Raw genomic sequence first — 55,990 nt, 5'->3', positions numbered from 1 at the left:
TCACCTCGCAAGTCGTCTCATCTATTAGCTCCAGCACGGTCGTCGCCTGTACCTCAGTGAGTTCCATGCGGTAGTGGTTCTCCGTAACCGCCACAGCGAACCCGTTGCCGTCATACAGTTCGCGGTTCTCCTCATCAATGTCATGGAACGCCCTGGGCAGCGTGCTCGCGTCCGCGCCACGGACAGTAAATTCGACCCGTTCCATACGAGGCCATGGCGCGGGCTGGGAGAAAGTGATTTGCAACCGGGAGTAGCGATAGTACTGACTACGTTTTCTTGAGCCCGCACCTGGCCGTGTATGTCGCCACGGCTGACCAGACACGGTTTTGAGTGTCGAGCGTCAAGCGGCGGGTATGACTGACCCCGAGACGCTCGACGTGACCATCGTCGACGGCTACGTCGACGAGCCCGCACACTTCGGGGTGCCGCCGTACATCTCGACGTACCCGCGGTACGCCGCCGGCGCGCTGGTCGACGCCGGCGTCCCCCGCGAGCAGATAACGTATCACACTATCGACGAACTCCGGGAGGATAACGCAGTCTGGCGAGACGTGGAGGCCGCCGACCTCATGGTGTACGTCGGCGGCATGACCGTCCCCGGCAAGTACGTCGGCGGGACGCCGGCGGAACCCGACGAAGTGCGCGAACTCGCCTGGACGGCCGACGGCACCTCGCTGATGGGCGGCCCGGTCCGCTTCGGCGTCGGCGAGGCCAACGAGGGCGCGAGCGAGACGGCCCGCGACGACCTCGATTTCGACTTCCTGGCGATGGCCGACGTGGAGGCCGCGGTGTACGACCTCGTCGACTCCGGGCTGGAGGGGTTCAACGACCGCTACCGCTCGGTCGAGGAGGAGACCCGCTGGGCCCGGGCCGGCGCGTTCGTCGTCGAACAGCACCCGAACCACCCCGACTACCTCATCTGCGAGATGGAGACCTCACGGGGCTGTCCGTACCGCTGCTCGTTCTGCACGGAACCGATGTACGGCGACCCGGACTTCCGGCCGCCCGAGAGCGTCGTCGACGAGGTCGACGCCCTCTCGGACCGCGGCGTGAAGCACTTCCGACTCGGGCGGCAGGCCGACATCCTCGCCTACGGCGGCGACGGCGAGGCACCCAATCCCGACGCCCTGCGGCGGCTCTACGGCGGCATCCGCGAGGTCGCGCCGGACCTGGAGACGCTGCACCTCGACAACATGAACCCCATCACGGTCGTCAAGTGGCCGGAGAAAGCCCGCGAGGGCATCCGCATCATCGCCGAGCACAACACGCCCGGCGACACCGCCGCGTTCGGCCTGGAGTCGGCCGACCCGAACGTGATGGGCGACAACAACCTCAACGTCACCGCCGACCAGTGCTTCGAGGCGGTGAAAATCGTCAACGAGGTAGCCGGCTGGCGGCCGGGAGGTGACAGAGACACTGCTCCCAACTTCGGCGACGACGCTGCACGCCGGCTCCCGAAGCTCCTGCCGGGGATCAATCTCGTCCACGGGCTGAAAGGCGAGACGAAGGAGACGTTCGAGCACAACAAACGGTTCCTCCAGCGCGTCTACGACGAGGGGCTGATGCTCCGGCGGGTGAACATCCGCCAGGTGATGGCCTTCGAGGGGACCGACATGGCCGACACCGGCGCGGACATCGCGAAGGACCACAAGCAACTGTTCAAACAGTACAAGCGCGAGGTCCGAGAGACCATCGACAACCCGATGCTCCAGCGGGTCGCGCCGCCGGGGACCGTCCTGCCCGACGTACACCTGGAGTACCACCAGGACGGCAAGACCTTCGGCCGGCAACTGGGGACCTACCCGCTTCTCGTGGGCATCCCGGGCGAGCGCGAACTCGGCAGCGTCGTCGACATCGCGGTCACGGACCACGGCTACCGATCGGTCACCGGGGTCCCCTACCCGCTGGACCTCAACAGCGCGTCGATGGACGAACTCACCGCGATTCCCGGCATCGGCCGCAGCACCGCCGGCGACGTGGTGGTAAACAGACCCTACGAGTCGGTCGGAGACATCGACGTCGCGTCCATCGAGCGGTTCGCGACTACCCAGTCTGGGGAAGGCGCTGACTAACTGCCGTTCCCGTCCCGGGAGCGTAACGAACGGAAAGTACTTTTCATTCCGGGGATGACCAAGAGCGTATGACTGCGGTCGAGGTGAGCGTCGTTCTCCCCGCCTACAACGAGGAAGACACCATCGAGAGCACAGTCTCGACGACGGTCGGGACGCTCGCCTCGTTTCTCCCCGAAGACGCGTTCGAGGTCATCGTCGCGGAGGACGGGTGCTCGGACCGCACGCCGGAGATAGCGGCGCGGCTCGCAGACGAGGACAGCCGGGTCCGACACGTCCACAGCGACGAGCGGCTCGGCCGCGGGGGCGCGTTGGAGTACGCCTTCGAGCGGGCCGACGGCGACACGCTGGTGTATTTCGACACCGACCTGGCGACGGACATGGGGTACCTCCAAGAACTCGTCGACGCCGTCCACGTCGACGGCTACGACGTGGCGACGGGGTCGCGCTGGATGCCCGAGAACCGCGCCGACAGACCTGCCAAGCGGGGGGTTCCGAGCTTCGGCTACAACACGCTCGTCCGGACGCTCCTCCGGTCGGACATCAGGGACCACCAGTGTGGCTTCAAGGCCTTCGACCGGGGGGCGCTGGAGACGCTGTTGCCCCTCGTCCAAGACGAACACTGGTTCTGGGACACGGAACTGCTCGTGAAGGCCCAGCGCAACGGCTACCGGGTGAAGGAGTTCCCCGTCGACTGGACGCCCAAGGGCGACTCGAAGGTCGACATCGTCCGGGACGTGTTCGGCATGGGCAGCCAGATTCTCCGGACGTTCTGGGAGCTGTCGGTCAGCCCCCGGATTACCCGTGAGGTGTCGCTGGGCGCGGGGACGCTGCTCGTCGTCGTCGCCCTCCTGTTGATGACGCAGTACCTCGACCCCGACCGCGTCCTCGCGGAGATGGCCGGGGCAGCGCCCGAAATCGTCGCGCTGAGCGCCGTCGTCTACGCCGTCTCGTGGCCGCTCCGGGGCATCCGCTACCGGGACATCCTCGCCTCGATGGGGTATCGGGAGCGGTGGCGCTTCCTGACGGGGGCGGTATTCATCAGCCAGACCGGGAACCTTGTGTTCCCGGCGCGAGCCGGCGACGCGGTCCGAGCGTATGTTATCAAAGCGCGTCGTTCGATTCCGTACCCGTCCGGGTTCGCGTCGCTGGCCGTCGAGCGGGTGTTTGATCTGCTGACGATAACGTTACTTGCTGGTGTCGTCATGATCGGGCTGGCTGTAACGGGGTCGGCCGAACAGTTGCTGACGGCGCTGACGGGCGATACAGTCGGCGGCGACGCAGCCAGCAGCGGACGGACTGCCGTGGCCGTAGCTGGTGGTGTTGGCCTTGTAGCAATCGGAGCCGTGGTGGCTATTGTCGCCAGTGCGCGGAGCGACCGCAACCTCGTTCGGGCCGTCATCGAGCGACTGAGCGGTGACTCCTATGCTGATTACGTTGCCGGCATTATCGAGGGGTTCGTCGGTGACGTACAGACGGTGGCCGCTGATGGGTCGGCGTTCACTCGTGTCGGCATCGGAAGTCTCCTGATCTGGACGTTCGACGTGATAACGGCTCTAATCGTTTTTGCGGCCTTCGGCTACAGCCTGACGCCGTCACTGGTTGCCGTTGGCTTCTTCGCGGTCAGCGTTGGGAACCTCGCCAAGGTTCTGCCGCTGACGCCCGGCGGGGTCGGTCTTTACGAGGGTGCGTTCACCGTCATCGTCGCGTCGCTAACACCGGTCGGCGTCGCCGCGGCCATCGGTGTCGCTATCGTCGACCACGCGGTCAAGAACATCGTCACCATCATCGGCGGCGTCGTGTCTATGGCCTGGCTCAACGTCTCGTTGACCACAGCCGTCGAGGAGTCCCAGTCGACGGACGCTATCGAACCGGAAACGAACGACTGATCGCAGTGCCGCCGCGTCCTGCAACAGCACCCCACTCTACTGGGATTGCGCTGGCAACACTCGGGCCGATACAACAACGCCCCACTGAGACTTCGCGTCCAGCTAGCAGTCCTCAGGCGGTTCCTTTCTTTATTAATATTACAAATAAGGGAGCCTTTACTAACAATGTTAATTATAATAGTTAATGTTATATAAAGTGGAAAGCTACGCGATTTTGCTATGCTTCAACGTAGCATACAATCGAGCGAACTGGACGGGCAAACGCGACGCAGTTTCCTCAGAGCCTCGACTGGTGCCGTGGCATCGATGGCAGCACTCGGTACGAGTGGCTCTGTGCGAGGGGGCAAGCTCGGCGGTGATGACGGAGAGTACACGGCTCCAGCGGAGTTCCCGCTCGTTTCGACACGTGAGCAGTTCACTGACGACGGTAAACTGAAGGCCGAATATACAGAGACAGAGTACGAAACAGTCGGGGACTGGCAGTCTAACCGGACTAACGACGATACGGAACTCGTCATCTTCGTCCACGGCTGGAGCCTTGGGGAGACGGATGCCAGAGACGCCGCCTACACCTGTCAGATCGGGCTTGAAGCGAACGAGTACGACCAGTTCACCGTGGGGTTCACCTGGGATGCCGATATGGGCGACGGCATTGGCTGGAGCGAAGGGGTCGCCATCGCCGAACAGAACGGTCCGAAGCTCGCGCAGTGGGTTGTCGACCACAACGACAGCGGTGGGCTACCAGTCCGGATACTCGGCCATTCACTCGGTGCGAAAGTGGCTGTGGAAACGATGGCGTCGCTCCACGAGCGTGAACGCGAAGATGCAGTCGAGTCGATAGCTCTACTGGGGGGCGCTATCGGTGACTCCGTCGTTGAGGTCGATGAGACATACGGCGAGTCCATCAAGTACGCCACCGCGTCTTTCGACAACTTCCACAAGGACGACGACGTGGTGCTGGGGACTGCATTCAGTGCTGCGGAGTGGACGGAAGCAGTCGGTGAAAAGGGTGTCCAGAGTCCCGAAGACGCTCCCGGGAATTACGCCGATTACGATGTCACGGCGGCCGTTGCCGACCACAATTCCTATTACGAGCCCGGGGAGGGGTGTCTGCCCGCTGTCGTCGAAACATTTCAGTAGGCAGTGACAACGAAGGGGTGGCGCTACTTATTGTACGCAATTATAACCGGGTTGTGGGAACTGACCCCGAAAATACCCGACAGCTATTATATGAATGGTCATGCGACTGATGCACAAACGTGGGTTTCGTGACGTGTATCGGTGGTCTCGATGACAATACCGGAATGTTTTAATGACTTTCGTTCGAATACAGTGTTACCGACTGCCTCCGGGTTCTGTGATGTCTCCCACCCGGTGAGCACCCGCCTTCGCAACCAATGAGTGAACACACACGAACACGACAGCAACGTGAAGAACAGACGACGGAGTCGACGGAATCAGAGAGCACGGCGTGCCCGGAGTGCAGTGGCTCGCTCGTTATCGACGACGAACACGGCGAAACAGTCTGTGAGGATTGTGGCCTTGTCGTCGAGTCCGACGAGATCGACCGCGGCCCCGAGTGGCGCGCGTTCGACTCCAGCGAGAAAGACGAGAAGTCCCGCGTCGGCGCACCGACGACGAACATGATGCACGACAAGGGCCTCTCGACCAACATCGACTGGCGCGACAAGGACGCTTACGGTAACTCTCTGTCGGGTAAACAGCGCCAGAAGATGCAGCGCCTGCGCAAGTGGAACGAGCGCTTTAGAACGCGGGACTCCAAGGAACGCAACCTCAAGCAGGCCCTCGGTGAGATTGACCGGATGGCTTCGGCACTCGGACTCCCGGAAAACGTCCGCGAGACGGCCAGCGTCATCTACCGCCGCGCGCTGGACGAGGACCTCCTGCCCGGCCGCTCCATCGAAGGTGTCTCGACGGCGTCCGTCTACGCCGCCGCGCGCCAGGCCGGTGTCCCGCGCTCGCTCGACGAGATCACGGAGGTCTCCCGGGTCGAGAAAAGCGAAATCGCGCGGACCTACCGCTACGTCGTCCGCGAACTCTCGCTCGAAGTCCGTCCTGCCGACCCCGAGAGCTACGTCCCGCGCTTTGCCTCCTCGCTGGAACTGTCCGACGAGGCCGAACACCGCGCCCGTCAGCTCCTCCAGAACGCCAAGGAACAGGGCGTCCACTCCGGGAAGTCGCCGGTCGGCCTCGCCGCCGCCGCCGTCTACGCCGCCGCACTGCTGACCAACGAGAAGACGACGCAAGCCGCCGTCTCCGAGGTCGCCGACATCTCCGAGGTCACCATCCGCAACCGCTACCACGAGCTGCTGGAAGCCGAGCAGGACCTGCCCGTCGCGTAAGCTGGGTATTTGCGTTGCATCGCTGTGAGAACCGTTTTTGTCACCGACTGTCACACGGAAAGCGTGCCCGCCGTCGACCGATAACCGCAAGACTAGAGTCGGCCCGCCCGCTGGGACCGGTATGGAGACGACACACCGGGTTCGAACCGGTGACGCTCGCACGCTCGCGTGTCCCGACAACAGCGTCGAACTGGTGGTCACGTCCCCCCCGTACCCGATGATCGAGATGTGGGACGACATCTTCGCCGAACTGGACCCTGACATCGGAGCGGCGCTGGACGACGGGGACGGCGACCGGGCGTTCACCCTGATGCACGACGTGCTCGATGCGGTGTGGGCTGAGATAGAGCGCGTGCTGGTCCCCGGCGGCATCGCCTGCATCAACGTCGGGGACGCGACGCGATCAATGGCGGACGGCTTTCGCTCCTACCCGAACCACGCGGAGATAACCGACCGACTGACCGACCACGGCCTGCGGGCGCTGCCCGATATTCTGTGGCGGAAACCAACCAACAGCGGCGCGAAGTTCATGGGTTCGGGAATGGTGCCGCCGAACGCGTATCCGACGCTCGAACACGAACACATCCTCGTGTTCCGCAACGGGGAGCGCCGCCGCCTCGAACCGGGCGCAGACCGCCGCTACGAGAGCGCCTACTTCTGGGAGGAGCGCAACGAGTGGTTCTCCGACCTTTGGGAGTTACCCGGCGAGACCCAGGACCTCGACGACGGGCTTCGGGACCGCTCGGGTGCCTTCCCGCTGACAGTGCCCTATCGGCTCATCTCGATGTTCTCTGTGTACGACGACACCGTACTCGATCCGTTTCTCGGGACCGGGACGACGACGCTTGCAGCGATGCTCGCCCGCCGGAACTCTGTGGGTGTGGACCGCGATCCGGACCTGCTGTCGACGCTGGAAGATCGAGTTGCCACCGCTCCGGAGCGCTCCCGAACCATCGCTCAGGAGCGCCTCGCCGACCACCGCTCGTGGGTAGAGCAACGGCGCAGCGACGGCAAGGAACCGGGCTACGAGGCCGAGCAGTACGACTTCGTCGTCAACACGAAACAGGAAAAACGGATCCAGTTCTACGCGGTTGACTCAGTCACAGCGACCGATGACGGCTTTCGGGCTGTCCACGAGCGGGTCGAGTAAGCACGCCTTTTTGTGTGACTCCGTCCAAGCCGACCCATGGACTTCGAGTCGTTCACCCTGCTCGCTGCCACCGACGACCTCGGGGTGGAGCCGGCCGCTCGCGCCGACGCCGACGGGCTGGAGTTACGGATGGATTTCGCCGACGAGCCGCTGGCACAGTTGGACGCCTACGACGGCGATCTCCCGATACTCGTCACGAACCGACCGACGTGGGAGGGTGGCGAGGCCGCTGATACCGCAGGCCGCCTCGATACACTCGAAGCTGCGCTCGAACACGACGCTGTGAGGGCCGTCGACCTCGAACTCGCAGCGCTGGAGGGAGCCGGCGACCACAACGCTGGCCGCGTCGCCGACGCTGCCCGCGACCGCGATGCGTCCGTGGTCGTCTCGACGCACAACTTCGAGTCCACACCTGCCCGTGAGGCGATTGTAAGTCGGCTCGAACGGGCCTGCGCTCAGGGCGACGTGGGGAAGATGGCCAGCACAGCCCAGTCGCCCGACGACGTGTTGGCGATGCTCGGGGCGACCCGAGCGCTGACCACCGCGGGCAAACAGGTCGCCACGATGTGCATGGGGTCGGCCGGTCGCCACTCCCGGGCCGTTGCCCCGCTGTACGGCTCCCGCATCGGCTATGCACCGCTTGATCCCGCTGACGCGACCGCGCCGGGTCAGTACGACCTCGCAACGCTCCGGACGCTGGTCAGACAGCTACAGAGCGAAGGCTGATGGGGGAACCGCCTGTACGGGGCTTTCGTCCGGACAGGGATCCTTCGGAAGATATAGGCGTATGCGAGATAGACTCGCTGAGTATGACTGGCAAAGGACGCAAGCGGCCGTTGCTGGCCGTGGTGCTTGCGTTCATTTTCCCCGGGTTGGGACATTTCTACCTCCGTAAGTGGGTGCGGGGACTGCTGTGGCTCGGGTTACTGTTCATGCTGTCGGTGGTGTTCGTCGTCACTGGCGCTATCGACCCTGTCACCCAGCTAAGCGTAGAGGCTATCTCGTCGTCGTATCAGTCCAGACCCACCGAAGTGACAATCGGCTCGGTTGTGATTACGACGCTCAACGTCGTCGACGCCTACTGGGTCGCGGTCAACGAAAATCAGGCCACGGAAGTCGAAGCCGGCACAACGTGCCCGAACTGCGGCAAGGAACTCGACGAAGACATCGACTTCTGTCACTGGTGTACGACGCAACTGGACCCGCTCGAGGCGGACCAGCAGTAGCCCGACGGCTGCGGTCAGCCCCGAATGGGGTCGGCTTACTTTTCGATGATGCTCTCTTCGATCCGTTCGCCGAAGTGCGTCGCCGTATCCTCGTGGTGAATGAGAATTTCGTCGCCGGGTTCGAGGTCCGTGACGGCGGTTCGGCCGTTCTGGGTGTGGACCTTTATTGTCTCGGCGTTCTGGAGCAGCGTCTCGATACGGTCACCGTCCTTGGTTTCGGCCTGCACGCGGAACATCGGGCGCTTCTCGATTTTCGCGCGGCCGACGATAGCCTCGCGGGTCCGACCGTTCGCGTCGACTATCTGGACCTCATCGCCGGACTGGAGTTCCGAGAGATATTTCGTCCCGCCGTCAGGCGTCCGGACGTAGGCGTGGACCGCGCCGGCGTTGACCCGGAACGGCCGGGAAGCGACGTACGGTGATTCTGCCGTCTCTGCGTGAACGAAGAAGAGTCCGCGAGCCATCGACCCGACGAGCATCCCCTCGTCGTGTTCCATCAGGCTGCCCGTGTCGATACAGACGCGGTCAGCGGAGCCGGTCTGCTCGATGGCGGTGACCTCGGCGTACTCTAGGTCGAGCGATTCCCGTCCCATCTCGTCGCGGACCTCCACCGTCTTGCGGATTTCGTCGACGTCGTCGGTATCTAGCAGGACGCCGTCGGCACCCAGTTCCAGCGTCTCGTAGGCCGTTCGGGCGTCTTCGGCGGTCCGGACGCCGGCGATGAGGTCCGTCTCCTCGCCGACGCGGGCGATGAGGTTTTCGAGTGGAATAATCTGCCAGTTCTCGCCGATGACAATGGTGAAGTCGGCTTCGGCGGCGACCGCCTCGGCGAAGGCCTCGTAGTCCTCGTCGAAGATGCGGACGTAGCCGCCGTCGGGAGCGGCTCCGTTCTGCCGGAGCGTCGAGAGGTCCGCGGACCCGGAGAAGTCGGACGGGAGGTCGACCGTGCCGTCGCCCTCTCCGTCTTTCCCGACGATGGTGGCGTCGGCCTTTGAGTCCGCTGCCTCGGCCTCCATTACGTGGACATCGCCGTTGGTGAACGCAGCGATGTTTATTTCGCCGAGTTCCGAGACGCGTTCGACATCGTCCTCGTCGACCAGTACCCAGTCGACGCCGGCCTCGATACCAGCGGTTATCCGGCGTTTCCGTGTCTCCCAGTCGCCGACCTCGCTGTCGGCTTTGAGCCAGACGCTTCGAGTCATACGCCCACGTCCGCAACGGCGAGGCTTGAACGTGGCGGAACCCGGGTGGGTCTGTCGAGTGGTGAACAGAGAAGAGAAATAGGTACGACAGGCGATTCGGGTGGGTTCCTGGAATTAGAACCAGAAGAAATACGACACTTGTTATTTATCTACATCCGATTATCGTAATTAATTGTTAGCCAGTAAACTTATCAATGAGATTTACTAATAAAGTAACTACAAAATACGGTCCAGCTACAGATGGTTACTAACCACGTCTACACGATTGCCGGGGCGAAAGGGGGGGTCGGAAAGACGACGTCCAGCATCAACCTCGGTACACTGCTGGCGAGGGCCGGCTACTCGACCGTTGTCGTGGAGATGGACCTGGCGATGGCGAACCTCGTCGATTTTCTCGATGTCGGCATCGACACTGACAAGCACGCGACGTTTCACGACGTGCTCGCCGGCGACGCGTCGGTCACGGACGCGATGTACGAAACCGACGTGAACCTGTCAATCGTGCCGAGCGGGACCACGCTTGAAGGGTACGCGGACACCGACCTCGACCGGCTGCCCGGTATCGTCGAAACCCTCAGGTGGCACCACGACATCGTCCTGTTGGACACCCCGGCGGGACTGAGCGAAGAGACGATTCAGCCGCTCAAACTCGCCGACGACGTGTTGCTCGTGTCGACACCGCGGGTGGCATCAATACGGAACGTCTCGAACACCAAAGAACTCGCAGAGCGGGTCGATGCGCCGGTTCGAGGCCTGATCCTCACGAAGTCTGGGACAGGCGCGTCGCCGGGTGCCGATGAAATCGCGACGTTTCTCAACGTCGAACTGCTCGGCCACGTGCCGGAAGACGACGCCGTCCCACATTCACAGGACAGTGGCACGCCCGTCGTCAGGAACGCGCCCAACAGCGGTGCCGCGATTGCCTACGAGCGGATATCCGAACAGCTCGTCGACACCGAGAAGGCGTCGACCGACACCACAAACGCAGGCGCTCTGAAGGAGTCCACTGACTCGGACGACCTAGAACCGAAGGCCCGGCCAACGGAGCAGCCACCACAGAGCCACAGCCTCGGGACAACCGACGGCGGCAAGACAGTCCCCCCATCGGACGCAATCAGGGACGACAGCTGTCTGATCGGTCCAGCGCCAGCCGAGCAGTACAGAGAGGACGAGCCAGCGGCAGACGACGGGGCCGAGCTGAGCGACCTCGATAACCCAGCCGCTTCGGAGACGGACACCGAAAACGAAGCCGAAACCCCGTCGGTAATCGACGGGACTGAGCTGGTGGAGAGCGAACCAGCACCGATGGACGGGCCAGAACAGGATGCTGACGAGGTAGAGCGAGACGGCGGTGTGTCACGAGGTGCCGACACACCGGAAGAAGAACCCAGTGACTCGCCGTCGGACACGCCAAGCGAGCGCGACGCGGATGCCAGCGACGGAGACGGTCTCGGTTCGCGAATGCGGTCGCTGTTTGGCTTTTAGGCCTCGACGGCCAGTCCGGCCTCGCGGAGCGCCTCTTCGGTGGTGGCGTCGTCGTGAACGACAGCGGAGACGGCGCTAGCGATTTTCTCCGGTTCGTCGTGCTGGAAAATAGAGCGGCCCATCGAGACGCCGGCGGCCCCGGCGTCCATCGTTCCCCGGACCATCCGGACGGTCTCCTCGTCGGTGCCCTTCGAGCCGCCGGCGATGACCACCGGCAGTGACGTGGACTCGACGACGTGCTGGAACGTCTCGGCAGAGCCGGTGTAGCCGGTCTTGACGATGTCCGCGCCGAGTTCCTCGGCCAGTCGGACGGCGTGGCCAACGGACTGGTTGTAGTCCTCGTTCTCGGCGTCGATGTCAGGGCCACGGGCGTAGGCCATCGCCAGTACCGGCAGGCCGTACTGGCTGGCTTCGGTCGTCAGTTCGGAGAGTTCCTCGATCTGTTCGGGTTCGTACTGGCTGCCGACGTTGATGTGGAACGAGACGGCGTCGGCCCCGGCGCGGATGGCGTCTTCCACCGTTCCCGTGGTCCGCTTGTCCTGCTCGTCCGGGCCGATAGTAGTAGAGCCGTTGAGATGGGTGATATAGCCCGCGTCGTTCTTGTTGGGGTGGACCCGTCCGGCGATGCCACGCTGGGTAAGGACGGCGTCTGCGCCGCCGCTGGTAACCGCGTCAATCGTCGATTCGATGTCTTTGAGGCCCTTTACCGCCCCCATCGTGATGCCGTGGTCCATCGGGATGATGACGTATGTGTCGTCTGTCCCGATGCGTTCGAGTCGTGCGCGTTTTCCTGCAGTCATGATATGAGACAGTGTGGCAAGTACGATTATGTGCGTTCCGGTTGCGGTTGTTCTGGTCCGCCCCGGAGCGCACCTTCTTTGAGTTCGCGAGCCTTCGCCTCAAGCCGGTCGGCTACCGCACCGACAGCATCGCCGTTTTCGTGGCCCTCGGCGACAATATCCACCAGCGCGGAGCCGACGATGACGCCGTCAGCGCCGGCAGACACGATTCGCTCGGCGTGGTCGCCGGTCTTGATGCCGAACCCGACGGCCTTTGGCACGTTCCAGTCTGAGAGGCGAGCCAGCGACTCCTCGGTGGCATCGTCCACGTTCTCTCGTGCGCCAGTGACGCCCAGACGTGCCTGGACGTAGACGTAGCCCGACACCTGTTCGAGCATCCGTTCGAGCCGGTCGCCTCTCGTCGTCGGCGCGACGATGAACACCAGATCGAGTCCGAACTCGTCGCAGGCCGTCCGGAGCGGGCCGGCTTCCTCCCCAGGGAGGTCCGGGACGACGAGCCCCTCAATGCCCACCGCGGCGGCCTTCTCGACGAAGGGGCGCGGCCCCTCGCTCTCGCCATACTGATAGATGAGGTTATAGTAGGTCATACAGACGAGCGGTACGTCCACATCGAGGTCTTCGACGAACTCGAAGAAGCGGTCGGGCGTCATCCCGGCTTCCAGCGCGCGGACGATAGCGTTCTGGATGGTCTTGCCCTCCGCGATGGGCTCGGAGAACGGCAGGCCGAGTTCGATGACGTCTGCCCCGCCGCGAGCCAGCGCCTCGACGTACGCTAGCGACGCCTCGTAACTCGGGTCGCCGGCCGCGAGGTAGGGAACGAAGGCGGGCTCGTCGGCGAAGGCGCGTTCAAGACCCATCAGAGGCCACCTCCGCCGACGCGCTCGAAGATAGACATGTCCGGCGCGATATCGAGGTCGCGCTTCGCGGTCTCTTCGATGGCTATTTCGAGGTCCTTGTCGCCACGGCCGGAGACGTTGATGATGACAGAGTCACCGACTTCGTCGTGGTGCTCTTCAAGATAGCCGAAGGCGTGGGCCGTCTCCAGAGCCGGGATGATACCCTCGTCCTGGGAGAGGCGGTGGAACGCCTCTAGCGCGATGTCATCGTCGACGTTGACCGGCGTGACGCGGTCTTCGTCGACGAGGTGGGCCAGTTCCGGGCCGACACCGGCGTAGTCGAGCCCCGACGAAACGGAGTGAGACTCCATGATCTGGCCGTCAGAGTCCTGCAGGAGCTTCGTGCGCGCGCCATGGAGGACGCCCTCGTCGCCGGTCGAGAGGGTGGCGGAGTTGGGCGCAACGCCCTCTTCCTCATCGACCTGCAGTGAGGAGCCGCCGGCTTCGACGGCGTAGAGGTCGACGTCGGTATCATCAACAAAGTGGGCGAAGGTGCCCATGGTGTTCGAGCCGCCGCCAGCGCAGGCGAGGACCGAATCGGGCAGCCCGCCGGTCTTCTCGATAACCTGCTCGCGGGCCTCCTCAGAGATGACCGCCTGAAAGTCCCGGACCATCTTCGGGAACGGGTGCGGGCCGACGATACTCCCGATGACGTAGTGGGTGTTCTCGACGGTGGTCGCCCAGTCGCGCATCGTCTCGGAGATGGCCTCTTTCAGCGTGCCGCGGCCGACCGTGACAGGGTTGACCTCGGAGCCGTTGATGCGCATGCGGAAGACGTTGGGACGCTGGCGCGCGATGTCAGTCTCGCCCATGTAGATTTCGCAGGGCATGTCGAGGTGGGCCGCCGCCATCGCCGTCGCCGTGCCGTGCTGGCCCGCGCCGGTCTCGGCAATGATGCGCTCCTTGCCCATGTACTTCGCCAGCAGGACCTGCCCGAGCGCGTTGTTGAGCTTGTGTGCGCCGCCGTGGAGCAGGTCCTCGCGCTTGAGATACACGTCGGTATCGTACCGGGCAGAAAGCTGGTCCGCGTACTGGAGCGGCGTCGGTCGGCCGCCGAAGTCGGCCAGCCGCTCCCGGAACTCGTCCATGAAGCCGTCCTCGTTTTCCAGCACGTACCGCTGGTAGGCGTCGGTCAGCTCTTCGATAGCTGGCATCAGTGCCTCGGGCACGTACTGTCCACCGTACTCACCGAACTTGGGGTCGTATGCGTCGTCAGTGCTCATGTGTCTGTAGGTGTCGTCTCAACTGCATCAGTGTCCGCGCGTGTCAGTCGCCGCGTGTTCGCTTCCACGTCCGTCGCCGCGTCGTGGTCCATGATCGCCGAGCCGATTAGCAGGGCGTCCGCACCGGCATCGCACATCCGTGTGACGTCGTCTGCTGTCTGTATGCCACTTTCAGCAATGAGTGTGACGCCCTCCGGGACGTCTGGCGCGACGGACTCGAACGTTCCGAGGTCCACGTCGAGTTCGGCGAGGTCGCGGTTGTTGACGCCGATGATGTCCGCGCCCGCTTCCAGCGCCGTCTCGACCTCCGCCGCGGTGTGGGCCTCCACGAGGACTTTGAAGCCCCGCTCGCGTGCGGCCGTGAGGAGGTCCGCGAGGTCGTCCGTCCCGTCGGCTTCGAGAAAGCGGACGATGAGCAGGACGACATCCGCCTCGACGACGTCCAGCTGGTCCTCGTGGAGAATGAAATCCTTTCGCAGGACGGGCACGTCGACGGCATCGCGAACCCGTTCGAGCGTCGCCGCCGACCCGCCGAAGTGGTCCGGCTCCGTCAGCACCGAGAGCGCCGCCGCGCCGCCCTCGACCATCTGCCGGGCGAGGTCGACCGGGTCGTCGGTCCGCTCGCCGTCCGCGGTCGGACTCGTGGGCTTGATTTCGGCGATGACCGGCGTCCGTCCGTCGGCCGCCACCGCGTCGAAGGCGTCCGACAGCGACCGGGGCGACACCGACACCCTGTCGCCGCCGCCACCGCGCTCCCGCGCCGCGTCGAGAATCGACTGAACCGCTGGGTCTATCTCCTCACTGTCGTCCATTACTGAACACTAACGTACAGAAGTGTACATAAGAGTTGCCCTATTATCTCAGGCGAAGCGGACCACGGCGGATACCGTACGGTGTCAGCCAGACCACAGTTCTATGAGGGTTCACGTTGGATGTTTACATATGTCGTTCCAGACAGCCATCCGACCGGCCGAATCGGTGGATATCGCAGATATCCGTCGGGTCGCACGGGCCGCGTGGCACGCGGTGTACGACGATATCCTCGGGGCGGAGACGGTAAACGACCACCTCAGGGAGGGGTACGCGCCGCCGGTACTAGAACGGATGATAGAACTCGACGAGGTCGGACTGTTCGTCTCGACGGCCGACGACGACGTAGTGGCGTACATGAGCTGTGGGATGACAGACGCGACCGGGTTCGGCGACCTCGACCTGTACGTCCACCCGGACTACTGGGGCGAGGGTATCGGGACCGAACTGCTTCGCCGGGGCGAGGGCCACTTGCGGGACCTCTCCGTGCGGAAGATACGCGACGAGGTGCTGGCCGAGAACGAAGTCGGCAACGGGTTCTACCGGACCCACTTCGAGAAGATCGGCGAGCGGACGGCCGAGTTCGGCGGCCAGGAACACCCCGTGAACGTGTACGAGCGGACAGTGTAATTTCCCACCCGTTGCGTGTGACTCACACGCTCTCGTCGCTCGTGTAACAGCGTTTAAGCCGCTGAAACCGCTTCGTCGGTGCAATGAGCTACAAGATCGGACTCGTCGGCAAGCCCTCCGTCGGCAAGTCCACGTTCTTCAATGCGGCGACGATGAACGACGTGCCCGAGGGCGCGTACCCGTTCACGACAATCGACCCGTCGATGGGCGAAGCCTACGTCCGCGTCAACTGTGCGGCCCCGGAGTTCGACCACACCTGCACGCCCAACCACGGCCACTGCACCGACGGCGTCCGGTTCGTCCCGACGAAGCTTGTCGACGTGGCCGGCCTCGTTCCCGGCGCACACGAAGGGAAGGGACTGGGGAATCAGTTCCTCACAGACCTCAACGAGGCCGACGTGCTCGTCCACGTCGTCGATTTCACCGGCGAGACGGACCTGGAGGGTGAACCCACTGAGGACCACGACCCGCGCGAGGACATTGACTTCCTCGAAGACGAGCTGGACATGTGGTATCTCGATATTCTTGAGAAAGGCATCGAGCGCTACCGCTCGGGCTACCACGGCGAGGACAAGGCCATCGAGGACGACCTCGCCGAGCAGATGTCGGCGTTCAAAATCAACGCCGACGAAATAAAGCAGGTCGTGCTCGCGCTGGACCTAGAACTGGACCCCGACACCTGGGATGACGCGGACAAGGAGGCTCTGGCCCGCGAGATTCGTATCCGAACGAAGCCGATGCTCATCGCGGCAAACAAGATGGACACCGAGGCGGCCCAGGACAACTGGGAGACCGTCACCGAGGACCCGGAGTACGAGCATCTCATGTTCGTGCCCGTCTCGGCCCACGCCGAGAAGGCACTGAAAAACGGCAACGAGCAGGGCGTACTCGACTACCGGCCGGGCGACGAGGAGTTTACCGTGACGGCGGACCTGCCAGATGAGAAGGCTGCAGGCCTCGAACAGATCCGGGAGTTCGTCACCGAGTTCGGCGGGACGGGCGTCCAGCAGGCCCTCGAAACCGCGCTGTTCGAGGAACTGGGAGCTATCGCGGTGTTCCCCGGCGCTCGCAAGCCCCAAGAGGACGGGACCTTCCTGCAGGACTGTTTCGTCCTCCCAGACGGGTCGACTGCCGAGGACTTCGCGTACTTCCTGCACACCGACATCGGCGACGGGTTCCTCCATGCGCACGACGTGCGCACCGAACGCCAGATCGGCGCTGACACCGAACTCGACCACCGCGACGTGGTCGAAATCACGACAACAAACTAACACTGGGAAATTCACCGCTGATACTCTGAGGGTGCGACTTTTTATAGATCGGAGAGAACGTAACACATGCACCCGAAAAGGCCTATTTTTGTCGTTTACTCGTCATCTGTTTTGAGGTGGTTTCGATGACGACGGATGATTCGACGGGCGTGCTTGGCCGACTCATGCTTGCGGTCGGCACTGTTCCCATGACAATCGAACCGTCCCTGCCGACGCCGCTCCGTCGGACGTTCAGCGCCCGTGTCTTCCTGCTGGCAGCGATGTCGATTGTGGGCGCACCGGCACTAGCTATCGTGCTGTTTTCCTCTGTGACAGCCGCCGCAGTGTTCATCGGGTTCGTCGTCGCTGTGACCGGATTTCTGGGCTACTGTGAGATGTACCGCGCGATAATCGAGATTAATCGAAAGGCGACGGCAGTCGACAACGGCCAGTACGACATCGACTTCGGCGTCGACCGGATTGACGAGGTCGGAGACGCATACACGAAACTCGAACGGGCGGCGGCCTCACTCGGCCGGAACATTCAGGAAGCAAACGAAGCTCAGGAGCGTGCCGAGGAGGCCCGCGAAGCGGCCGAAGAAGCCCGTGAAACCGCAGAAGCCGAGCGAAGCGAGATGGAGGCGCTGAGCAGCCACCTCGAACTGAAAGCGACACAGTACCGGACGGCGCTCGACGACGCGGCCGCCGGCGACCTGACTGCCCGTGTTGACACCGACAGCATGAGCGACGCCATGGCCGCCGTCGGGACCGCGATCAATGAGACTCTGAGTGATCTGGAGACTGCTATCGGCAGCGGCCAGTCGACCTCGACACGTATCGCCACCGGAAGTGAAACTGTCCTGGCCGACGGGCAGCAGGTCCGTGCTGAGACACAGTCCGTGGCCGACACCGCATCCGACATCGCCGACGGGGCAGAAACCCAGCGCCAGCAACTAGACGACGCAGCGAGCGAACTCAGCGACCTCTCGGCGACCGTCGAGGAAATGGCGTCGTCCGTGGCCGAAATCGCCGACCAGAGCAACACTGCTGCGAATCTCGGCCGAGACGCCCAGCGGTCCTCGTCGGAAGCCCAGAGTGCCGTCGACGAGATCCGCCATCACTCGACGAACGCCGCAAGCGAGGTCCAGCAACTAGACGACATCGCCGAGGACATGGCCGAGATCGTCGAAGTCATCGACGGCATCGCCGAGGAAACGAATATGCTCGCGCTGAACGCGTCCATCGAAGCCGCTCGTGCCGGCCAAGCGGGTTCGGGCTTTGCCGTCGTCGCGGACGAAATCAAACAGCTTGCGACCGAGACACAGAACGCCACCGGCGACGTGGAAGACCTCATCGGCTCGCTGCGGTCCCAAGTCGGCACGTCCGTCGACGCCATGGAGACGATGGAAGATGCTGTCGACCGCGGCAGCAACACCATCTCCGAGACTATTACCACGCTCGAAGATGTGGTCGACGCCACCGTCGATGTCAACGGCGGCATTCAGGAAATCGACCGAGCGACCGACCAGCAGGCGACCAGCGCACAGGAAGTCGTGCGGATAATTGACGACATCAACGACATCGCCGGGGAGACCGCAACCGACGCCCGTGAAATGGCCACGACGGTCGAGCAGCAGGGCCAGACCGTTGCCGGGATGGTCGACTCGGTGGAGCAGTTCGCCGACGACGCCACCACTCTTAACGACGAACTCTCACAGTTCGAGACCGCCAGGACCGACCGCGTGGACACGCCTGCTGACTCCGGACCCGCGATGAGTGACTGAGGCGAGTCAAGAACTGACTTCCACACTGCAGGCCGGCAGGCGTCCGGCTACAGCAGAAGGTGAGCGAGCAAAGCAATGATGGCGACTTTTTTAACGAGGATGATGCCAATAATCAGTTGCGTCGTCGACAGTTCCCGGACGCGTTCGATGCCTCGCCGGACGAACGCGGGCGACTGCGCCAGCTCAGCCACCAGCAACCGACACTCCGCGCGGAACGTCTCGACCGCCGATCCTTCACCGTCTGTGTAGGCAGCCTCTGGCCGCGGCAGCCACTGGGAACCGGTGTATTCGAGTTCGACCAGCGACCCCTGTAGATGACTGACCTGCTCGAACTGCAGGCCGTTGGCTTCACAGAGTCGCTCGACCTTGGCGATGTCGCGGTCGCTGTTCAGGTCGTAGCGCCGCTGTATCGGGTCGGTCGCCCAGTCGAACTGGAACCGACAGACGAGTTCGCTCTCACCAACCCACACATCGACGACTTCGGCCAGTTCGACTGTCCCGACTGTCTCTTTCCGCTTCCGGTGGAGGTGCTCGTACTCGGCGGGGGACTCCGTCGAAACCGTCACCTGAGACTCCGTCTCGGACATACCTTCTCAGTATGGGTGTTCGGCTGACGATACTATACGTTTTCTCTCGCTGACACGGATATCTCTTCGAGAGAGCCGGACGGATGACTGCACGGCGACACAGTCAGATGTCGACCGGACACCCGTTGATTTCGCCGCCGCGCATCCCCTCTGCGAGCCAGTAAATGGAGAGGGTCAACACCACGAGCGCAAGCAGCGCGAACTCCAGCCCGTCCAGCGGCAGAAACAGCAGCGAGGTCGAAACGCCGAGTAGCGACAGCAGTCCCAGCAAAACCGCCGACCCACAGGCCGCACAGCCAGCGCCGAGTGTGCCGAGAACAACGCCCGCGACACCCGCGCCACCCTGCTGGAGGTCGAGCCCGTGCTCGCGGAAGTGGTACGCCACCAGACCGATGTCGACGCCCGTGAGGACGGCGACGACGAGCAGCAGGGTACCCTGGGCAGGGTTGAACGACGTGCCGATAAACGGGTACAGTTCAGCGAGCACGCGCAGCCGGCTGGCAAGCGGGAGCGACCCACCGATAACGAGGTCAAGCACTAGCGGGACGTTCAGCGAGACGACGAATACCGTCAGCGAGACGACGGCAGCGACCACGGCGACCGCCGCATAGACCGGCAGCGTGAGTACGAGCCTGACCGTTCGGCCCATGAGCCGCCAGTCACCGCGTGTGGTTGGCAGGCGGAGGCCGCGTGCGATGCTCATCCGTCGCGCTCTCCCAGCGCCTCGGCGATGAGGTCGTAGCTGACGCTCCCGTTGACCTTCGTCACGAACTCTCCGTCCTCAAACAGCAGAATTATCGGCGTCGTTTCACCCAACCCGGCGTTCTCGGCCGCCTGGATATCAGCCTGTACAGCGTCGTCGTGCGCTCGCTCCCGCGCATCGCGTGCGACCGCCTCGCCGTCAACCGCTGTCTCCTCGGTGAGAAACGTCGCCGTCCGGTCCAGAACGTTGTCCGTATCGAACGACGACTGTTCGGCGAAGTAGTGCTTGAACAGCGCCCAGTACGCCTCGCTGTCGCGGGCAAACGTCGACTCCAGCGCCTGTGTCGCCGGCTCACCCCAGGGATAGATGACCGGGTACGTCCGGACGACGTATGCGCCCTTGCCCGTCCCCACGATGTTCTCCCGGATAGCCGGCACCGTGTTCTCGTGGAAGCGGCGGCAGGTCGGACAGGAGGGGTCTTCGAACGCCAGGACGACGTGGCCGCCCAGTTCGCCGCGGCGGGGCTGGGCTTCGAGGTCGGCGGCCGCCGGGTGGCTGTCAATGGTTTCGGCGTTGTCTGCTTCACCACTGCACCCCGCGATGGCGCCGACGACACCCGTCCCGAAAAGTGTGAGAAAGCGTCGTCTGTTCATATACGACTGGTTGACCCGCGTGGGTTTAGCGTTTGTTCCACTGTGTGGCCACGATGAGTAACCGTCTTGTCGCCGGCGGCGGTACCATCTGGCGGCCGATGACGACAACTCACAGGGCCGAACCGGGGTGACTCCCCGCTGGTGACGAGCCCTATGAGTGCCGAGGCCGCTAGCTCTGAGGGTAGATCACAACTCTGGCTATATTTTTCTATGGCCATAGTTGGCATGGGTCTTGGTCAGATGTGGAGGGGGCAACATGTGACCGAGGCGGCCGTGGAGTGGAGTAGCCGAGTGTTAAACAACCAGTTGCTGCTCGAACAGTCCAGTACACGCGGCCTTCTGTCCCGTTTCGATACGTATCCCGACCGCAACGCGGCCGGGACGATCAGTAACGCAATCCAGTTCGCGTCTGCTGGAGGGATATCGCACGTGTTCGTCGAGCGGCTCCAATACCACTGGTCGGTTTCGATGCGTGAGAATTCCCAGTATGCCTTTATTTCGGTCGGCTGAATAATACACATGAGCGTCATCTGTGAATTCGAGTTGCAGTCCGCGGATATGCCGCTCTGTGCGGTCGCCGCTGAGCTGAACACCCGATTGATCGTCGACAACGTCGTTTCCGGGACGACCGACGAGCCGGCACTCGTGTTCTCTGCGACGGGCGTCGAACCGGACGCGCTCGAATCGGCATTGCTCGGCGACGAGTCGGTCGTGGAGTTTGTCGCCATGGACTCGGCTATCGTCGAGTCGCGGTATCGGGTCGTCCTCGATACGGATTACGTCAAGATGTACACCCAGCTCGTCGACCGGCAGACGTATCCGATGGGTGCGCTCGTGACCGAGCACGGGTGGAAGGTGAGCACACAGTTCGCCGACCGAGCGGACCTCGAAGCGTTCCGTGACGCCTGTCAGTCAAGCAGTGTCACGTTCCGCCCGCACCGGCTCTGTGAGACGGAACACGGCGGCGACGACTACGGACTCACCGCCCCGCAACGAGAAGCACTACTGGCAGCCAACCGACAGGGATACTTCGCCGTCCCCCGCGAGGCAGACCTGTCGGAACTCGCGAGGGAACTCGACGCGACCACGTCCGCCATCTCGGAGCGCCTCCGTCGTGGAACGGACCAGTTGATCGACCACACGATTGCCAGTTCCGAATAGTGACAGCAGCCCGGTCAGAGCGGAGCTGTTCCGGTGAGATACCCCCTCTTATAAATTGCTGTACATATGTTGGCAACCGTTAGGGCTGGGACTTGTGTAGGACTACATGACGGTGATTCAATATGACTGGCCACCAGCACCCACACGTCACTGACCGCGACGCACACTTCGTCGGCGGCGGTATCGCCTCTCTCGCCGGCGCGGCGTTCCTAGTACGGGACGGCAACATGCCCGGCGAAAACATCCATGTCTACGAAAAGCTGGACGTCGTCGGTGGCGCGATGGACGGTGCCGGCGACCCGGAGGAGGCGTACCTGATCCGGGGCGGCAGGATGTTCAACTATCCGACGTACGAATGTACGTGGGACCTCTTCGAGACGATTCCGTCACTCGAAGACGACTCGCGGTCGGTCAAAGACGTGATGGACGAGTTCAACGAAGCGCACCCCTCGTACGCGAAAACGCGGCTGATGCACGAGGGCGAGCGGATCGACGCGGGCGAGTACGGACTGACGAGCCAGCATCGACAGTCGATAGCTCGGTTGCTCCTCACGCCCGAACCGCGACTCGGTGACACGCGCATCGAGGAGTGGTTCGACGAGTCGTTCCTGGAGACGAACTTCTGGTACGTCTGGGCGACCATCTTCGCGTTCCAGCCGTGGCACAGCGTCGCCGAAGTTCGGCGGTACATGTACCGGTTCCTCCACGAGTTCCCGCGCTTGCACACCATGGAGGGCATCGACCGGACGAAGTACAACCAGTACGACTCGATGATTCTCCCACTCCGGCGCTGGCTCGAAGACAGGGGCGTCTCCTTCGAGTACGGCCACGAGGTGACCGATATGGACATCGTCCCGTCGCGGACGGGGCGCACTGTCGAGCGGCTCTACTGTGAGACCAACAGCGGCACCGAGTCGGTCCCCGTCGAGCCGTCCGACCTCGTGTTCGTGACGAACGGGTCGATGACCGACGGTTCGTCTATTGGCGGGATGGACGAGGCCCCAGAGCTGAACGAGACCGGGGCGTCGTGGGAGCTGTGGAAGTCCATCGCCGAGGACAATCCACAGTTCGGCAATCCGTCAGTGTTCGCCGATAACGTCACGGAGACGAAATGGGAGTCGTTCACCGTTACCCTGCACAACACCGACTTGTTCGACCACATCGTCGATTTCACCAGCGAGGAACCGGGCAACGGGCTCGTCACCTACCTCGGGTCGAACTGGCTGTTGTCGACGGTCGTCGCCGCACAGCCCCACTTCGCGAACCAGCCGGACGACGTGAAGGTCTTCTGGGGCTACGCGCTGTTCCCGGACCGCGAGGGGAACTACGTGGAGAAACCGATGTCCGAATGCACCGGTCACGAGATTCTCCGGGAGCTGTGTTACCACCTGCAGTGCGAGGACCGGCTCCCGGAGCTACTCGACGACGTGACCTGTATCCCGGCGATGATGCCGTTCATCACGGCGCACTTCCAGCCCCGGGAGCCCGGTGACCGGCCCGAGGTCGTCCCGGACGGGTCGAACAATCTGGCGTTCCTCGGACAGTACGCCGAACAGCCGCGGGACGTGGTGTTCACCGTCGAGTACTCGGTCCGGTCGGCGATGACCGCCGTCTACGAGATGCTCGATCTCGACCGGGAGGTGCCTCCGGTGACCAAACACTACCGGAAGCCGGGTGTCATCGCAGACACTGTCCGTGCCGCGTACCGCTGAGGGAGTCGACGGCGGTATGGACGCGAATATTCCAGTATTTTATTGCGGTGACGGAGATGGGTGTGTATGTACATATCGACGCGCCCCGCCTGGAGGGTTCGATAGTAAACCTCGCGCTTTCTGCGGCGCAACTCTTCGTAGCGCTGGTGCTTGTAGGACTGAACGGCTTCTTCGTCGCGGCGGAGTTCGCGTTCGTTCGCGTTCGCGGCACGTCTGTCGAACAGCTCGCTGACGAGGGCAAAGCCGGCGCAGGCTCGCTTCAGGCAGTGATGGCAGACCTGGACAACTACCTCGCAGTGACCCAGCTCGGCATTACGCTTGCTTCGCTGGGGCTGGGATGGGTCGGTGAGCCCGCCGTCGCGGCGCTGCTGGAACCTGTGCTGGCTCCGCTACTGCCGGAGAGCCTCCTCCACCTCGTGGCGTTCGCAGTCGGATTCAGTATCATCACGTTCCTCCACGTCGTCTTCGGGGAACTCGCGCCGAAGACGTTCGCAATTGCCCGGACTGAGCGGCTCTCGCTGCTGCTCGCACCGCCGATGAAGCTGTTTTACTACCTGTTCTACCCCGGTATCGTCGTGTTCAACGGCTCGGCCAACGCCTTTACGCAGTTGCTGGGTGTCCCGGCGGCCTCGGAAACGGACGAGACGCTCGGCGAGCGTGAGATACGACGGGTGCTGGCTCGGTCTGGCGAGGAAGGGAATATCGACGCGGCGGAGGTCGATATGATAGAGCGCGTGTTCGACCTCGACGATACTGTCGTCCGGGAAGTCATGGTCCCGCGGCCCGACGTTGTGAGCGTGCCGGCCGACGCCACACTGTCGGATATCCGGGCGGTCGTTCTCGACGAAGGACACACCCGCTATCCGGTGGTCGAAGCCGACGATAGCGATCAGATCGTCGGGTTCATCGACGTCAAGGACGTGCTGCGAGCCGGCGAGGAAGGCACCGAGAACGCGACTGCCGGCGACATCGCCCGCGAGATACCGGTCGTCCCGGAGACGACAGCTATCAACGACCTCCTGTTGCAGTTCAGGCAGGACCGCCGGCAGATGGCCGCGGTCATCGACGAATGGGGGTCGCTCGAAGGCATCGCGACCATCGAGGACGTGGTCGAGGCCGTCCTCGGCGACCTTCGCGACGAATTCGACGTCGACGGACGCGAGCACGCCATCCGCAAGCAAAGCGACGGGAGCTACGACGCCGACGGCGGCGTCCCGCTGTCAACAATTAGTGAGGCTCTCGGTGTCGACCTCGACAGGGACGCGGTCGAAACCGTCGGCGGGTTGGTGCTCAGTCAACTCGACCGCGCCCCGGAGGTCGGCGACACCGCCGAAGCGGGCGGATACGTGTTCGAGGTAACGAGCGTCGACGGCACCCGCATCTCGACGGTTGCTATCAGTAACGGCGCTGACGACTCACCGTCGGCCGGGTAAGCGACCGCTCAGAAGAACTCGCCTAGGTAGACGGATTCGGACTCGAAGACGTCCGCGAGCGGATCGCGAGCGGACGCGTCCCGTATCTCCAGCCCGGCCAGGCGTTCAGCGGCAGCGACCCCGTGTGTTCCGACCGCCAGTTGGGAGAGCGTCCCGATGTCGACGGTCACGTCGGCTGGCGAGTCGGCAGGTGAGAGCGGGTCGACCGTCGCGGTCCCACCGCTCACAGACAGTCGGAACAGGCCGTCGTTGCGGTCCAGCAGCGGGTCGCTGACCGAGAGCGTACAGTCGAGGTCGCCCCCGGGCCAGTCGAGACGTTCGAGGTACCCAACGTCGGTAAGCCGAACCATCGGCCCGGCCTCGACCGTGCAGTCGACCGCGCCGGGGTCGTCGACGCGATGGAGAAGGTCGGCGTCGGGAGGCAACTGGAGCGTGACGCGCTCGACCTGCGCGCCGTGATTCCCGAGGAACGCAAGCAGTGCGCGGCGGGCCTCCTCGTCGACGGCCGCGAAGTTCGAAACCGAGAGCGTGTGGGCAGCATCGTCCGCGACGGTGTACACGAGATAGCCACGGAGGTCGCCGTCGCGTTCGTAGCCGTAGCAGTACGGGACGCCGTCGCCGTCCCAGTCGGCGAGCGTCCGCTCGCGCCACCACGCCTCCGAGCGGCGGAGCGAAAGCGCCGTCCCGGCGGCTGCAACAGACTCGACCCGACGGAGCCGCTCCCAGTCGTCGGCGTCGAGGCGGACCAGCTGCCCGGCAATGGAGTGGTCCGGGAGCGCCGACGGCGGCAGGTCGAAGCGGCGGTAGGTGTTCGCCGTCCCCCAGCCCAGACGGCGGTAGAACGGGGTCGAGAACGGCCAGAGGGTGACGAAGCCGACATCCGCCTCGCGGTACTCACGCAATGCGTGCCGACAGAGGTCGGCGGCGTATCCCTGCCCGCGGTGCTCGGGCGGCGTCGCGACCGCGCCGAGGCCACCGACCGTCGCCGCTTCGCCGCGAACGGTCGTGTCGAGATAGTACAGTTTGCAGACTGCTCGAAGCGTGTCGCCGTCGTAGAGGCCTCGCTGGTCGAACAGCGATGGCGGCCAGTCGCCGTCCGGGTCCGGCGTCACCGGACCTGTTTCGGGCGTGAACGCGTACTGGAGTATCCACTGACAGGCCTCGCGGTCGGTCGTCGGGATGGGGCGGAACTCGGACATACTGTCCCGGGTGTCCGCCAGCTACAGAAATCTAGTCATCTGCGGGTCGGTGTCGCAGTCCTTCGCGGGAGTGGGCCGTCACGGCACGTACCAGATACCTCGGCCCCGATCGAGGAGTGACCCGACAACGATGTGCGGAAGCGCGACGATACTGATGAACATACTCCAGAACGCTACCGCGCCGGGAAGCGCGTTGCCCGTCCCCAGCGGGTTCGGGAACGCCCAGTAGACGGCGACAAGGACGCCGAAAGTGGCAAGCGCCCCGACGACGAGGACGAGCCAGGCGCGCAGTGCGACGGTCGAGGCATCCGCGCCGCCGAGCAGGTCCCAGCGCTCGTCCCCGACCGGTTCTGTCTCGACGGACGCCGTCCGCGCCACCTGCCGGGCGGAGTACCAGAACGGGAAGTACAGGCCGACGGCGACGAGGACCGGCACGAACGCGAAGTACGCCGCCAGCAGGACCGACTCTCCGGCGTCGACGAGCCAGGAGCGGCCGCCGCCGCGCACGTAGCCCAGCACGATATGCGCCGTCAGGGCGAGTCCGTACCCCGACCCGATGACGAGCCGAGTTGTGTCGAATGACCCTGCGTACGACGAGAGGGCACCAGGTTCGACGAGGCCGACCATCAACGAACTGAACGCGTGGAACGTCTCCGGCCAGAACACGATCGGGACGAGCATCACTGCGCCACCCCGGACGGCCGCTGCCAGACCACGCTGGAACCGGGTCTGGAGATGGGCGGTACCGCTCGTGGCCTCCAGCACCTGCAGGCCGCCGAGGCCACCCTTCGCCATGGCGACGGTCAGCGCCAGCGCGAGGCCGGCGACTGGCGCGGCGAGGAACAGGCCGACGAACCCGCCGATAGCCGCCAGATACACCGCGACGTAGCGCCATCGAAACGATGGGCGACGGCGGCGGAGGTTCTCGAAGTGCTCGTAGCCGCCGTGGGGGAGATTGAGCGCGACCATCCCGACGAGGTACACCACCATCTGGGCCCGGAGCGGAACTCTGACCTCGGCAGCGCCGAGGAGCCCGAACGTGACAGCGAGTACCAGCAGGCTCGCCCGAGAGAGCAGGAGCGACGGATGGCGGTCGGTATCCCGATGCCGCTGCCAGAGGGACTCCAGGCCGGTCGTTGCCATATCGCGAGCTAGGGAAATATTCACAATAAACGAAACAAGCGATTCCAGAGAACTGGGAACGGCCCAGTGGATTAATGATGACAGTGTCTGTTGTGAGGTCCTGAGAATCCAGACAACCCTTTTTCAGCAATAGTCGCTAGCGCTTGTTATGCGTGATGCCCTCTCACAGGACCGGACGGTGACCGTCGTCGGCGGCGGCTTCGGCGGCCTCTCGGCGGCGTGCTACCTCGCCGACGCCGGGGCCGACGTGCGACTGCTCGAACGCCACGACCGTCTCGGCGGCCACGCGGGCGTCCTCGAACGCGACGGCTTCCGGTTCGACACCGGCCCGTCGTGGTACCTGATGCCCGACGTGTTCGAGCGCTTCTTCGGCCACTTCGACCGCGAGCCGAGCGACTACTACGAACTGGAGCGGCTGGACCCCCAGTACCGGGTGTTCTGGAAGGACGGGGACCGCGTGACGATTCGGCCCAACAGAGAGAACGCCCGTGAGGTGTTCGAGTCCTACGAGGACGGGGCCGGCGACGCGCTGGCCGAGTATCTCGAACGGGCCGAACAGAACTACGACCTCGCGATGGACCGGGTCGTCTACGAGGGCCGCGAGCGACTGCGGGACTACGTCGACACCGACCTCCTCCCGCTCGCGCCGCGGGCGCGGCTGTTCGGCTCGATGGACGACTACGTCAGCCGCTACATCGACCACCCAAAGCTCCGGCAGTTGCTCGAATACACGCTGGTGTTTCTCGGCGGGGCCCCGTACAACACGCCGGCGCTGTACAGCATCATGAGCCACGTCGACCTGAACATGAACGTGTTCTACCCGGAGGGCGGTATCGCCGGCGTCGTCGACAGCCTCGGGTCGCTCGCCCGCGAACTCGGTGTCGATATTCAGACTGGGACCGAGGTCCAGCACATCGCCGGCGAGGCGGGGGCGTTCGAACTGACTACCGAGAACGGCGTCGTCACCGCCGACCTCGTGGTCAGCAACGCCAACCCGGCCTACACCGAGCAGAATCTGCTCGACGCCGCCGCACGCGACCACGACCCCGAATACTGGGACGACCAGACCTACGCGCCGTCGGCGTTCATGCTGTATCTCGGCGTCGAGGGGAGCGTGGAGCCGCTGGCCCACCACTCACTGGTCCTGCCGACGGACTGGGACGACCACTTCGAGCAGATATTCGACCGGCCAGCGTGGCCCGACGAGCCCGCGTACTATCTCTCTGTCGCGTCGCAGACCGACGAGACGGTCGCTCCCGATGGCCACCACGCCGTCGTCGTCCTCGTCCCCATCGCGCCGGGGCTGGACGACGGTCCCGAGGTCCGCGAAGAATACCGGGAGTTCATTCTTGACGACCTCGCCGAACAGACCGGCGTGGACCTCCGCGACCGCATCGTCGTTGAGGAGACGGCGTGTGTCAGCGAATTCGCAGACCGCTTTGGCGACCCGCAGGGGACGGCGCTCGGGCTGGCCCACACCCTGTTCCAGACCGGACCGCTCCGCCCCGGCCACCGCGCCGGCCTGGACGGGCTCTACTACACCGGGGCCTACACGACCCCCGGCATCGGGATGCCGATGTGCCTCATCAGCGGCGAACACACCGCCCGGGACGTCATCGAGGACAGCCCCTTCGAGACGGCGGGGGACCGCTCGGCCTCGACGGCCGACTGACGCCGCGACCGAGTGGCAGTTCGTGGGCCGGCTCACAGTGCGCTATCGCGGCACACACCACGCCGGAGCCTCGAACGGTTTATTGTCCCCCTTCGGGAAACGGAGGCATGGAGAAGCTTCGCGAGTCGCTGCACGAGGCCCCGATAATCGACAAGGACGGGTACTCCTACCTGGTCCACCCGCTCAGCAACGGCGTGCCGATGCTGGAACCGGAACTCCTCCGCGAGGTCGTCGTCGGCGTGACGCGGGCAGCCGACCTCGACGTGGACAAAATCGTCGCGCCGGAGGCGATGGGCATCCACATCGCGACCGCGCTCTCGCTACAGACCGATATCCCGCTGGTGGTCATCCGCAAGCGCTCCTACGGCCTCGACGACGAGGTCCCGCTGCACAAGACCACCGGCTACTCCGAGTCGGAGATGTTCATCAACGACATTGAGGCGGGCGACGACCTGCTCATCGTCGACGACCTGCTCTCGACCGGCGGGACGATGGCCGCCATCTGCGAGGCGCTGGACGGCATCGGCGCGAACATCTCCGATATCGTCGTCGTCTTCCGGAAACAGGGCGAGTCCGCGCTGGACGACACCGACTACGAGGTGACCAGCCTGGTCGACATCTCGGTCGACCAAGACGGCGTCACAATCCACGACTGAGACGCCGGGCGGCTACCTACCCCTGTTCGACGGCGGCCATGTGCTCCCGAGCCTCCTCGGGGGTCATCCCGCGGACCCCGCACGCACAGGAGAGCAGTTCGGGGTCGGTCAGGTCGTCGACCTCCTCGGCGCTGGCCCGTTCGAGCGCGTCCTCGGCGGCGTCGTAGTCGAAGGTCACCCGATACGTGACCTGTGCCACGCCCTCGATGCGGTGGGTCTCGTCGGGGTCCGGGTTCGCGATGGCCTCGGCGTGTTCTTCCTGCATCGCCGATTTCCACTGTTCGAGGTTCGCCTCGGGGTCCGAATCGTCGGGCATACGCTGGCTGTCGGCGGCAGGAGTGAAAAAGCGAGCGCTGGCGCTCCGACCAAGCGGGAGCCGAGAAAGGCTCTCGGAACGCTTTTTTCGGCGGCCGCCGCCGGCTTTGCTGTGGCCGACCCGCGCTCCGCCTTCGACCGACCTCGGCTCCTGCTGGCCGCGGCGACAGCCGTCGCTGCCGTCGCGACGGCCGGCAGCCTCTATCTCTCGCTGGGACTGGGACTGACGCCCTGCCGGCTCTGCTGGTACCAGCGGATCCTGATGTACCCGCTGGTGGTCGTCCTCGGCGTCGCCGCCGTCGAGAACCGCCCCGGCGTCGTCCGGACGGCGCTGCCGCTCGCGGTGCCGGGGGCCGCCGTCGCGGCCTTCCACTCCTGGCTGCAGGTGAGCCAGACGACCTGCGGCCTCGGGGCGGTTAGCTGCGCCCAGATACAGTACCGGGTACTCGGCCTGACCGTGCCGAACCTCGCGCTGACGGCGTTTCTGCTGGTGACCGGCCTGGTCGTCGCGGCGTCCGTGCGGTCGTAGGGGTACCGGACGGCCCTCGCCGGGACCGCGCCCCTTTTTCGGGTCGCCCGACGTGGCCCCGATATGGAGTACACCAGACTCGGTTCGACCGGGACGACGGTTTCACAGCTGTGTTTCGGCACCTGGCGCTTCGGGCGGGAGACCGGCGGCGTGGTCGAGACCGACCGCGAGCAGGCCCACGACCTGCTGGACGCGGCCTGGGAGCGGGGCATCAACTTCATTGACACCGCCAACGTCTACGGCAACCCCAACGGGACCAGCGAGGAGTACATCGGGGAGTGGCTGGAGGACTACGACCGGGAGGACTTCGTCATCGCGTCGAAGGTGTACTTCCCCTTCGACGGCCGCGGCGAGCCCGGCCCCAACGACTCCGGCCTCGGTCGCAAGCACATCCGCGCCCAGATACAGGGCACGCTTGACCGCCTCGACACGGACTATCTGGACCTCTATTACATCCACCGCTGGGACGAGCACAGCGACATCGAGGAGACGCTGTCGACCCTCGACGACCTCGTTCGCTCGGGCAAGGTCCACCACCTCGGCGCGTCGACGATGGCCGCCTGGCAGCTGACCAAGGCCCTCTGGAAGAGCGACGTGGAGGACTACGAGCGCTTCGAGGTGACACAGCCGCTCTTTCACGCCGGCTACCGCGATGACGTGAAAGACTACCTCGACGTGTGCGCCGACCAGGACATCGCGGTCTGCCCGTACTCGCCGCTCGCGGGCGGCTTCCTCACCGGCAAGTACGAGCGCACTGACGACGACGACCCGACGGCCTTCGAGGGGCCGGAGGGCGCTCGCGGCTCGCTGTCCGACCGCTTCGAGGACTTCTACCTCTCGGAGCGTGGCTGGCACGTCCTCGACGAACTCCGCGCGGTCGCGGACGAACTCGACGCCACGCCCGCCCAGGTCGCGCTCCGCTGGCTCATCGAACAGCCGGACATCACCTGCGTCCCCATCGTCGGCGCTCGCACCGCCGACCAGCTCGACGAGAACGTCGGCGCGACCGACATCTCGCTGTCCGACGAGCAGTTCAACCGCATCGTGAGCGCCCGCTACGCCGAGGACGGCGAGCGCTGGGGCCACCGCGAATGACTGCTAGGGAGTGTATTCTTAGTCCGGTTCTCTTAGATCGTCCCTTCTAACGGCCAGAAAGCCCCCGCGCTATCGGGCTTCCGCGACTCGCTGCGCGCTTCACTCGCTACGCTCGTTCCAGTGCTTGCTTCGTCGGGGTTCGCCGATAGCGCGGCCCCTTTCAGTCCCACCCGTATCCGGGTGGCTAAATCACTCCGCTTCGGCAGGGTCAACGACCTCACCAGAGGCAGGATACACGCCGACCTGGTCGCAGTGGCCCGCCAGCGGGCAGGCGTCGGGGTCGTCCAGACAGGCCGGCTTGCGGGCGCTACAGTACTCCCGGCCGAACTGAATCATCGCGGTGTGGCCAAAGCCGCACTTCTCGGCGGGCACGTCCCGCTCCAGGTACTCGCGGACGGTCTCGTGGTCGGCGTCGGCCGGGGCCAGCCCCATCCGGCGGGCGATGCGGTGGACGTGCGTGTCGACGGGGAACACGCCGCCGCGGCCGCCGGCGAACAGCAGAACGCAGTCGGCGGTCTTCGGGCCGACGCCGTTCATGTCCAGCAGCGCCGACCGCACCGTCTCGGGGTCGCCCTCCCTGACGAACTCGTCGAAGCCGTCCTCGCCGCCGTACTCCTCGCAGATACGCTGGGCGAGGGCGACGATGCGCTCGGACTTCTGGTTGTAGAGTCCGGCCGAGGAGATGGTCTCGACGAGTTCGGGCTGGTCGGCGTCGGCCAGCGCGCGGGCGAGGTCCCCGTCGCCCGACTCGTCCCTGTACCGCGCCATCAGCTCGTCGTGAGCGGGCTGACTTGCCTTGTCGGAGGTGTTCTGGCTGAGTATCGTTCGGACGAGACATTCGAAGGCGTCTTGGCCACCGTATGTCTTCTGCCAGTACAGGTCGCCGAGGCGGTCCACGACGGCTTCGGTCCGCGTGCCCGCCGTCTCCGGGTCGAACGTGGCCGACTGACCGCCGCCAGCGGCACCACCGCTGATGTTCTCCGCCGGTTCCTCGTCGCTCATAGTCGATGTCAGGGCTGGCGAACCAAAAACGCCTGTCCCGAAATTCCGGGACCAGTTCAGATTCGTCGGACACCGGTCGCTAGGAAGAATCGGTGTTCCAGCGTGGTCCACAGTAAAGGACCTGAAATGGGGCGTCCTTGGGGCGAGACGCCCACGGGACAGACACGAAAAGCTCGTGGCGCGCGGCGACGGGCTATGCCCACGGTGGTCGTCGCCGCGAAAGATGGTCGAGACTGACAGGTCAGTCTGCGGGCACGGCCTGGGCTCTCACCTCCCGTCGGGCGGCGTTTGCGCGGACGACAGGGACGGCAGTACCCGACTCGCTACGGCGACAGATATCCCGCCTCGATGTGGCCTGTTCGTCCGGCATACAATTATTTAGGCTACCCTAAAACACAAAAAGCCATCGGTTTCTAGGCGGACCAAAAAAAGAGGTGTCAGTTATTCCTCGACGACGACGGTGCCAACCATCCCCGCGGCCTCGTGTGGCACACAGAAGTAGCCGTGCTCGCCGGCCGTTTCGAACGTGTGAACGTAGCTCTGGCCGGACTGAACAGCCCCCTTACCGTTCTCCCAGCCCTCGCGTGCGGCCGACTCGCTTTCGAACCCGCCGGAGGCCCAGTAGGTCGCATCCTCCGGGAGTTCCTCTTCGTATGCGACGACGTTGTGTGCCTCGCCACCGGCGTGTTTCCAGGCGACCTTGTCGCCGACGCTGACGGTGAGTTCCTCTGGATTGAACGCCACGGCCTGCATGTCAACGACGTGGTCGGCATCCTCTGGAACGCCTTCAACGACGTTCGGGCCGCCGGACAGTGACGATTCGGTTTCCTCGGACTCGCCGCTGTGGCCGCCGGACCCGCTCGGGGCGCTGTCGACAGCGCCGACGACGGCGAAGGCCGCGGTCCGGGCGGCGTCTGCGAACGCGGTCGCGCCGTCGGTCGACCCGCTCTCCAGGCCGGCGACATAGTCGTTCAGCGCGGCCTCGTAGCCTTCGTACGCCGCCGCGTCCGCGTTCTCGAGTTTGTCGTGTACCGCGGCGTTCTCGAAGGTCGCGAACACGTCACTGACGATGCTCGCGGCCGCGGCACCGGTCTCGCCGCTGCTCGACCCGACGACGGCCGTCACCGATTCGATGGCTGCGCCGTAGAACGTCTTCGCAGCCGCGTACACGTCGCCGCCATCGTTCGCAGCGGAGATGACGCCCCCGAGCGCTTCGTCCTCAAAGCGGTGATACAGGTCCTCGTTCGCATCTTCGAGTGCCTCGTGGTAGCCGGCGGCCCCGGATTCGAAGAACGCAAGCGCCTCCTGAGCAGTCGACGCCGCGCGGTCGGCGTTCCCGAGCGTGCTTGTCGCCGCCGCGTCGAATGTCAGGCCGGCCATGTATGTCGCGCCGGACCCGCTGGCAACGGCGGCGCTGTGAGCCGACTCGAACTCCAGCAGCGCCGCGAGGACACCGTCGTGGTGGGTGCCGACCGCGTCGTCCTCGCCGTTCTCGTAGGCCGACTGGAGCCCCGCCAGGTGCTCCTCCTCGAAGCGGTGATAGAGGTCCTCGCTGGTCTCCTCCAGCGTCTCGTGGAAGTCCAGCTGGTTCTTCTCGAACCGGCCGAAGAGGTCCGAAACGAGCGTCGCCGCCCGGCTCGCCTTGCCCTGGCGGTACAGTTCGCGTGCGTCGGCGAAGCGGGCTCTGAAGAAGCCCGACTGGAGGACCGGCGCGTTGCCCCCGGCCAGCGCCTCGATGCCGGCGACGAGGTTGGTGTCGACGGTCTCGACAGCCGACGCGACGCCCTCGGTGTTCTCATTCTCGATGGCCGACGAGAGGTCCGACAGACCGGACTCGAACGCTTCGTAGGCCTCGCCGTCCGCCTCTTCGAGGGCGTCGTGGGCGGCCGCACTTTCGAAGTGAGCGAACACGTCCTCGACCATCGTCGCCGCGGTGTCCAGCTCCCCGGCACGGGCCAGCCACCCAGCGTCGTGGACACGAGCCCGGTACGTGTTCAGCGTCGTCGCGTGGGCGTAGTCAGCCCCGGCACCACCGCCTGCGGCGAGCGCGGCCGCGTCCCAGCCGCGGGCCTGCATCGTTGCGAGGTGGCCCGCGCCGGCGACTGACTCCTCCTGAACCAGCGCATACGCGCCCGAAACGGTCGCATCGAGCGCGGCGCGGGCCTGTTCGGTGACACCGCTCGCGTCTTCACTACCCGCAGCGGAACTGATGCCAGCCAGTGCGCTCTCGAAGGCTTCGTACGACTCCGCGTCCGCCTCCTCAATCTGACTGTAGACTAGTGCGTCCTCGAACGCGGTCATCGTCTCCTCCGCGATAGTGGCGGCCCCCTCGAAAGCGCCCAGGGTCCCGGCCATGGCGGCATTGCTCGCCCGGCTGCCCAGCAAGAGCAGGTCCAGCACTCTGGTAGCCCGCTGTCCGGCAGCGGCCTGCTGGGCCGTCTGGAGGTGGCCTGACGCCTCGTTGGCGGCCGACGCGGCTCCGGACACGTCGCCCTCAGACAGCGACGACTGGACCGCGCCGAGTGCCTCTTCGAACCCCTCGTATGCTGCCTTGGACGTAGATTCAAGCTGTTCGTGGGCACCGTACTCACCGGACGCACCCTCGAAGCGGGCGAAGATGTTCTGTGCGACGGTCGCCCCGGCACCGGGCGCACCGGCCCGGCCCAGCGCGACAGCATCGTACAGCCGCGCCCGATAGACATTCCACTCAGTCGCGACAGCGGTCATCGGCCCGACCGAAACGCCGCTTTCGCCGCTACTGTCTGTGCCTGCGGTCGCTTCCTGTGCTGTCGTTTCGGTGTTCGCCGCCGTGTTCGATTCTGACGACCCCTGGCTGGGACACCCGGCAAGCAGTCCCGTCGCAGCGATCCCCACTGTCTTCAGCAAGTCACGTCTCTGTGGCATACAGATGATTAGGGTGACCTAAAAGACTTAACACCACCGATATTTTGGCGTCCCTAAACCACGAGCAGTAATGCGCTCTTACAGCGAGAGGTCCACACTATCCCCGGTACTGACACCGAACGCTTCGTCGCCGCGACCGCGGTTGACGGCAAGTTCGACGTTCCCGTGGCTGCCGACGGTGACGAGTCGCTGCCCACGGTCGACGGCGGCGTAGGCTCGGCGGACAGGAGCCTCACCGCCGTCGACTGCGGCCGTCCCGCCGAACCGCTTTGCGAGGAGCTCGCCGGGAATGTTCGTCACGGCGTTCCCGAAGTCATCGACGACGAGCACCTCGCCGGTCGCCCCGTCGCTCTCGACAGCGGCCTCCGGAAACCGGAGGTCGACGTAGTCGTCAGTCGGGGCAGTTTCTGGCCGCGCTTCGAGGTTGTCGACGCCGGTGTCGTGGACGGACGCCGCGGCAGGCGCGAACACGTCCCGCCCGTGGAATGTCGTACTCGCCGGGTCGTCGTAGTCCCAGGTGAACACCTCCAAGTCGTCCGTCCCGTCGGTCTTGTCGTCGGCCAGTTCACGGGCGACCGGCAGGAGAACGCCGTTATCCGGACCGACAAGCGCGTGCTCGCCTGTGCGAGCGACGAGTGCGTCCCGGTCGGTCCCGACACCCGGGTCAACGACGACACAATGGACTGCCGGCGGGAAGTACGGGAGCGTCTGCGTGAGCCAGAAAGCCGCCGCCCTGACATCCTGCCGTGGAAAATCGTGGGCAATGTCCTCGATACGGGCGTCGGTGGCCCGGCAAATGACTCCTCTCATCGCTGCGGGGTACGGCGAGCCGAAGTCGGAACTCAGCGTAATCATCAGTCGTCGAAGTCCTCGATGGACTTCTCGACCGACTCGTCGGCGGCGGCGTACCGTTCGAGCGAGTCGGTGTCGGAGACGTGCTGGAGGCGCTTGATGCCGTGAATCTCCTCGATGACCTCGACGACCGACGGCGGGACGCGGTCGCGCCATGACTCGTCGTCTATCATGCGCTGGCGGATTTCGCTGCCCTCCAGCCGGTCGCGGTCGAACATAGGTGACTGGCGGACCTCGATACCGGCCTCCTCGAACAGGCGGACGACAAGCGGGTTGTTCGAGTAGGCCACGTCGAAGTCCGGACACATGCTCTCGACGTGGCTCACCCAGACGGCGTTGCGGTTGATATCCTCAAGTGGGACAACGTAGGTCGTCAGGTCGTACTCCGCGACGGCCTTTGTGATCATCATGATCCGCTCACCGGCCGTAAAGGGGTCGTGTGTGGTGTGTGAATCGTCGGCGCTTCCGATACCCAAAACGAGTTCGTCGACCTCCTCCGAGATCCGCTCAACCATCGAGTGATGGCCGTTGTGGTAGGGCTGGAAGCGACCGATGTAGAACCCACGCATATTCCTCAGTGGGTGTGGTGGTTTGATAAACCCGACGACGCGGTACTGCCGGAATACAGCCCCGCCCAATTCGGGCGCTGTACTGCGTTTTCAGGGGTGTTGCGACAACCGACACGGGGAGAAAGTATATCAGTCGACAGGCCTTCCGTGAGTATGTTAGCAACGTTTGTATGAGCGACAACACCGACACCGACGCGACTCCCGACCCTGATCGGGAGGCATCCGACGCTGGGGAGGAAGAGGCGTCGACTAACGGGGCCAAACAGGACCCCGACGAACCTGCATCTGACCCCTCAGCCGACGAGCCATCCGACCCGTCCGAGGACCGATGGGGCGGCGAGGGAGAAACGTCCGAAACGACACTCGGAAGCGATGTCCAAGTTGACGGCGAGTCCGATCTGGAGGGAGACGAGGAGAACCTCCTCGGCGGTCTCGACATCGAGTCGACCGCCGACATCGAAGTCCCGGACCGACTCGTCGACCAGGTCATCGGGCAGGACCACGCCCGTGACGTGATCAAGAAGGCGGCCAAACAGCGCCGCCACGTGATGATGATCGGCTCCCCCGGGACGGGGAAGTCGATGCTGGCAAAGGCGATGTCCCAACTGCTTCCGCGGGAGGAACTGCAGGACGTTCTTGTCTACCACAATCCCGACGACGGCAACGAGCCGAAAGTTCGCACCGTCCCCGGCGGCAAAGGGGAACAGATTGTTGAGGCCCACAAGGAGGAGGCCCGCAAGCGCAATCAGATGCGGACCTTCCTCATGTGGATCATCATCGCTATCGTCATCGGCTACGCCCTGATCCTCGTCCAGCAAGTCCTGCTGGGGATTCTCGCGGCCGGTGTCATCTATCTCGCGTTCCGCTACGGTTCGCGTGGCAGCGACGCGATGATTCCGAACCTGCTGGTCAACAACGCCAACCAGAAGACCGCGCCCTTCGAGGACGCGACCGGTGCCCACGCTGGCGCACTGCTTGGCGACGTGCGTCACGACCCGTTCCAGTCCGGTGGGATGGAGACGCCGAGCCACGACCGCGTCGAACCCGGCGCGATCCACCAGGCCAACAAAGGCGTGCTGTTCGTCGACGAGATCAACACGCTCGACATCCGCAGCCAGCAGAAGCTGATGACGGCCATTCAGGAAGGCGAGTTCTCCATCACGGGCCAGTCCGAGCGCTCCTCTGGCGCGATGGTCCAGACCGAACCCGTTCCCTGTGACTTCATCATGATCGCCGCGGGGAACCTCGACGCGATGGAGAACATGCACCCCGCGCTTCGCTCTCGTATCAAGGGATACGGGTACGAAGTGTACATGGACGACACCATCGAGGACGACCCCGAAATGCGACGGAAGTACGCACGCTTCGTCGCCCAGGAGGTCGAAAACGACGGGCGGCTCCCGCACTTCACCGAGGAGGCCGTTCAGGAGGTCATTCTGGAGGCTCGGCGTCGTGCCGGCCGTAAAGGCCACCTCAGTCTGAAGTTCCGTGATCTGGGCGGACTGGTCCGCGTCGCCGGCGACATCGCCCGTGCCGAGGACCGCGAACGCACCGAGCGTGCCGATGTCCTGCAGGCCAAACGACGCTCCCGGTCCATCGAGCAACAGCTCGCGGACAACTACATCGAGCGCCGCAAGGACTACGAACTCACCGTCAACCAGGGCGACGTTGTCGGGCGCGTCAACGGACTCGCCGTCATGGGCGAGGACAGCGGTATCGTCCTCCCCGTGATGGCCGAGGTCAGCCCGTCACAGGGCCCCGGCCAGGTCATCGCCACCGGACAGCTCAAGGAGATGGCCGAAGAGGCCGTCCAGAACGTCTCCGCGATTATCAAGAAGTTCTCCGACGAGGACATCTCCGAAAAGGACGTTCACATCCAGTTCGTGCAGGCCGGTGAAGGCGGCGTCGACGGCGACTCCGCCTCTATCACCGTCGCAACCGCGGTTATCTCCGCGATAGAGGACGTTCCGATCAAGCAGAACCTCGCCATGACCGGCTCGCTGTCGGTCCGGGGCGACGTGCTCCCGGTCGGCGGTGTCACGCACAAGATCGAGGCGGCCGCGAAGTCTGGCCTCGATACGGTCATCATCCCCGAGGCGAACACGCAGGACGTGATGATCGAAGACGAGTACGAGGACATGATCGAAATCATCCCCGTCTCGCACATCTCCGAGGTGCTGGAGGTCGCACTGGCCGGCGAAGCGGAGAAGGACTCACTGGTCGACCGCCTCAAGTCCATCACGGGCAAGGCGCTCGATCACGAGGTCGGCCGGCAGAGCGGCAGTCCAAGTCCCCAATAAATGCCCGAGTGGGCCGCGTTCGTCGGCCTGACGGGGTTTCTTTTAACCGCACTGCTCGGTCTCGCACGGCTCTCACAGGGAGCCGTACGGCCCGACGGCGGCGTCTCGTCCACAGTCGACAGCGTTTCGATGCCCGACGGAGATCCGACCATCCCACGCTTCGAAACCCAGCGGGCCGCGGCCCAGCGGCGGCAGATGCGCGACACGCTCGCGCCGAGTGACCTCTCGACCGGGGCGTTGCTCGCCAACGTCGCATTCACGCAGGGGCTGTTCGGTGTCCTGCTAGTCGCCGGGGCGTTCTACTTCGAAATCCCGGCCAGTGCGTTCGGTATTACTGCGGACGCGCTCTCGACTGGACTGCCGGCGCTAGCTGTCGGTATCGGCGCGGGAGTCGGGTTCTGGCTGGGCAACGAACTCGCCGCCGCGCTCGCCGACGGCTTCGGGGTCGCCTTCGACGAGTCGCTGCGAGAACTGCTCGCCCCGGACTCGGCCGGCGGCTGGATTGTACTGCTGGGCGGTGTCCTGCCGGTCATCGCTATCGTCGAGGAACTGCTGTTCCGGGCGGCGGCTATCGGCGTCCCCGTAGCCGGCCTCAACGCACCGGCGTGGGCGATGGCTATCGTCGCCTCCGTCGCCTTCGCGCTGGGCCACGGCGCACAGGGTCGTGTGGGAATCGTCGTCACCGGCACGCTGGGGCTGGGACTCGCCGGCCTGTTTATCGCGACAAACAGCTTCCTCGCAGTCGTCCTCGCCCACTATCTCGTCAATGCCCTCGAACTGATTGTCCACGAGGGGCTTGGCGTCGACCGGCTCTGGGTCTAGAGCCCCTCGATAGCGCGGAGCTTCTGCTCGACGGGCGGCGGCGCGGCACTCGGCCCGTCGCGAACCCGATGGTCCGGAATCAGCAGTGGCACGGGGTTCGCGGCCAGTGCCTCCCGTACCTGTGTGAGGTCGGCCTCGTCGTCAGCGTCCAGATCCGGTGTCATGCGAGCGACCTGTGCGACGGAGGCGTCCTCGCCGTAAGGAATCTCTCGAACGGCTTCGAGCACTGTGCGCTGGTCCGTCGGGACCGTGAGGCCGACGGTGACATCTGCGAAGTCGTCTTCGGTCCCCTGAAGATACTCGTCGATACGGTCGAGCAGGGCGTGGTCCTTGCCAGCGTCGGCCTCCGGCTGCGACGGAAACGACAGCGAGATGATCCGGTCACCGGCTTCTCCGAGCTGGACGTACCGGTCGAGATACGACGACTCGCGGGCGTAGATTCCTGCGTCCCCGGTCGGTGCTTCCATACTAGCGATGTCGGCCGGTCGCCTCTTCAACATTCGGCATCGGCGTTCGTCAGTCCTGAACCGAGAGCACGCTGGGGTAGTCAGAGATGAGCCCGTCCACGCCGGCCCGCACCAGCTCCCGGGCCTGATACCACGTACTAACTGTCCAGACGTTCAGGTCCCGGTCTTCGTCGGCAGCGATGTCGACGAGGTCGATGTCGCCTAAGTCGGATTCGATGTAGCTGTCGTCGTTGAAGGAAGGCGTGCCCTGAACCATGTTCCGGGGGACGTTCATCGCGTCGCAGTCGTAGCGGCGGGTGACCTCAAGCCCCTCCTCGATGCTATCCCAGAACAGGAAGGCGACGGGGACCGAGTCATCGTAGTCGCGGACAGTCGCAACTGCGGCCTCGTAAAACGACGAGACGAGGATATCGTTGTCGTACTCGCTGGCGAGGTCAAGCGCGCGCTCGGTGTAGGGTCGCCACAGCTCTTTCTGTGTCGACAGCGTCTGGTCCGGCAACGACTCGGCAAAGCGGAGGTCACTGCTGCCGGGGTTCTTGAACTCCAGATTGACGGCAACACTCGGCGGAATCGAGTCCATGACGGTTTCGAGCGTCGGAACCGTCTCCCCAGTGCCGAGAACGGTCGCGCTGGTCACGGTATCGGTGTCGGTCCTGAAGACGAGTCCCTCAGTGTCTGTCAGACCGCGTTCGCCGCCGTCGCGTTCGGCAAGCCCGTTGTCGTGGAAGGTGACCAGCGTGCCGTCGGCCGTTGGCACGACATCAACCTCAATCATGTCGGCGCGCCGGTGGGCCGTCTGCGTTCCCGGCCCGCCGAACGAGGCCGCCTCGACCGCCAGTTTCGTGTTCTCCGGGTAAACACCGGCAAACCCGCGGTGGGCGATGAGAGTCGGCTCGTCAGTCATCGCTTCGTGCTCGCTGTCGTCCGCGTCACTGGTGGCTGTTTCAGTACCATCCGATTCCTGAGACGTTGCGCTCCCCACGAGCCCCGCGCTTGCCAGTGTCGCTGCTGTCCCGCCAACAAACGTCCGCCGACCGATGTACTGTGACATGGTACGTACGGTTGGCGACCGGTTGTGAAAGACCGTTTATATGAGATATATATGTTTCTCAGTAGACGTATCCAGCGGCAATCAGGGCTGTAGCCGCCTCTGTCATAGCGATCACGCGTCCGTACTGTGGCGCTCACGGGCCGCGGCCACGACCAGTGGAAGTGTAATCGTCGCGTCAGCATACACCGAGACATTCCGGGCGTCCTTTTCAAGTTTCCCCCACGAGCGGGCCTCATCGAGTGTGGCACCGGAGAGACCGCCGGTGTTCGAGGGGTCCATCGTCAGCTGGACGGCGTAGTCGTAAGCGTCGGGCGAGACGAGCATCGTCTGGAGGACGTAGTTCTTCGGGACACCGCCGCCGACGACCATCGCTCCCGCGCTATCGGCTTCGTATGCGATATCCGTAATCTGTGTCATGTCCGCGAGTGCGTCGACCGTAAACTCGCTGGTCTGGGAGTACATCCACGCTTGCAGGCCCAGCACTGAGTCCTGAAACGCCGGGCAGTACACCGGCACGTCGTTCTCGTAGGCCGCCGCCAGCACGCCAGCGTCCTCGGGCACGTCCTCGCGCTCGTTGACCTCGCTGTTGGCCCGGCCGAGCTCCTCGGTCATGCGCTGGATCGAGACCGCACCTTCGTCTTCCAGCGTCGAGAACACCTCGTCTCGGAGGTGGTTCTCGAACAGGGCGAAATGCTCCTGTGGGAGGTAGACGTTGTAGATGCGGTCGACACCTTCGTCCCGGAGCGTCTCGTCGTGTTCGCGCTCAGTTCGGCCCTCAGGCGTGACCTCGCCGTGATGGTGCTTGCCGCCGATGGCCTCGATGGTGTCGTGGGTGCAGTTCGCGCCCGTCGTGACCAGCACGTCGATGTGCCCGTCGCGGATGAGTTCGCTGACGATGGCCCGCATTCCGGTGGGGACCATCGCGCCGGCCAGTCCGAAAAAGGTCGTCACGTCATCGTTGAGCATCTTGCTGTAGATGTCGACGGCCTCGTGGATGTCGCTCGCGCCGATGCCGGCTTCGCCGTAGCTGTCAGCCAGTTCGCCGACGGTCATTCCGGCCCGGGCCTCTGCGTGCCCGATGGGGTCGTGATGGAACGTCTCTCGCTCGTCGGTGTGGTCGCTCATTGCTGTGCAGTCGAGTGCGGGTGGGTTTCAACGTCGTGGTTCGTCACGGTGAGTGCGGATTATGTGTTGATTTATCGTCACATGCCGCAGCTGAAACGGAGGGCTTAGACACCCCTGCGTTGGATAGCACGCTATGGATACTGCTGCGTTCAGGCGCGGTGTTCGGGATGTTGCGCCGCTTCTACTGGGTATTATTCCGTTTGGTCTCGTTGCCGGCATCGCGACGGTCAACACCGGACTCGGACTGCCAGCCGCAGTCGGGCTGTCAGTGGTCGTCTTTGCCGGCGCATCACAGCTCGCGGCGCTTGAACTGCTGGGACAGAACGCGCCGCTGACGGTTGTTGTCGCGACGGCCGTCGTTATCAACCTCCGATTGCTGATGTACTCGGCATCCATCGCGCCGTACTTTCGCGATTTCACCAGCCGGTGGAAAGCGGTGCTCGCCTACGTGCTGACCGACCAAGCGTACGCGCTGTCGGTTGCCAGCTACCGGTCCGACAGGGAGACGGACCGGAAGTGGTACTACCTCGGCGTCGCCGTGACGCTCTGGGCCGTATGGCAAGTCACGACCATTGCGGGGGCGCTGCTCGGCACTGGCGTCCCCGACGCCTGGGGCCTCGAATTCGCGATCCCGCTTGTCTTCCTTGCGATACTGGTTCCGGCAATCGAAGACGCGGCGACCGGCATCGCCGCTGTCGTCGGTGGCGTCGTCGCCGTCGTAGGCGCTGGGCTCCCACTCAACCTCGGACTGCTCGTCGCGTCCGGCGTTGGTATCACTGCTGGCGTACTCACAGAATCCGTCACGGGAGGAACCGATGGCGACTAACTACGGCCCGGTTGAGATCGCTGGCGTAATCGCCGTCATCGGCGTACTGACGTACGCCTGTCGGCTCTCCTTTATCGCGCTGTTCGGTCGGCTCGACGAGATTCCGCCAGCTGTCGAGCGAGTGTTACGGTTCGTCCCCGCTGCCGTTCTCGCGGCACTTGTCCTCCCGTCGTTCGTGACCCTCGATGCCAGCAGTTTCGCCGCGGACAAGTTCGTCGCCGGCGCGCTCGCGGCCGGTGTCGCCTGGCAGACCGAGGACGTGTTCGCGACAATGGTGACCGGAATGGGCGTTCTCTGGGCCATCAGGTTCCTGCTGTAATCAGCCCAATTTCAGCGAGGCCCCACAGCAGTCAGAGCGGTACTGCTGGCGTTGCTCGACAAGCTTGCAGTCTTGATAGCGGCGGGCGACGAGGCCGCCACACGCCCCGCAGGAGAGGACGTACTTCGGGTCGGTGAAGACTGGACAGTGGACATCAGCAGCAAGCCGGTCAGCGCGCTCTCGAAAGGCTCGGCTGTGGTCAGTCGTCCCGTCGCGCTGGTACTGCTCGACGTGGATGAGTTCGTGGCGCAGCGTCATCTCCCAGGTGTCCCTGTCAAAGGTCGAGAACGCGTCCCGGGTCAGCGACACCGTACACCGGAGCGGGCGGCCGTCGCTCCCGTCGATACTGCTCCAGTCGTATCGCTCGCCAACGACGGCGTCGTCTAGCTTTGGCCGCTTGACCGCAGCGGCTCGGCGCTTGGCCCGGTGTGACACCTCCCAGTCAACGAGGTCGAACCGAACGGAAACACCATACTCACTGCGGACTCGCTGACAGTACCCCCGTGACCAGGCGATAAGGTCCGAATCGGATTTGATACCTTCGTACGAAACAGTCTCGGCCATCGCCTCAGAGGCCAGTCGGGCAGTCGATATAGGTTGTCTCAAGCCCCCAGTCCTCGGCGACAGTCTGGAGCGACTGGACGCCGAACGTCTCCGTCGCGTAATGGCCGGCGAGAATGACGTGGATTCCCTGCTCGCGCGCCTCGTGGAAGGCCTTCTGTTTCCCCTCGCCAGTGATGAGCACGTCAGCGTCCGTCTCGACTGCCTCCTGCAGCCAGTCGACGCCGCTGCCGGTGACGATGGCGACATCCTCGACAGTCGACGGCCCGAAGTCCAGTACCTGCACTGATTGCCCGCCGGTATCGACATTTCCTTCGAGGGTTTCGGCGAGTTCGGAGATCGTCTGTGGTTCTTGCAGGGAGCCACGCTGGCCGATGTGCTCGCCGCCCATCGACCCGAACGGCGCGCGGTTGTCGAGGTCCAGCAGGTCCGCGACGCCGGCGGCGTTGCCGAGCGACTGATGGCCGTCCAGCGGGAGATGTGCGACGTACAGCGCGAGGTCGTTGTCGACCAGCGGTGCGACCCGGCGGTAGTTGGTGTCCGTCACGCGCTCCATCCCGCCCCAGACGATGCCGTGGTGGGTCACGAGCAGGTCAGCACCCGCGTCGGCGGCGCGGTCGATGGTCTCGACGGCCGCATCGACTGCGAAGGCGACGTGCTCGACCGGCTGGCTCGCCGGCCCGACCTGCAGGCCGTTCGGACTGGCGTCGATGTCGGCGTAAGCCTCGGTGTCGAGTCGGTCGTCGAGACGCGTCGCGATGTTGCCTGCGTTCATACCGCCGGCTTCGAGATGGCCGGTGGTATGCTTTTCTCTACCGGTGTCTGGCTATCCGTCCGATTCGACCAACCGGCCCTTGTCCTGCCCGATGAGGTCCCGGTCAACCGCGGCATCGATGATGGCGTCGAACTGCTCACCGTCGATGTCGTAGGCGTTGACCGCGACTTCTCGGATTTCCCCTCTGTCGACCGGCATCTCACGGTTCTGGAGCAAGCGCATCACTTTGTTGTACTCCAGTTTCGTCAGCGAGGGGCTGTCGTCGCTGTCCGCATCGCGATCAGTGTCTCTGGTTTCAGTGGTAGCCGGTGCGTCATCGGTCTCAGCCGACTCCGCCGTTTGCGTGTCCGTGGTGTTCGGCGCGACCGTGTCCGTCGCATCCGACTTCGTCGCCGTGTCCGCCGTCTCAGCCGACTGCGCCGACTGTTCCTGTGCCGGACTCGCGCTGTCGGCACCCAGCAGCGAGCCGTCATCGGTCGGCTCGACCACGCCGTCAGTGGGCTTCGGTTCGTCGGTCGTCGGTGTTCCAGACTCGTCCAGCAGTCCCGGCTGCTCGTCGGTCCCAGCATCGCCAGCCGGTTCCGCTGTCTCGCGGGCATCTGCCTTCGCTGCCTCGACGGCCGGTTCGACGATAGTTGCGAGCTTCTCCCGGCAAGTCGAACAGAGAACGACAGTGCCCTGCTCCTCAGTGCCCGGGTCCAGCGATTTCGGGATAATCGGATATTCGGAGAGCGAAACGTCGAGGGCACCGCCACAGAAGTAACACGACGATAGCTGGTCCATGCTCGCAAAAGAGATGGCCTGTTTACTAAAAGACTCCTTGGTGTATCGGCACCCGGGTAACTAGAGACCGATATAACAATCGAAACAAGACTGGGGCTGGGCGGTTGTTTACATTGTATTATCCTGCACACTCTTGTCCATCGAAGAACGCGCGAACCAGTTCTGCGACTTCGGAACCGGGCTCCAGCCACGGCGTATGGCCGTGTCCCGGAAGTTCGTGGAACGCGGCGTTTGCCATCTTTTCGGCGACGGGACGGCCGACAGTTGGTGACCAGAAAGCATCCTCCGTTCCCCAGACGAACTGCGTCGGACGGTCTATTCGCCTGATTTCGTTCCGGATGTCAAAGAGGGGGTGTGCGCGGCCGTACGACCCCTGTGCAGTCGCCAGCGACCGCTGGCTTTCCTGCCGCCCGGGTAGGTCTTGGCCGGCGGCAAGCAGTTCGTAGAACACGCCGGGTATCGCTACGGTGTCGACAACGTTGACTCGCTTCATCGACTGCCTCGCGTTTTCCACCGGGTCGCCGCGGGTAAGCAGCCACAGCAGGACTCTGTTGAGACCGCGAACCGTCAGCAGTCGAAACAGGAGCGGAAAGGCCCGCGAGACGCCGCCCGGTGCGCCGACCAACTGCAGGCGGTCCACGCGGTCGTGGTCGATAGCCAGCAGGAACGCCTGGAGGCCGCCGTGGGAGTTGCCGACTACGTGTGGTCGGTCGATAGCGAGCGCATCGAGCAGCTCCAGCAGGTACGCCACAAGAAACGACCGGAGGTTCCGGTTCCGGTAGCTCGGAGCGGCCGAAAGGCCGAGCCCGGGTCGGTCGGGAGCGTACACGCGGTACTCGTCAGTGAGCGAAGGGAACAGCGGCAGCCACGTCGCCGCCGGCGTTCCGACGCCGTGAAGGAGCAGCACGGAATCGCCGTCCGGGTCCCCGCCGACGAGATAGTGAACGCGACCCGCCGCCTCCGTCTCGGTTATTCTGGACTCGACGCCGAGGTCGTAGTGATCGGTGAGGCGGGCCTGGGCGTCCGCGTAGCGTCGCTCGGCCGGATGAGGCCAGTCGTCTGGCGACAGCGCACGGCCCTCGGGAACTGTGGTACCACCACTCATACTCGAACTGTCCGGCGCCGTCCGCATCAGTCTACCGCGGCCAGTGCTACATGGCAAGATTGCGCCTCCATGAGACACATATAGCTCCGCCACTTCGCTATCGCATGGAGCGAATCGAAGGCACCATCCTTGCCGGGCGGTCGTTCGAACCGGTCCACGGCAGCGTTGTCGTCGAAGAAGGCTACATAACAGCCGTCGAGGAGACGCCGGCCCGCGAAAGCGACCACGACCGCATTGTCCTGCCAGCATTCGTAAACGCCCACACCCACGTTGGCGACTCCGTTGCGAAGGAGGCAGCTGTCGGTCTTGGACTGGAGGAGGCAGTAGTACCGCCCGACAGCCTGAAACACCAGCAGATCGCAGCGGCCGACGACGAGACGCTGATTGCCGCGATGCACCGCACACTTCGATTTATGCAGCGAACCGGTACCGCAGCGTTTCTCGACTTCCGGGAGTTCGGCGTCGACGGGGCACGTGCGCTCCGCAAGGCCGCCGAGGGACTCGATATCGAGCCGTTCATCTTCGGGAGCGACGACTCCGCGGTGCTGGATTTGGCCGACGGATTCGGTGCCAGTGGCGCGAACGACGACGATTTCACCGCTCACCGGGCTGCTGCTTCGGAGCGGTCAGTCCCGTTCGCGATCCACGCCGGCGAACCGGACGCGACCGATATCCACCCGGCGCTAGACCTAGAGCCGGACCTGCTGGTCCACATGGTCCATGCCGAGACGGAGCACCTCGAACGTGTGGCCGACCAGAGCGCCCCCATCGCGGTCTGTCCCCGTGCGAACCGCGTCCTCGGAGTCGGCCGACCCCCGATTGAGACGCTGCTGGAGTACACAGACGTTGCGCTCGGGACGGATAATGTGATGCTGAATGCCCCATCCATGTTCCGTGAGATGGAGTACACCGCGAAGACGTTCGACCTCCCCTCGCAGACGGTGCTCCGGATGGCGACGACCGCCGGAGCCGAAGCAGTCGGCCTCGACTGCGGTGTCATCGAACCCGGCCGCCGGGCCGCGCTACTGGTCCTCGATAGCGACTCGGACAATCTCTCGGCCGTCGCCGACCCAGTTGACGCAGTTGTCCGGCGGGCGTCTCCGCTAGATATCGACCGAGTTATCTGCTGAATGGACAGCGGGCATGGAGCCGGGTATACTCCGGGTTAGCGCTGGTCTGCGTGAGCAAACACGAACGCCCGAAGGAGTTTCGCGGCCAGCGTCGCTGTCTGGCCGTCGTCGCGGTCGTTGACCTCAACCACGTCGAAGCCGACGGCCTGCGGTGCGACGGCCCGGACCACGCCGTGCATCTCGCGTGGTTCGAGGCCGAACGGCTCCGGCGTCCCGGTTCCGGGTGCGAACCCGGGGTCGGCGGCGTCGATGTCGACGGAGAGATACACCCGCTCGTCGTCGAATGCAGGCGACCAGTTGGCCACGTCTTCCGGCGGCACCACGGTCACATCGTCTTCGTTCGCGCGCTCCCATTCGGCTTCCGAGCCAGTGCGTGCGCCCAGCACAATTGCCTCGTCGGCCACCGAGAGCGCGTGGCGGGTCACCGTCGCGTGGGAGTGCTCGTCACCGGCGTAGGACTCGCGCAGGTCCAGATGCGCATCCAGACAGACGAACACGTCCGGATCGAGCGCACGCACACCGGCGACTGAGACGGTGTGTTCGCCGCCGATGACGAGCGGGACGTCCCCCTCGCTGTCGAAATCCGAGAGGGTTCCCTGGAGGAAGGTGAGGTACTCGGCGATGTCGGCCGTGGGACCGATGTCGCCGTGGTCGTAGACGGAACAGTCAGTGAAGTGCTGGTCGGTGTGGTGGTCGTAATCGTCGAACCCCTGGCAGAACTGGCGGACGCGGCGCGGGCCGAAGCGCGCCCCGGGGCGAAACGAGGTCGAGGCGTCGAGCGGCGCACCCACGAGCGCGTAGTCGGCCGCCTCGCGGTCGGCCCCCGCACCGGGTAGCATCGTTACGAGCGTGTGATCTTGCGCTGCTCTTCGTACTGGAGGTACTCGATTTCGTCGTCAGGCTGGAGGTCGATGTCTTCGGGGACGCGCATCGTGAACGTGTCGTAGGTGTCGAGGTCCATTACCTGCGCGTCGTTGCCGTCGGTCGAGACGACCTGGCCCTGCTTCCGGTTGACAATTGGGACCCAGACTTTCGCGTCGACGGGCTGAGACAGCGAGCGCTTCTTGCCGTCGAAGACGCCCTTGGCGTCGATTCGGGCCTTTGCGCTGCCGTGCTTGCCCGGCTTGGCCGTGCTGTAGGAGTTGATCTTACACGGCGTGTCCTCGATCATTACGTAGCTTCCTTCGTCGAGCTCTCGAACTTCGGTCTGCTCTCTTGCCATACCGCCGGATTACCCCTGTTTCGGTATAAACGGTTTGGAATGGCGCAAGCCAGACCGTCGCGGCTTCCGCGCTAGCTGGGTTCGCGTATCGCGTAGGTCAACGGCCGGCCAGAACCCCCCGACAGCAACACTACGTCCTGTGACCGTTTCCATCCGACCCCACCGTTCAAGTGAGCTTGCACTAACCACACAAGTGTGGCACTCTCGTTCGACCTGTTCGGGACACTCGTTACGGCAGACCGGCCGTCGGAGCCGTGGGACGCCGTCTCCGCGGCGCTCTCCGCCCGGTCGGTTCGGGTGCCGGACGACTGGGAGGCGGCCTACCGCTCGGCCCACCGCGAGTACGACCGCGGCCGGGAAGCGCCGCTTGACGAGCACGTTCGGCTGGCGCTTGCCAGCCGCGGAATCGAGGTCACCGAGGAGACGGCGACGGCGGCCGTCCTCGACGCGTTCGACAGCCCGGTGACGGTCCGCGACGGGGCCATCGAGGCGATGGCCGCCGCCGCCCAGCGCGGGCCGGTCGCCGTCTGCTCGAACTGCAGCGTCCCGGGGCTGGTCGAGCGAACGCTCGCGCGGGCAGACATCGAACCGCGGAGCGGGCACTCGTTCGATGCTGTCGTCACCAGCGTCGGCTGTGGGTGGCGGAAACCGCATCAGCGAATCTTCGAGGCGACGGCCGACGCGCTCGGCGTGACGCTCGCGGCCCTCGTCCACGTCGGCGACGACGCCCGGACGGACGGCGGCGCGGACCGTGCGGGCGCGGAGTCGGTGCTGCTGGACGAACATCCGCTGCCGGCGATAGCCGAGCAACTCCGGGAGGGAGAGCTGTGCTGAGCGCGCTGGCCGTGGCCGTCGCCGGCGGGCTGGAACTCGCAATCGGCGAGCCGCCGACCCGGGTCCACCCCGTCGCGTGGTTCGGACGGGTCGTCGGGACCGTCGACCGCGAGTGGAACCACCCGCTCGCGGTCGGGGGGCTGGCCGCGGCGCTGTTGCCGCTCGGAGCCGCCGCGGTCGTCGGCGCTGCCGTCGCGCTCGCCGCGAGCATCGGGCCGCTGGCAGCCGTCGCGCTCGCCGGCCTCGCGCTGTTTCTGACCACGAGCCTCTGCAATCTGCTTTCGACCGCGCGGGTGATCGTCGCCGACAGCGAGGCAGACCTCCCGACCGCCAGGGACGGCCTGCTCGCGCTCGCTGGCCGAGACGCTTCCGGCCTCTCCGCGGGCGAGGTCCGCAGCGCCGCCGTCGAGAGCGCGTCCGAGAACCTCGCCGACGGGCTCGTCGCGTCGCTTGCCGCGTTCGTCCTGGGCGGGTTCGTCGCCGCGGGCCTCAGCCTGCCGGCGCTCCCGGTCGCCGCCGGCGCGGCGGCGTGGGTCAAGGCCGTCAACACGATGGACTCGATGCTGGGTTACCGCTCGAAACGAGTCGGTACGCCCGCGGCGCGCCTCGACGACGCCGTGATGTGGCTGCCGGCGCGGCTGAGCGCTCTCTTGCTCGCCGTCGCCTGCGGGTCGCCCCGGTCGGTGGCCCGCGCCCGGGCCTGGCTGGACGGCGTCCCCTCGCCGAACTCCGGGTGGCCGATGGGGACGGCCGCCGCGGCGCTCGACGTTCGACTCGAAAAGCCGGGCGTGTACGTGCTGAACCCCGCGGGGAAGCTCCCCGACGCGGCGACGGCCCAGCGGAGCGTGACCCGGGTCGGCGTCGCCGGGGCGGCGGCGTACCTGCTTTCCGGGCTGGGGGTGTACGCGTGGTTCTGACCGCGGTCCGGGGGGCGCTGGGGTTCCTCTCGCGGCTCCCGGTCGGGCACAGCGAGCGGGCCTGGGAGGCCTTCGTTGGGACGCCGGCAGCGTTCCCGCTGGCCGGCTACGTCGTCGGCGGCCTCGTCGCCGTTCCCTTCCTCGCTGCGGGTCTGCTTCCGGCCCCGGTCGTCGCCGCGGCGTACCTCGGGAGCGTCGTCCTCGTCACCGGCGTCAACCACGCCGACGGGCTCGCGGACCTGGGGGACGCCGCCGTCGTCCACGGCGACCCCGCCGAGCGCCGCGACGTGATGCGGGACACGACTGTCGGCGTCGGGGCCGTCCTCGCGCTGGGGACGGTCCTCGTCGCGCTGGCGCTGGCCGCGCTGGCAGTCGCCGGGCTCCCGCCGCTGGTCGCCGTCGCGCTGGTCCTCGCCGCCGAAGTGGGGGCGAAGCTCTCGATGGCGACACTGGCCTGCGTCGGCCGCCCGAGCCACGAGGGGTTCGGGTCGACGGTCATCGACGGGAACGGCTCACGCCACCTCGTCGGCTCACTCGCCGTCGCGGTGCCGGCCGCCGTCGTCGCCGCTCCGGCGACCGCGGTCACGGTCCTCGCCGGCCCGCTGCTGGCGCTTGGCCTCTCGGGGTGGGCCGACCGCCGGCTGGGCGGCGTCGGCGGCGACGCCTTCGGCGCGACTAACGAACTCACGCGCGCCGTGGCGCTCCACGCTGGCGTCGCCGTGTGGTCGCTGTTCGGAACGCCGCTCGGCGGCTGGGAGGTGTTCGCGTGGACGCTCTCGTGATGTGTGGCGGGCGCGGGACGCGGCTGGCCACCGACGCCGAGAAGCCGCTCTTCCGCGTCGGCGGCGTCCCGATGGTCGACCGGGTCGTCGGCGCGCTCCGGGACAGCGCCGTCGACCGTATCGTCGCCGCGCCGTCGCCGAACGCGCCGAACACGCGGTCCCATCTGGACGTGCCCTGCATCGAGACGCCGGGCGAAGGGTACGTCGCGGACCTCGACGCGGCGCTGGCCGACGACCGGCTCTCGCGGCCGGTCTTGACCGTCGCCGCCGACCTGCCGCTGCTCAACGGCGAGGTCGTTGACCGCGTGCTCGACTCACACGAGGGGGGCTCGCTGACGGTCCTGGTCCCGGCCTCACTGAAACGCGGACTCGGCGTGAGCGACGACACGACGTTCGAAGACGGCGGCCGAGTAGTCGCGCCGACGGGCGTCAACGTCGTCGGCGACGGCCCCGACGACGCCTGGCTCACGCGGGACCGGCGCGTCGCGGTCAACGTCAACACGATCGCCGATGCCCGCGTCGCGGAACAGTGGCTGTGAATGGCGGCGAGATGGGCCACCCGCGGCGTCGTGTTGGCAAGCAAATATGACGGCGGGGAACATTGTGTGTGGTGATGGCCGACAACATCCGTGTACTCCACGTCGACGACGCACAGGGGTTCGCAGAGATGACGGCCGAGTATCTCGAACGGATCGCCGACGACCTGACGGTCGTGACGGCAACGAGCCCCGACGACGGTCTGGACCGTCTTGACGGGGGCATCGACTGCGTCGTCAGCGATTACGAGATGCCCGGACAGAACGGCCTAGAGCTTTTTGACGCCGTCCGGGACCGCTATCCCGACCTCCCGTTCATTCTCTTCACCGGGAAAGGGAACGAGGCCGTTGCCAGCGAGGCCATCACGGCGGGTGTCACGGACTACCTGCAGAAAGACGGGGGCACGGACCAGTACACGATTCTGGCGAACCGCGTCCGGAACGCCGTCGAGCGCCGACGCGCCCGCCGGGAGCGCGAGCGGAGCGAGCGGCGGTTCGAGGCGGTCTTCGAGGACCCGCAGACGCTGGTCGGCGTCCTCAACCCCGACGGGACGGTCCGCAAGGCCAACCAGACAGCCTTAGAAGCGGTCGGCGCACCGCTTGAAGAGGTCGTCGGACAGCCCTTCTGGGAGCTGTCGTGGTGGCCCGAGGGCCACGCGGCCGAAGTCGAGGAGTGGGTCGAGCGCGCCGCCGACGGCGAATACGTCGAGGTCGACATCGACCACACCACCGCCGGGTCGGCGCAGTTCAGCTACCACGGCTACATCCGACCGGTCAGAGACGACGACGGCGACATCGTCTCACTCATCGCGTCCGGCCACGACGTGACGGAGAAACGAGAGCGCGCCGAAACCCTCGAACGGACGCGCGACCTGCTCGCACAGACCGAACAACTCGCGTCCGTCGGCGGCTGGGAAATCGACGTCTCCGACGGTCCGCCCTACGAGGGGAACCCGACCGAGGGGTTCTACCGCCTCCACGGCCTCGACCCCGACGAACACGTCCCCGTCGAGCAGACGGGGGAGTTGCTCCACCCGGCGGACCGCGAGCGCGTCGAGGATGCCCTGTCGACGCTGTTGACGGAGGGCGAGCCGTTCGACCTCGAAGCCAGAATCGTCACGCCGGATGGCGAGACGCGGTGGGTTCGCTCCATCGGCGTCCCCGTCGAGGAGGACGGCGAGTTCGACAAGTGCCGCGGCGCAATAGTCGACATCACCGACCTGAAACGACAGGAAGCGGAGCTCGAACGGAAGGCGGACCTGCTCCGGCACGCCCAGCAGATCGCGGACGTGGGCGGGTGGGAACTCGACATCGCGGAGCCGCCCTACGAGGCGACGTGGACCGACCAGCTCTTCGAGATATTCGGGATACCGCCCCGGGACGCCGTGACGCCGGACGAGGTGCTCAGTTTCGTCCACCCGGACGACCACGACCGCGTCGCCGCCGAGACGGAACGGCTCATCGAGGAGGGCGAGGGCCTTACACAGGAGTACCGCATCGTGACCGGGGAGGGCGAGGAGCGCTGGCTCCGCGTCATTTCGGAACAGCCCGACGACCGAGCGGACATCATCCGTGGGGCGACGCTGGACATCACCGAGCAGAAGCAGACGACGCAGGCGCTCAGAGAGCGGGAGCGAACGCTCAGTCAGTACAAGGAGTTCACCGACGACATCTTCGACGCCGTCGACGACGTGTTCTTCCTGCTGGACGAGCACGGCCGGGTCCGGCGCTGGAACGAGTCGCTCGAACGGGTGACCGGCCACGACGGCGACGACCTGGCCTCGATGGACGGCGTCGCGTTCTTCAGGCCCGAGGACCGCGAGACCGTCAGGGAAGCGTGCCGGGCGGGCGACACCACGATAGAGCTGCCGCTGGTGGCCGACGACGGGGAGCCGGTCCCCTACGAGTTCGTCTTCGATCGGGTCGAAACGCCCGAAGGGGAGCGACGGACGGCCGCCATCGGCCGGGACATCTCCGCCCGCAAGGAGCGCGAGGAGGCTCTGGCGAGGACGAACCGACAGCTCCAGACGATTCTGGAGACCACGACCGCGCTCGTGTTCCTGAAAGACAGCGACGGTCGGTACCAGCGGATAAACGACCGGTTCCGCGAGGTGCTCGTCGACGGGCCGATGGACGTGGTCGGGAAGACCGACGCGGAGCTGTTTCCGGACGAAATCGCCCAGCAGATACGCGCCGACGACCGGCAGGTAATCGAGACCGGTGAGTCCATCGAGCGGGAGGAGGAGGTCCCGACGCCCCACGGGACACGGACCTTCCTCACGCTCAAGAACCCGATATACGACGCCGAGGGGAACGTCGCCGGCATCTGTGGCGTCGCCACCGACATCACCGAACGCGCCGAGTACAAGGCCCACGTCGAGCGCCAGAAGGAGCGCCTCGACGAGTTCGCCAGCATCGTCTCCCACGACCTCCGGAACCCACTCGACGTGGCGCGGGGGCGGCTACAGCTCGCGGAGGCGGACCCGTCGGCAGAGCACCTTGCGGCCATCGAGCGGTCGCTGGACCGCATGCAGGAGCTTATCGACGACCTCCTGGCGCTGGCCCGGCAGGGCGAGGCCGTTACCGACATCCAACCGGTCGCCGTCGAGAACGCGGTCGAGCAGGCCTGGCGGAGCGTCCGGACCGGGGCGGCGACGCTCGAAACCGACATCGAGGGGACGGTCATGGCGGACCCGACCCGCCTCCAGCAACTGTTCGAGAACCTCGTCCGGAACAGTGTGGAGCATGGCTCTGCGAGCAGTCGGACAGAGTCCGACACCAGCGTCGAGCGCGGGTCGACGGCCCCGCCGCCGGAGCCGGGGGACGGCGACGTGACGCCGGACTCGAACGGATCGATGGTCTCCGACACCTCCCAAACCGCCGCGGGTGGAATCACTGTAACGGTCGGGGCGCTCGACGACGGGACGGGGTTCTATGTCGAAGACGACGGGGAGGGAATCCCCGACGACGAGCGGGAGAAGGTGTTCCGGAGCGGCTACTCGACCTCCGAGAGCGGGACCGGGTTCGGCCTCGCTATCGTCCGGGAGATCGCCGAGGCCCACGACTGGGCGGTCGCCGTGGCCGAAAGCGCGAGCGGGGGCGCGCGGTTCGAGTTCCGCGGCGTCGACGGCCCGGACTGACCGGGGTGGCACCGCGAAACTTTCTCCACACCGCCTGCCGTAACCTCTGTCAATGGACCCTGACTCGGTTGAGGGCGTGCGGACGAGTGGCGGGGACGGACCCGAGGATGCCATCGGTCCGGACGGGCGCGTGCCACACGGCAGCAGCGACGACCCGGACGTGCTGGATTTCAGCGCGAACACGAACCCCCAGGTCCCACCGGGCGCAGAGAAGGCGTACCTGGCGGCGTTCGAGACGGCCCGCTCGTACCCAGCTGACGGCTACCCGGAGTTTCGCGAGGCCGCGGCGGCGTTCGTCGGCTGCGAACCGTCGCAGGTGATACCGACGGCCGG

55 protein-coding genes (2 of these 55 running past the window's edge) are annotated in these 55,990 nt (G+C 65.2%); 30 read left to right on the top strand and 25 right to left on the bottom strand.

Features of this window, described 5'->3' with window-relative positions; all coding sequences use genetic code 11:
* Positions 1-205 carry the 5' portion of a hypothetical protein gene (locus D3D01_RS05935; RefSeq protein WP_121511567.1) on the bottom strand. It extends 134 nt beyond the left edge of the window, so 205 of the gene's 339 nt are visible here — the first part of the coding sequence; it begins with the start codon at positions 203-205; the stop codon falls past the left edge of the window.
* Positions 206-353: 148 nt separating this feature from the next.
* Between D3D01_RS05935 and D3D01_RS05930 the strand changes: the two genes are divergently transcribed.
* The 7 genes from D3D01_RS05930 to D3D01_RS05900 all read left to right on the top strand — a co-directional run bounded on the left by D3D01_RS05930 (position 354) and on the right by D3D01_RS05900 (position 8,697).
* The gene (locus tag D3D01_RS05930) at positions 354-2,072 is read left to right on the top strand and encodes a radical SAM protein (RefSeq protein WP_121511566.1); all 1,719 of its coding nucleotides are present in this window, start codon (positions 354-356) and stop codon (positions 2,070-2,072) included.
* Between the two features lie 68 nt (positions 2,073-2,140).
* Positions 2,141-3,958: a flippase-like domain-containing protein gene (locus D3D01_RS05925; protein ID WP_121511565.1), complete on the top strand. Its 1,818-nt coding sequence runs from the start codon at positions 2,141-2,143 to the stop codon at positions 3,956-3,958.
* 306 nt (positions 3,959-4,264) lie between these two features.
* Positions 4,265-5,098 (top strand): DUF726 domain-containing protein, encoded by an 834-nt coding sequence (locus D3D01_RS05920; RefSeq protein WP_233563238.1) that lies wholly within the window; start codon positions 4,265-4,267, stop codon positions 5,096-5,098.
* A 257-nt stretch (positions 5,099-5,355) separates the two neighbouring features.
* The gene (locus tag D3D01_RS05915; protein ID WP_004591241.1) at positions 5,356-6,321 is read left to right on the top strand and encodes a transcription initiation factor IIB family protein; all 966 of its coding nucleotides are present in this window, start codon (positions 5,356-5,358) and stop codon (positions 6,319-6,321) included.
* 121 nt (positions 6,322-6,442) lie between these two features.
* Complete coding sequence (locus tag D3D01_RS05910) at positions 6,443-7,471, top strand: site-specific DNA-methyltransferase (RefSeq protein ID WP_121511564.1); 1,029 nt, start codon at positions 6,443-6,445, stop codon at positions 7,469-7,471.
* Between the two features lie 36 nt (positions 7,472-7,507).
* Positions 7,508-8,197 carry a type I 3-dehydroquinate dehydratase gene (locus tag D3D01_RS05905; protein ID WP_121511563.1) on the top strand — a complete coding sequence of 230 codons (690 nt, stop codon included), beginning with the start codon at positions 7,508-7,510 and terminating at the stop codon, positions 8,195-8,197.
* An 83-nt stretch (positions 8,198-8,280) separates the two neighbouring features.
* Positions 8,281-8,697, top strand: a complete 417-nt coding sequence (locus D3D01_RS05900) for a DUF6677 family protein (RefSeq protein WP_101350784.1) — start codon at positions 8,281-8,283, stop codon at positions 8,695-8,697.
* Positions 8,698-8,732: 35 nt separating this feature from the next.
* On the opposite strand, the gene D3D01_RS05895 is transcribed toward D3D01_RS05900, so the two are convergent.
* A complete protein-coding gene (locus D3D01_RS05895; RefSeq protein ID WP_101350785.1) occupies positions 8,733-9,899 on the bottom strand; it encodes a 3-dehydroquinate synthase II in 1,167 nt (388 codons plus the stop codon).
* 240 nt (positions 9,900-10,139) lie between these two features.
* Between D3D01_RS05895 and D3D01_RS05890 the strand changes: the two genes are divergently transcribed.
* Complete coding sequence (locus D3D01_RS05890; RefSeq protein WP_121511562.1) at positions 10,140-11,384, top strand: P-loop NTPase; 1,245 nt, start codon at positions 10,140-10,142, stop codon at positions 11,382-11,384.
* Here the strand turns inward: D3D01_RS05890 and D3D01_RS05885 are convergent.
* From D3D01_RS05885 to trpC, 4 genes are read right to left on the bottom strand one after another with little or no spacing between them, the layout of a single operon-like run.
* Positions 11,381-12,184, bottom strand: a complete 804-nt coding sequence (locus D3D01_RS05885) for a 2-amino-3,7-dideoxy-D-threo-hept-6-ulosonate synthase (protein ID WP_121511561.1) — start codon at positions 12,182-12,184, stop codon at positions 11,381-11,383. The two genes, D3D01_RS05890 and D3D01_RS05885, sit on opposite strands and share 4 nt — an antisense overlap.
* 26 nt (positions 12,185-12,210) lie before the next feature.
* On the bottom strand, positions 12,211-13,041 hold the full coding sequence (gene trpA, locus D3D01_RS05880; protein WP_121511560.1) for a tryptophan synthase subunit alpha: 831 nt from the start codon (positions 13,039-13,041) through the stop codon (positions 12,211-12,213).
* Positions 13,041-14,303 (bottom strand): tryptophan synthase subunit beta, encoded by a 1,263-nt coding sequence (trpB, locus tag D3D01_RS05875; RefSeq protein WP_121511559.1) that lies wholly within the window; start codon positions 14,301-14,303, stop codon positions 13,041-13,043. The genes trpA and trpB overlap by 1 nt, the downstream gene beginning before the upstream one ends.
* The gene (gene trpC / locus D3D01_RS05870) at positions 14,300-15,115 is read right to left on the bottom strand and encodes an indole-3-glycerol phosphate synthase (RefSeq protein ID WP_121511558.1); all 816 of its coding nucleotides are present in this window, start codon (positions 15,113-15,115) and stop codon (positions 14,300-14,302) included. Before trpC ends, trpB begins: the two co-directional genes overlap by 4 nt.
* A gap of 130 nt (positions 15,116-15,245) precedes the next feature.
* On the opposite strand from trpC, the gene D3D01_RS05865 reads away from it, so the two are divergent.
* The 3 genes from D3D01_RS05865 (at position 15,246) to D3D01_RS05855 (ending at position 18,777) form a co-directional block, all read left to right on the top strand.
* Positions 15,246-15,743, top strand: a complete 498-nt coding sequence (locus tag D3D01_RS05865) for a GNAT family N-acetyltransferase (protein WP_101350791.1) — start codon at positions 15,246-15,248, stop codon at positions 15,741-15,743.
* Between the two features lie 83 nt (positions 15,744-15,826).
* Complete coding sequence (locus tag D3D01_RS05860; RefSeq protein WP_121511557.1) at positions 15,827-17,014, top strand: redox-regulated ATPase YchF; 1,188 nt, start codon at positions 15,827-15,829, stop codon at positions 17,012-17,014.
* A 125-nt stretch (positions 17,015-17,139) separates the two neighbouring features.
* Positions 17,140-18,777, top strand: a complete 1,638-nt coding sequence (locus D3D01_RS05855; protein ID WP_121511556.1) for a methyl-accepting chemotaxis protein — start codon at positions 17,140-17,142, stop codon at positions 18,775-18,777.
* 47 nt (positions 18,778-18,824) lie between these two features.
* Here D3D01_RS05855 and D3D01_RS05850 read toward each other — a convergent pair whose 3' ends face one another.
* The 3 genes from D3D01_RS05850 to D3D01_RS05840 all read right to left on the bottom strand — a co-directional run bounded on the left by D3D01_RS05850 (position 18,825) and on the right by D3D01_RS05840 (position 20,720).
* The gene (locus D3D01_RS05850; RefSeq protein WP_121511555.1) at positions 18,825-19,364 is read right to left on the bottom strand and encodes a hypothetical protein; all 540 of its coding nucleotides are present in this window, start codon (positions 19,362-19,364) and stop codon (positions 18,825-18,827) included.
* 103 nt (positions 19,365-19,467) lie between these two features.
* Positions 19,468-20,067, bottom strand: a complete 600-nt coding sequence (locus D3D01_RS05845; protein ID WP_101350794.1) for a hypothetical protein — start codon at positions 20,065-20,067, stop codon at positions 19,468-19,470.
* Positions 20,064-20,720, bottom strand: coding sequence for a thioredoxin domain-containing protein (locus tag D3D01_RS05840; RefSeq protein WP_121511554.1), 657 nt, complete (start codon positions 20,718-20,720; stop codon positions 20,064-20,066). Before D3D01_RS05840 ends, D3D01_RS05845 begins: the two co-directional genes overlap by 4 nt.
* Positions 20,721-20,978: 258 nt before the next feature.
* Between D3D01_RS05840 and D3D01_RS05835 the strand changes: the two genes are divergently transcribed.
* The 4 genes from D3D01_RS05835 to D3D01_RS05820 all read left to right on the top strand — a co-directional run bounded on the left by D3D01_RS05835 (position 20,979) and on the right by D3D01_RS05820 (position 25,026).
* Complete coding sequence (locus tag D3D01_RS05835; RefSeq protein ID WP_147439900.1) at positions 20,979-21,230, top strand: hypothetical protein; 252 nt, start codon at positions 20,979-20,981, stop codon at positions 21,228-21,230.
* A 9-nt stretch (positions 21,231-21,239) separates the two neighbouring features.
* Complete coding sequence (locus D3D01_RS05830) at positions 21,240-21,881, top strand: helix-turn-helix domain-containing protein (RefSeq protein ID WP_121511552.1); 642 nt, start codon at positions 21,240-21,242, stop codon at positions 21,879-21,881.
* 122 nt (positions 21,882-22,003) lie between these two features.
* Positions 22,004-23,593, top strand: a complete 1,590-nt coding sequence (locus D3D01_RS05825) for an oleate hydratase (RefSeq protein WP_121511551.1) — start codon at positions 22,004-22,006, stop codon at positions 23,591-23,593.
* Between the two features lie 56 nt (positions 23,594-23,649).
* A complete protein-coding gene (locus tag D3D01_RS05820; protein WP_121511550.1) occupies positions 23,650-25,026 on the top strand; it encodes a hemolysin family protein in 1,377 nt (458 codons plus the stop codon).
* Between the two features lie 8 nt (positions 25,027-25,034).
* Here D3D01_RS05820 and eis read toward each other — a convergent pair whose 3' ends face one another.
* The gene (eis, locus tag D3D01_RS05815) at positions 25,035-26,225 is read right to left on the bottom strand and encodes an enhanced intracellular survival protein Eis (protein ID WP_121511549.1); all 1,191 of its coding nucleotides are present in this window, start codon (positions 26,223-26,225) and stop codon (positions 25,035-25,037) included.
* 78 nt (positions 26,226-26,303) lie between these two features.
* A complete protein-coding gene (locus tag D3D01_RS05810) occupies positions 26,304-27,368 on the bottom strand; it encodes a Brp/Blh family beta-carotene 15,15'-dioxygenase (RefSeq protein ID WP_121511548.1) in 1,065 nt (354 codons plus the stop codon).
* A 148-nt stretch (positions 27,369-27,516) separates the two neighbouring features.
* Between D3D01_RS05810 and D3D01_RS05805 the strand changes: the two genes are divergently transcribed.
* Together D3D01_RS05805 and hpt are read left to right on the top strand one after the other, a co-directional pair.
* The gene (locus D3D01_RS05805) at positions 27,517-29,040 is read left to right on the top strand and encodes an NAD(P)/FAD-dependent oxidoreductase (protein ID WP_121511547.1); all 1,524 of its coding nucleotides are present in this window, start codon (positions 27,517-27,519) and stop codon (positions 29,038-29,040) included.
* A 107-nt stretch (positions 29,041-29,147) separates the two neighbouring features.
* Positions 29,148-29,696 carry a hypoxanthine/guanine phosphoribosyltransferase gene (hpt, locus tag D3D01_RS05800; protein WP_101350802.1) on the top strand — a complete coding sequence of 183 codons (549 nt, stop codon included), beginning with the start codon at positions 29,148-29,150 and terminating at the stop codon, positions 29,694-29,696.
* Positions 29,697-29,712: 16 nt separating this feature from the next.
* Here the strand turns inward: hpt and D3D01_RS05795 are convergent, their stop codons facing one another.
* Complete coding sequence (locus D3D01_RS05795) at positions 29,713-30,012, bottom strand: hypothetical protein (RefSeq protein ID WP_121511546.1); 300 nt, start codon at positions 30,010-30,012, stop codon at positions 29,713-29,715.
* A 111-nt stretch (positions 30,013-30,123) separates the two neighbouring features.
* Here D3D01_RS05795 and D3D01_RS05790 point away from each other — a divergent pair, with 111 nt between their 5' ends.
* Complete coding sequence (locus tag D3D01_RS05790) at positions 30,124-30,540, top strand: disulfide bond formation protein B (RefSeq protein ID WP_121511545.1); 417 nt, start codon at positions 30,124-30,126, stop codon at positions 30,538-30,540.
* Positions 30,541-30,603: 63 nt separating this feature from the next.
* A complete protein-coding gene (locus D3D01_RS05785) occupies positions 30,604-31,635 on the top strand; it encodes an aldo/keto reductase (protein WP_101350805.1) in 1,032 nt (343 codons plus the stop codon).
* Positions 31,636-31,824: 189 nt separating this feature from the next.
* Here the strand turns inward: D3D01_RS05785 and nth are convergent, their stop codons facing one another.
* From nth to D3D01_RS05765, 4 genes are all read right to left on the bottom strand, one after another.
* The gene (gene nth, locus D3D01_RS05780; protein WP_121511544.1) at positions 31,825-32,637 is read right to left on the bottom strand and encodes an endonuclease III; all 813 of its coding nucleotides are present in this window, start codon (positions 32,635-32,637) and stop codon (positions 31,825-31,827) included.
* 441 nt (positions 32,638-33,078) lie between these two features.
* Positions 33,079-35,541, bottom strand: coding sequence for a DUF5059 domain-containing protein (locus D3D01_RS05775; protein ID WP_121511543.1), 2,463 nt, complete (start codon positions 35,539-35,541; stop codon positions 33,079-33,081).
* 78 nt (positions 35,542-35,619) lie between these two features.
* Positions 35,620-36,396, bottom strand: coding sequence for an S-adenosyl-l-methionine hydroxide adenosyltransferase family protein (locus D3D01_RS05770; RefSeq protein ID WP_121511542.1), 777 nt, complete (start codon positions 36,394-36,396; stop codon positions 35,620-35,622).
* A complete protein-coding gene (locus D3D01_RS05765) occupies positions 36,396-36,962 on the bottom strand; it encodes a nicotinamide-nucleotide adenylyltransferase (protein WP_121511541.1) in 567 nt (188 codons plus the stop codon). Before D3D01_RS05765 ends, D3D01_RS05770 begins: the two co-directional genes overlap by 1 nt.
* Positions 36,963-37,132: 170 nt before the next feature.
* On the opposite strand from D3D01_RS05765, the gene lonB reads away from it, so the two are divergent.
* Both lonB and D3D01_RS05755 read left to right on the top strand, forming a co-directional pair.
* Positions 37,133-39,262, top strand: a complete 2,130-nt coding sequence (lonB, locus tag D3D01_RS05760; protein ID WP_101350810.1) for an ATP-dependent protease LonB — start codon at positions 37,133-37,135, stop codon at positions 39,260-39,262.
* A complete protein-coding gene (locus tag D3D01_RS05755; protein ID WP_121511540.1) occupies positions 39,263-40,084 on the top strand; it encodes a CPBP family intramembrane glutamic endopeptidase in 822 nt (273 codons plus the stop codon). It begins immediately after the preceding gene.
* On the opposite strand, the gene D3D01_RS05750 is transcribed toward D3D01_RS05755, so the two are convergent.
* The 3 genes from D3D01_RS05750 to D3D01_RS05740 form a co-directional block, all read right to left on the bottom strand.
* Complete coding sequence (locus D3D01_RS05750) at positions 40,081-40,584, bottom strand: MGMT family protein (RefSeq protein WP_101350812.1); 504 nt, start codon at positions 40,582-40,584, stop codon at positions 40,081-40,083. The genes D3D01_RS05755 and D3D01_RS05750 overlap by 4 nt on opposite strands.
* A gap of 16 nt (positions 40,585-40,600) precedes the next feature.
* Positions 40,601-41,602, bottom strand: a complete 1,002-nt coding sequence (locus D3D01_RS05745) for a glycerophosphodiester phosphodiesterase (protein WP_121511539.1) — start codon at positions 41,600-41,602, stop codon at positions 40,601-40,603.
* 111 nt (positions 41,603-41,713) lie between these two features.
* Complete coding sequence (locus D3D01_RS05740) at positions 41,714-42,727, bottom strand: deoxyhypusine synthase (protein ID WP_121511538.1); 1,014 nt, start codon at positions 42,725-42,727, stop codon at positions 41,714-41,716.
* A 133-nt stretch (positions 42,728-42,860) separates the two neighbouring features.
* On the opposite strand from D3D01_RS05740, the gene D3D01_RS05735 reads away from it, so the two are divergent.
* Entirely contained in the window at positions 42,861-43,553 is a 693-nt protein-coding gene (locus tag D3D01_RS05735) for an AzlC family ABC transporter permease (RefSeq protein WP_121511537.1), read from the top strand.
* Positions 43,543-43,872, top strand: a complete 330-nt coding sequence (locus tag D3D01_RS05730; protein WP_101350816.1) for an AzlD domain-containing protein — start codon at positions 43,543-43,545, stop codon at positions 43,870-43,872. The genes D3D01_RS05735 and D3D01_RS05730 overlap by 11 nt, the downstream gene beginning before the upstream one ends.
* Here D3D01_RS05730 and D3D01_RS05725 read toward each other — a convergent pair whose 3' ends face one another.
* The 4 genes from D3D01_RS05725 to D3D01_RS05710 form a co-directional block, all read right to left on the bottom strand.
* A complete protein-coding gene (locus tag D3D01_RS05725) occupies positions 43,873-44,436 on the bottom strand; it encodes a transcription elongation protein SprT (RefSeq protein WP_121511536.1) in 564 nt (187 codons plus the stop codon).
* A gap of 4 nt (positions 44,437-44,440) precedes the next feature.
* Positions 44,441-45,208, bottom strand: coding sequence for a Nif3-like dinuclear metal center hexameric protein (locus D3D01_RS05720; RefSeq protein WP_101350818.1), 768 nt, complete (start codon positions 45,206-45,208; stop codon positions 44,441-44,443).
* A gap of 51 nt (positions 45,209-45,259) precedes the next feature.
* Positions 45,260-45,991, bottom strand: a complete 732-nt coding sequence (locus D3D01_RS05715) for a hypothetical protein (protein WP_121511535.1) — start codon at positions 45,989-45,991, stop codon at positions 45,260-45,262.
* Between the two features lie 118 nt (positions 45,992-46,109).
* Positions 46,110-47,096, bottom strand: a complete 987-nt coding sequence (locus D3D01_RS05710; RefSeq protein WP_121511534.1) for an alpha/beta fold hydrolase — start codon at positions 47,094-47,096, stop codon at positions 46,110-46,112.
* A gap of 104 nt (positions 47,097-47,200) precedes the next feature.
* Here D3D01_RS05710 and D3D01_RS05705 point away from each other — a divergent pair, with 104 nt between their 5' ends.
* Positions 47,201-48,226 carry an amidohydrolase family protein gene (locus D3D01_RS05705; protein WP_121511533.1) on the top strand — a complete coding sequence of 342 codons (1,026 nt, stop codon included), beginning with the start codon at positions 47,201-47,203 and terminating at the stop codon, positions 48,224-48,226.
* 35 nt (positions 48,227-48,261) lie between these two features.
* Here D3D01_RS05705 and speB read toward each other — a convergent pair whose 3' ends face one another.
* Positions 48,262-49,065 carry an agmatinase gene (speB, locus tag D3D01_RS05700; protein ID WP_121511532.1) on the bottom strand — a complete coding sequence of 268 codons (804 nt, stop codon included), beginning with the start codon at positions 49,063-49,065 and terminating at the stop codon, positions 48,262-48,264.
* 2 nt (positions 49,066-49,067) lie between these two features.
* Positions 49,068-49,448 carry a translation initiation factor IF-5A gene (locus tag D3D01_RS05695; RefSeq protein ID WP_004515075.1) on the bottom strand — a complete coding sequence of 127 codons (381 nt, stop codon included), beginning with the start codon at positions 49,446-49,448 and terminating at the stop codon, positions 49,068-49,070.
* 195 nt (positions 49,449-49,643) lie between these two features.
* Between D3D01_RS05695 and D3D01_RS05690 the strand changes: the two genes are divergently transcribed.
* The 6 genes from D3D01_RS05690 to D3D01_RS05665 all read left to right on the top strand — a co-directional run.
* The gene (locus D3D01_RS05690; protein WP_101350823.1) at positions 49,644-50,282 is read left to right on the top strand and encodes an HAD family hydrolase; all 639 of its coding nucleotides are present in this window, start codon (positions 49,644-49,646) and stop codon (positions 50,280-50,282) included.
* Positions 50,276-51,199 carry a CobD/CbiB family cobalamin biosynthesis protein gene (locus D3D01_RS05685; RefSeq protein ID WP_101350824.1) on the top strand — a complete coding sequence of 308 codons (924 nt, stop codon included), beginning with the start codon at positions 50,276-50,278 and terminating at the stop codon, positions 51,197-51,199. Before D3D01_RS05690 ends, D3D01_RS05685 begins: the two co-directional genes overlap by 7 nt.
* Positions 51,190-51,981, top strand: a complete 792-nt coding sequence (gene cobS, locus D3D01_RS05680; protein WP_101350825.1) for an adenosylcobinamide-GDP ribazoletransferase — start codon at positions 51,190-51,192, stop codon at positions 51,979-51,981. Before D3D01_RS05685 ends, cobS begins: the two co-directional genes overlap by 10 nt.
* Entirely contained in the window at positions 51,981-52,520 is a 540-nt protein-coding gene (locus D3D01_RS05675; RefSeq protein ID WP_101350826.1) for an NTP transferase domain-containing protein, read from the top strand. The genes cobS and D3D01_RS05675 overlap by 1 nt, the downstream gene beginning before the upstream one ends.
* 74 nt (positions 52,521-52,594) lie before the next feature.
* Positions 52,595-55,657 carry a PAS domain-containing protein gene (locus tag D3D01_RS05670; protein WP_121511531.1) on the top strand — a complete coding sequence of 1,021 codons (3,063 nt, stop codon included), beginning with the start codon at positions 52,595-52,597 and terminating at the stop codon, positions 55,655-55,657.
* Between the two features lie 52 nt (positions 55,658-55,709).
* Positions 55,710-55,990, top strand: the 5' end (the start) of a protein-coding gene (locus D3D01_RS05665) for a threonine-phosphate decarboxylase (RefSeq protein ID WP_121511530.1). 778 nt of this gene lie beyond the right edge of the window; the window shows 281 of its 1,059 coding nt (coding positions 1-281); it begins with the start codon at positions 55,710-55,712; its stop codon lies off the right edge, out of view.

The organism is Haloarcula sp. Atlit-7R (assembly GCF_003666065.1).
Classification (GTDB): domain Archaea; phylum Halobacteriota; class Halobacteria; order Halobacteriales; family Haloarculaceae; genus Haloarcula; species Haloarcula taiwanensis.
The sequence above is the reverse complement of the archived record's forward strand: the minus strand, read 5'-3'. Positions and strand labels throughout refer to the sequence as shown.

Coding starts and splice junctions, on each gene's coding strand:
- D3D01_RS05720 (WP_101350818.1), bottom strand. CDS start 45,208: ATGAACGCAGGCAACATCGCGACGCGTCTCGACGACCGACTCGACACC.
- D3D01_RS05920 (WP_233563238.1), top strand. CDS start 4,265: ATGGCAGCACTCGGTACGAGTGGCTCTGTGCGAGGGGGCAAGCTCGGC.
- D3D01_RS05810 (WP_121511548.1), bottom strand. CDS start 27,368: ATGGCAACGACCGGCCTGGAGTCCCTCTGGCAGCGGCATCGGGATACC.
- eis (WP_121511549.1), bottom strand. CDS start 26,225: ATGTCCGAGTTCCGCCCCATCCCGACGACCGACCGCGAGGCCTGTCAG.
- D3D01_RS05845 (WP_101350794.1), bottom strand. CDS start 20,067: ATGAGCATCGCACGCGGCCTCCGCCTGCCAACCACACGCGGTGACTGG.
- D3D01_RS05740 (WP_121511538.1), bottom strand. CDS start 42,727: ATGAGCGACCACACCGACGAGCGAGAGACGTTCCATCACGACCCCATC.
- D3D01_RS05930 (WP_121511566.1), top strand. CDS start 354: ATGACTGACCCCGAGACGCTCGACGTGACCATCGTCGACGGCTACGTC.
- lonB (WP_101350810.1), top strand. CDS start 37,133: ATGAGCGACAACACCGACACCGACGCGACTCCCGACCCTGATCGGGAG.
- hpt (WP_101350802.1), top strand. CDS start 29,148: ATGGAGAAGCTTCGCGAGTCGCTGCACGAGGCCCCGATAATCGACAAG.
- D3D01_RS05855 (WP_121511556.1), top strand. CDS start 17,140: ATGACGACGGATGATTCGACGGGCGTGCTTGGCCGACTCATGCTTGCG.
- trpC (WP_121511558.1), bottom strand. CDS start 15,115: ATGGACGACAGTGAGGAGATAGACCCAGCGGTTCAGTCGATTCTCGAC.
- D3D01_RS05860 (WP_121511557.1), top strand. CDS start 15,827: ATGAGCTACAAGATCGGACTCGTCGGCAAGCCCTCCGTCGGCAAGTCC.
- D3D01_RS05730 (WP_101350816.1), top strand. CDS start 43,543: ATGGCGACTAACTACGGCCCGGTTGAGATCGCTGGCGTAATCGCCGTC.
- D3D01_RS05885 (WP_121511561.1), bottom strand. CDS start 12,184: ATGACTGCAGGAAAACGCGCACGACTCGAACGCATCGGGACAGACGAC.
- D3D01_RS05755 (WP_121511540.1), top strand. CDS start 39,263: ATGCCCGAGTGGGCCGCGTTCGTCGGCCTGACGGGGTTTCTTTTAACC.
- D3D01_RS05670 (WP_121511531.1), top strand. CDS start 52,595: ATGGCCGACAACATCCGTGTACTCCACGTCGACGACGCACAGGGGTTC.
- speB (WP_121511532.1), bottom strand. CDS start 49,065: ATGCTACCCGGTGCGGGGGCCGACCGCGAGGCGGCCGACTACGCGCTC.
- D3D01_RS05785 (WP_101350805.1), top strand. CDS start 30,604: ATGGAGTACACCAGACTCGGTTCGACCGGGACGACGGTTTCACAGCTG.
- D3D01_RS05825 (WP_121511551.1), top strand. CDS start 22,004: ATGACTGGCCACCAGCACCCACACGTCACTGACCGCGACGCACACTTC.
- D3D01_RS05900 (WP_101350784.1), top strand. CDS start 8,281: ATGACTGGCAAAGGACGCAAGCGGCCGTTGCTGGCCGTGGTGCTTGCG.
- D3D01_RS05865 (WP_101350791.1), top strand. CDS start 15,246: ATGTCGTTCCAGACAGCCATCCGACCGGCCGAATCGGTGGATATCGCA.
- D3D01_RS05840 (WP_121511554.1), bottom strand. CDS start 20,720: ATGAACAGACGACGCTTTCTCACACTTTTCGGGACGGGTGTCGTCGGC.
- D3D01_RS05795 (WP_121511546.1), bottom strand. CDS start 30,012: ATGCCCGACGATTCGGACCCCGAGGCGAACCTCGAACAGTGGAAATCG.
- trpB (WP_121511559.1), bottom strand. CDS start 14,303: ATGAGCACTGACGACGCATACGACCCCAAGTTCGGTGAGTACGGTGGA.
- D3D01_RS05705 (WP_121511533.1), top strand. CDS start 47,201: ATGGAGCGAATCGAAGGCACCATCCTTGCCGGGCGGTCGTTCGAACCG.
- D3D01_RS05710 (WP_121511534.1), bottom strand. CDS start 47,096: ATGAGTGGTGGTACCACAGTTCCCGAGGGCCGTGCGCTGTCGCCAGAC.
- D3D01_RS05775 (WP_121511543.1), bottom strand. CDS start 35,541: ATGCCACAGAGACGTGACTTGCTGAAGACAGTGGGGATCGCTGCGACG.
- D3D01_RS05830 (WP_121511552.1), top strand. CDS start 21,240: ATGAGCGTCATCTGTGAATTCGAGTTGCAGTCCGCGGATATGCCGCTC.
- D3D01_RS05850 (WP_121511555.1), bottom strand. CDS start 19,364: ATGTCCGAGACGGAGTCTCAGGTGACGGTTTCGACGGAGTCCCCCGCC.
- D3D01_RS05715 (WP_121511535.1), bottom strand. CDS start 45,991: ATGGACCAGCTATCGTCGTGTTACTTCTGTGGCGGTGCCCTCGACGTT.
- D3D01_RS05735 (WP_121511537.1), top strand. CDS start 42,861: ATGGATACTGCTGCGTTCAGGCGCGGTGTTCGGGATGTTGCGCCGCTT.
- D3D01_RS05765 (WP_121511541.1), bottom strand. CDS start 36,962: ATGCGTGGGTTCTACATCGGTCGCTTCCAGCCCTACCACAACGGCCAT.
- D3D01_RS05915 (WP_004591241.1), top strand. CDS start 5,356: ATGAGTGAACACACACGAACACGACAGCAACGTGAAGAACAGACGACG.
- D3D01_RS05725 (WP_121511536.1), bottom strand. CDS start 44,436: ATGGCCGAGACTGTTTCGTACGAAGGTATCAAATCCGATTCGGACCTT.
- D3D01_RS05750 (WP_101350812.1), bottom strand. CDS start 40,584: ATGTTGAAGAGGCGACCGGCCGACATCGCTAGTATGGAAGCACCGACC.
- D3D01_RS05820 (WP_121511550.1), top strand. CDS start 23,650: ATGGGTGTGTATGTACATATCGACGCGCCCCGCCTGGAGGGTTCGATA.
- D3D01_RS05905 (WP_121511563.1), top strand. CDS start 7,508: ATGGACTTCGAGTCGTTCACCCTGCTCGCTGCCACCGACGACCTCGGG.
- D3D01_RS05890 (WP_121511562.1), top strand. CDS start 10,140: ATGGTTACTAACCACGTCTACACGATTGCCGGGGCGAAAGGGGGGGTC.
- trpA (WP_121511560.1), bottom strand. CDS start 13,041: ATGGGTCTTGAACGCGCCTTCGCCGACGAGCCCGCCTTCGTTCCCTAC.
- D3D01_RS05805 (WP_121511547.1), top strand. CDS start 27,517: ATGCGTGATGCCCTCTCACAGGACCGGACGGTGACCGTCGTCGGCGGC.
- D3D01_RS05745 (WP_121511539.1), bottom strand. CDS start 41,602: ATGTCACAGTACATCGGTCGGCGGACGTTTGTTGGCGGGACAGCAGCG.
- D3D01_RS05895 (WP_101350785.1), bottom strand. CDS start 9,899: ATGACTCGAAGCGTCTGGCTCAAAGCCGACAGCGAGGTCGGCGACTGG.
- D3D01_RS05910 (WP_121511564.1), top strand. CDS start 6,443: ATGGAGACGACACACCGGGTTCGAACCGGTGACGCTCGCACGCTCGCG.
- D3D01_RS05695 (WP_004515075.1), bottom strand. CDS start 49,448: ATGGCAAGAGAGCAGACCGAAGTTCGAGAGCTCGACGAAGGAAGCTAC.
- D3D01_RS05675 (WP_101350826.1), top strand. CDS start 51,981: ATGTGTGGCGGGCGCGGGACGCGGCTGGCCACCGACGCCGAGAAGCCG.
- nth (WP_121511544.1), bottom strand. CDS start 32,637: ATGAGCGACGAGGAACCGGCGGAGAACATCAGCGGTGGTGCCGCTGGC.
- D3D01_RS05770 (WP_121511542.1), bottom strand. CDS start 36,396: ATGATTACGCTGAGTTCCGACTTCGGCTCGCCGTACCCCGCAGCGATG.
- D3D01_RS05925 (WP_121511565.1), top strand. CDS start 2,141: ATGACTGCGGTCGAGGTGAGCGTCGTTCTCCCCGCCTACAACGAGGAA.